This window comes from Rhodococcus qingshengii JCM 15477 (genome assembly GCF_023221595.1).
GTDB classification, from domain to species: Bacteria; Actinomycetota; Actinomycetes; order Mycobacteriales; family Mycobacteriaceae; genus Rhodococcus_F; species Rhodococcus_F qingshengii.
In genome coordinates this window covers 5019250-5076920 of record NZ_CP096563.1, presented here as the reverse complement: position 1 = coordinate 5076920, position 57671 = coordinate 5019250, and the positions used below count along the sequence as shown (strand labels likewise).

Annotated in this window: 49 protein-coding genes and 2 riboswitches (2 of these 51 only partly in view); of the genes, 19 read left to right on the top strand and 30 right to left on the bottom strand. The window is 62.0% G+C overall.

All coding sequences use genetic code 11. The annotated features are described in order from the left end of the window. Positions 1 to 395 carry the 3' end of a membrane protein insertase YidC gene (gene yidC / locus M0639_RS23160; RefSeq protein WP_003939695.1) on the top strand. The gene continues 559 nt to the left of window position 1, outside the view, so 395 of the gene's 954 nt are visible here — the last part of the coding sequence; its start codon lies off the left edge, out of view; the stop codon is at positions 393 to 395. A 50-nt stretch (positions 396 to 445) separates the two neighbouring features. Beyond that, on the top strand, positions 446 to 1321 hold the full coding sequence (locus M0639_RS23155) for an oxidoreductase (RefSeq protein ID WP_042922232.1): 876 nt from the start codon (positions 446 to 448) through the stop codon (positions 1319 to 1321). Between the two features lie 78 nt (positions 1322 to 1399). Here the strand turns inward: M0639_RS23155 and M0639_RS23150 are convergent, their stop codons facing one another. The 6 genes from M0639_RS23150 to M0639_RS23125 form a co-directional block, all read right to left on the bottom strand. Further along, positions 1400 to 2407: an NADP-dependent oxidoreductase gene (locus M0639_RS23150; RefSeq protein WP_019745038.1), complete on the bottom strand. Its 1008-nt coding sequence runs from the start codon at positions 2405 to 2407 to the stop codon at positions 1400 to 1402. After that, positions 2404 to 2832 carry an organic hydroperoxide resistance protein gene (locus M0639_RS23145; RefSeq protein WP_003939720.1) on the bottom strand — a complete coding sequence of 143 codons (429 nt, stop codon included), beginning with the start codon at positions 2830 to 2832 and terminating at the stop codon, positions 2404 to 2406. The genes M0639_RS23150 and M0639_RS23145 overlap by 4 nt, the downstream gene beginning before the upstream one ends. Further along, positions 2829 to 3290, bottom strand: coding sequence for a MarR family winged helix-turn-helix transcriptional regulator (locus M0639_RS23140; protein ID WP_042451335.1), 462 nt, complete (start codon positions 3288 to 3290; stop codon positions 2829 to 2831). The genes M0639_RS23145 and M0639_RS23140 overlap by 4 nt, the downstream gene beginning before the upstream one ends. 78 nt (positions 3291 to 3368) lie before the next feature. Next, positions 3369 to 4751, bottom strand: coding sequence for a condensation domain-containing protein (locus tag M0639_RS23135; RefSeq protein ID WP_003940563.1), 1383 nt, complete (start codon positions 4749 to 4751; stop codon positions 3369 to 3371). Beyond that, a complete protein-coding gene (locus M0639_RS23130; RefSeq protein WP_064073510.1) occupies positions 4751 to 6217 on the bottom strand; it encodes a condensation domain-containing protein in 1467 nt (488 codons plus the stop codon). Before M0639_RS23130 ends, M0639_RS23135 begins: the two co-directional genes overlap by 1 nt. Continuing rightward, positions 6150 to 7646: a condensation domain-containing protein gene (locus M0639_RS23125; protein ID WP_064073509.1), complete on the bottom strand. Its 1497-nt coding sequence runs from the start codon at positions 7644 to 7646 to the stop codon at positions 6150 to 6152. The genes M0639_RS23130 and M0639_RS23125 overlap by 68 nt, the downstream gene beginning before the upstream one ends. 470 nt (positions 7647 to 8116) lie before the next feature. Between M0639_RS23125 and sthA the strand changes: the two genes are divergently transcribed. Both sthA and M0639_RS23115 read left to right on the top strand, forming a co-directional pair. Beyond that, positions 8117 to 9529: a Si-specific NAD(P)(+) transhydrogenase gene (sthA, locus tag M0639_RS23120; RefSeq protein WP_054827928.1), complete on the top strand. Its 1413-nt coding sequence runs from the start codon at positions 8117 to 8119 to the stop codon at positions 9527 to 9529. Between the two features lie 151 nt (positions 9530 to 9680). Continuing rightward, positions 9681 to 10583 carry a hypothetical protein gene (locus M0639_RS23115; protein ID WP_003940348.1) on the top strand — a complete coding sequence of 301 codons (903 nt, stop codon included), beginning with the start codon at positions 9681 to 9683 and terminating at the stop codon, positions 10581 to 10583. A 325-nt stretch (positions 10584 to 10908) separates the two neighbouring features. Here M0639_RS23115 and M0639_RS23110 read toward each other — a convergent pair whose 3' ends face one another. Both M0639_RS23110 and M0639_RS23105 read right to left on the bottom strand, forming a co-directional pair. Continuing rightward, a complete protein-coding gene (locus M0639_RS23110) occupies positions 10909 to 11166 on the bottom strand; it encodes a hypothetical protein (protein WP_064073508.1) in 258 nt (85 codons plus the stop codon). A 7-nt stretch (positions 11167 to 11173) separates the two neighbouring features. Continuing rightward, positions 11174 to 12217, bottom strand: coding sequence for a helix-turn-helix domain-containing protein (locus M0639_RS23105; RefSeq protein ID WP_231915229.1), 1044 nt, complete (start codon positions 12215 to 12217; stop codon positions 11174 to 11176). 364 nt (positions 12218 to 12581) lie between these two features. Here M0639_RS23105 and M0639_RS23100 point away from each other — a divergent pair, with 364 nt between their 5' ends. After that, a complete protein-coding gene (locus M0639_RS23100; RefSeq protein WP_064073506.1) occupies positions 12582 to 15101 on the top strand; it encodes a helix-turn-helix transcriptional regulator in 2520 nt (839 codons plus the stop codon). 6 nt (positions 15102 to 15107) lie between these two features. Here M0639_RS23100 and M0639_RS23095 read toward each other — a convergent pair whose 3' ends face one another. Beyond that, positions 15108 to 15863 (bottom strand): MerR family transcriptional regulator, encoded by a 756-nt coding sequence (locus M0639_RS23095; protein ID WP_030535291.1) that lies wholly within the window; start codon positions 15861 to 15863, stop codon positions 15108 to 15110. A gap of 321 nt (positions 15864 to 16184) precedes the next feature. On the opposite strand from M0639_RS23095, the gene M0639_RS23090 reads away from it, so the two are divergent. Then, positions 16185 to 19640, top strand: a complete 3456-nt coding sequence (locus M0639_RS23090; protein WP_042921773.1) for an indolepyruvate ferredoxin oxidoreductase family protein — start codon at positions 16185 to 16187, stop codon at positions 19638 to 19640. Positions 19641 to 19734: 94 nt separating this feature from the next. Here M0639_RS23090 and M0639_RS23085 read toward each other — a convergent pair whose 3' ends face one another. From M0639_RS23085 to M0639_RS23075, 3 genes are all read right to left on the bottom strand, one after another. Then, positions 19735 to 20394 carry an LppP/LprE family lipoprotein gene (locus tag M0639_RS23085; RefSeq protein ID WP_003940243.1) on the bottom strand — a complete coding sequence of 220 codons (660 nt, stop codon included), beginning with the start codon at positions 20392 to 20394 and terminating at the stop codon, positions 19735 to 19737. Between the two features lie 93 nt (positions 20395 to 20487). Continuing rightward, positions 20488 to 22155, bottom strand: coding sequence for an amidohydrolase (locus M0639_RS23080; RefSeq protein ID WP_064073947.1), 1668 nt, complete (start codon positions 22153 to 22155; stop codon positions 20488 to 20490). Positions 22156 to 22171: 16 nt separating this feature from the next. Continuing rightward, on the bottom strand, positions 22172 to 23422 hold the full coding sequence (locus M0639_RS23075; protein ID WP_064073948.1) for an MFS transporter: 1251 nt from the start codon (positions 23420 to 23422) through the stop codon (positions 22172 to 22174). A gap of 216 nt (positions 23423 to 23638) precedes the next feature. On the opposite strand from M0639_RS23075, the gene M0639_RS23070 reads away from it, so the two are divergent. Then, complete coding sequence (locus M0639_RS23070; protein ID WP_030535295.1) at positions 23639 to 24268, top strand: TMEM175 family protein; 630 nt, start codon at positions 23639 to 23641, stop codon at positions 24266 to 24268. Here M0639_RS23070 and M0639_RS23065 read toward each other — a convergent pair. Then, complete coding sequence (locus M0639_RS23065; RefSeq protein WP_054825525.1) at positions 24265 to 24843, bottom strand: CGNR zinc finger domain-containing protein; 579 nt, start codon at positions 24841 to 24843, stop codon at positions 24265 to 24267. The genes M0639_RS23070 and M0639_RS23065 overlap by 4 nt on opposite strands. 108 nt (positions 24844 to 24951) lie before the next feature. On the opposite strand from M0639_RS23065, the gene M0639_RS23060 reads away from it, so the two are divergent. The 4 genes from M0639_RS23060 (at position 24952) to M0639_RS23045 (ending at position 30116) form a co-directional block, all read left to right on the top strand. Then, complete coding sequence (locus tag M0639_RS23060) at positions 24952 to 25854, top strand: NAD(P)-dependent oxidoreductase (protein WP_003939725.1); 903 nt, start codon at positions 24952 to 24954, stop codon at positions 25852 to 25854. Then, positions 25851 to 27050: an MFS transporter gene (locus M0639_RS23055; protein ID WP_082893140.1), complete on the top strand. Its 1200-nt coding sequence runs from the start codon at positions 25851 to 25853 to the stop codon at positions 27048 to 27050. The genes M0639_RS23060 and M0639_RS23055 overlap by 4 nt, the downstream gene beginning before the upstream one ends. A gap of 12 nt (positions 27051 to 27062) precedes the next feature. Next, positions 27063 to 27578 (top strand): Rv2253 family sensor-like surface protein, encoded by a 516-nt coding sequence (locus M0639_RS23050; protein ID WP_037128543.1) that lies wholly within the window; start codon positions 27063 to 27065, stop codon positions 27576 to 27578. A 114-nt stretch (positions 27579 to 27692) separates the two neighbouring features. Next, positions 27693 to 30116, top strand: a complete 2424-nt coding sequence (locus M0639_RS23045) for an ATP-dependent Clp protease ATP-binding subunit (protein ID WP_064073949.1) — start codon at positions 27693 to 27695, stop codon at positions 30114 to 30116. Between the two features lie 52 nt (positions 30117 to 30168). On the opposite strand, the gene M0639_RS23040 is transcribed toward M0639_RS23045, so the two are convergent. The 5 genes from M0639_RS23040 to M0639_RS23020 all read right to left on the bottom strand — a co-directional run bounded on the left by M0639_RS23040 (position 30169) and on the right by M0639_RS23020 (position 36151). Continuing rightward, the gene (locus M0639_RS23040; RefSeq protein ID WP_231914985.1) at positions 30169 to 32061 is read right to left on the bottom strand and encodes an FAD/NAD(P)-binding protein; all 1893 of its coding nucleotides are present in this window, start codon (positions 32059 to 32061) and stop codon (positions 30169 to 30171) included. Positions 32062 to 32065: 4 nt separating this feature from the next. Continuing rightward, a riboswitch (SAM riboswitch) is annotated at positions 32066 to 32159 on the bottom strand. A 78-nt stretch (positions 32160 to 32237) separates the two neighbouring features. Continuing rightward, a complete protein-coding gene (fahA, locus tag M0639_RS23035; RefSeq protein ID WP_054188907.1) occupies positions 32238 to 33428 on the bottom strand; it encodes a fumarylacetoacetase in 1191 nt (396 codons plus the stop codon). Then, positions 33425 to 34294, bottom strand: coding sequence for a hypothetical protein (locus M0639_RS23030; RefSeq protein WP_064073951.1), 870 nt, complete (start codon positions 34292 to 34294; stop codon positions 33425 to 33427). The genes fahA and M0639_RS23030 overlap by 4 nt, the downstream gene beginning before the upstream one ends. Continuing rightward, a complete protein-coding gene (locus M0639_RS23025; RefSeq protein WP_064073952.1) occupies positions 34291 to 35490 on the bottom strand; it encodes a homogentisate 1,2-dioxygenase in 1200 nt (399 codons plus the stop codon). Before M0639_RS23025 ends, M0639_RS23030 begins: the two co-directional genes overlap by 4 nt. Positions 35491 to 35599: 109 nt before the next feature. Further along, positions 35600 to 36151, bottom strand: coding sequence for a MarR family winged helix-turn-helix transcriptional regulator (locus M0639_RS23020; protein WP_064073953.1), 552 nt, complete (start codon positions 36149 to 36151; stop codon positions 35600 to 35602). Between the two features lie 104 nt (positions 36152 to 36255). Between M0639_RS23020 and M0639_RS23015 the strand changes: the two genes are divergently transcribed. Further along, positions 36256 to 36870 carry a TetR/AcrR family transcriptional regulator gene (locus M0639_RS23015; protein WP_064073954.1) on the top strand — a complete coding sequence of 205 codons (615 nt, stop codon included), beginning with the start codon at positions 36256 to 36258 and terminating at the stop codon, positions 36868 to 36870. A 174-nt stretch (positions 36871 to 37044) separates the two neighbouring features. Beyond that, on the top strand, positions 37045 to 38643 hold the full coding sequence (locus M0639_RS23010; RefSeq protein WP_064073955.1) for an ABC transporter substrate-binding protein: 1599 nt from the start codon (positions 37045 to 37047) through the stop codon (positions 38641 to 38643). Between the two features lie 58 nt (positions 38644 to 38701). On the opposite strand, the gene metE is transcribed toward M0639_RS23010, so the two are convergent. From metE to M0639_RS22975, 7 genes are all read right to left on the bottom strand, one after another. Further along, positions 38702 to 40966 carry a 5-methyltetrahydropteroyltriglutamate--homocysteine S-methyltransferase gene (metE, locus tag M0639_RS23005; protein ID WP_064074065.1) on the bottom strand — a complete coding sequence of 755 codons (2265 nt, stop codon included), beginning with the start codon at positions 40964 to 40966 and terminating at the stop codon, positions 38702 to 38704. Positions 40967 to 41125: 159 nt separating this feature from the next. After that, positions 41126 to 41350, bottom strand: a riboswitch (cobalamin riboswitch). 81 nt (positions 41351 to 41431) lie between these two features. Beyond that, positions 41432 to 41869, bottom strand: coding sequence for a helix-turn-helix domain-containing protein (locus M0639_RS23000; RefSeq protein ID WP_030535308.1), 438 nt, complete (start codon positions 41867 to 41869; stop codon positions 41432 to 41434). A gap of 219 nt (positions 41870 to 42088) precedes the next feature. After that, positions 42089 to 42718 (bottom strand): response regulator transcription factor, encoded by a 630-nt coding sequence (locus M0639_RS22995; protein WP_003940330.1) that lies wholly within the window; start codon positions 42716 to 42718, stop codon positions 42089 to 42091. Then, complete coding sequence (locus M0639_RS22990) at positions 42715 to 43839, bottom strand: sensor histidine kinase (RefSeq protein ID WP_064073956.1); 1125 nt, start codon at positions 43837 to 43839, stop codon at positions 42715 to 42717. Before M0639_RS22990 ends, M0639_RS22995 begins: the two co-directional genes overlap by 4 nt. After that, positions 43840 to 44634 carry an ABC transporter permease gene (locus tag M0639_RS22985; protein ID WP_064073957.1) on the bottom strand — a complete coding sequence of 265 codons (795 nt, stop codon included), beginning with the start codon at positions 44632 to 44634 and terminating at the stop codon, positions 43840 to 43842. Continuing rightward, the gene (locus M0639_RS22980) at positions 44634 to 45590 is read right to left on the bottom strand and encodes an ABC transporter ATP-binding protein (protein WP_042921758.1); all 957 of its coding nucleotides are present in this window, start codon (positions 45588 to 45590) and stop codon (positions 44634 to 44636) included. The genes M0639_RS22985 and M0639_RS22980 overlap by 1 nt, the downstream gene beginning before the upstream one ends. Before the next feature lie 45 nt (positions 45591 to 45635). Further along, positions 45636 to 46583 carry an EamA family transporter gene (locus M0639_RS22975; RefSeq protein ID WP_003940332.1) on the bottom strand — a complete coding sequence of 316 codons (948 nt, stop codon included), beginning with the start codon at positions 46581 to 46583 and terminating at the stop codon, positions 45636 to 45638. Between the two features lie 68 nt (positions 46584 to 46651). On the opposite strand from M0639_RS22975, the gene M0639_RS22970 reads away from it, so the two are divergent. After that, positions 46652 to 47197 carry a CGNR zinc finger domain-containing protein gene (locus tag M0639_RS22970; protein WP_003939872.1) on the top strand — a complete coding sequence of 182 codons (546 nt, stop codon included), beginning with the start codon at positions 46652 to 46654 and terminating at the stop codon, positions 47195 to 47197. Between the two features lie 113 nt (positions 47198 to 47310). Next, positions 47311 to 48609: an NtaA/DmoA family FMN-dependent monooxygenase gene (locus M0639_RS22965; protein ID WP_064073958.1), complete on the top strand. Its 1299-nt coding sequence runs from the start codon at positions 47311 to 47313 to the stop codon at positions 48607 to 48609. Here the strand turns inward: M0639_RS22965 and M0639_RS22960 are convergent. Next, positions 48606 to 49571: a proline dehydrogenase family protein gene (locus M0639_RS22960; protein ID WP_003940479.1), complete on the bottom strand. Its 966-nt coding sequence runs from the start codon at positions 49569 to 49571 to the stop codon at positions 48606 to 48608. The two genes, M0639_RS22965 and M0639_RS22960, sit on opposite strands and share 4 nt — an antisense overlap. Then, the gene (pruA, locus tag M0639_RS22955; protein ID WP_064073959.1) at positions 49571 to 51232 is read right to left on the bottom strand and encodes an L-glutamate gamma-semialdehyde dehydrogenase; all 1662 of its coding nucleotides are present in this window, start codon (positions 51230 to 51232) and stop codon (positions 49571 to 49573) included. The genes M0639_RS22960 and pruA overlap by 1 nt, the downstream gene beginning before the upstream one ends. 194 nt (positions 51233 to 51426) lie before the next feature. On the opposite strand from pruA, the gene M0639_RS22950 reads away from it, so the two are divergent. The 3 genes from M0639_RS22950 to M0639_RS22940 are packed head-to-tail and all read left to right on the top strand — an operon-like array spanning position 51427 to position 54511. Beyond that, the gene (locus M0639_RS22950) at positions 51427 to 53097 is read left to right on the top strand and encodes a PucR family transcriptional regulator (protein ID WP_007733588.1); all 1671 of its coding nucleotides are present in this window, start codon (positions 51427 to 51429) and stop codon (positions 53095 to 53097) included. After that, entirely contained in the window at positions 53094 to 53411 is a 318-nt protein-coding gene (locus tag M0639_RS22945; protein ID WP_007733586.1) for a nuclear transport factor 2 family protein, read from the top strand. The genes M0639_RS22950 and M0639_RS22945 overlap by 4 nt, the downstream gene beginning before the upstream one ends. Further along, positions 53411 to 54511 carry a DNA alkylation repair protein gene (locus M0639_RS22940; RefSeq protein ID WP_054781709.1) on the top strand — a complete coding sequence of 367 codons (1101 nt, stop codon included), beginning with the start codon at positions 53411 to 53413 and terminating at the stop codon, positions 54509 to 54511. The genes M0639_RS22945 and M0639_RS22940 overlap by 1 nt, the downstream gene beginning before the upstream one ends. Before the next feature lie 11 nt (positions 54512 to 54522). Here M0639_RS22940 and M0639_RS22935 read toward each other — a convergent pair whose 3' ends face one another. From M0639_RS22935 to M0639_RS22925, 3 genes are all read right to left on the bottom strand, one after another. Next, positions 54523 to 54969, bottom strand: a complete 447-nt coding sequence (locus M0639_RS22935; protein WP_054781706.1) for a DUF2752 domain-containing protein — start codon at positions 54967 to 54969, stop codon at positions 54523 to 54525. 50 nt (positions 54970 to 55019) lie between these two features. After that, positions 55020 to 55310 (bottom strand): CD225/dispanin family protein, encoded by a 291-nt coding sequence (locus tag M0639_RS22930; protein WP_003940575.1) that lies wholly within the window; start codon positions 55308 to 55310, stop codon positions 55020 to 55022. 166 nt (positions 55311 to 55476) lie between these two features. Next, positions 55477 to 56526 (bottom strand): ABC transporter substrate-binding protein, encoded by a 1050-nt coding sequence (locus M0639_RS22925; RefSeq protein ID WP_037125863.1) that lies wholly within the window; start codon positions 56524 to 56526, stop codon positions 55477 to 55479. Positions 56527 to 56899: 373 nt separating this feature from the next. Between M0639_RS22925 and M0639_RS22920 the strand changes: the two genes are divergently transcribed. Continuing rightward, positions 56900 to 57671, top strand: the 5' portion of a protein-coding gene (locus tag M0639_RS22920; protein ID WP_003940571.1) for a 3-deoxy-7-phosphoheptulonate synthase. 317 nt of this gene lie beyond the right edge of the window; only the first 772 of its 1089 coding nucleotides appear in the window; the start codon lies at positions 56900 to 56902; the stop codon falls past the right edge of the window.

Sequence of the window (57671 nt, the reverse complement as noted above, 5' to 3'; positions counted from 1 at the left end):
ACGTCAGCCGTATCTCCATCATTCTGGTAGCTGTACCGCTGATGATATTTGCCGCCGTCGCTACACATTTCACATCGCGGGCATCCATCGCGCGCCAAGTGGACACCGGAACCGTCAACCCTCAAACAGCGATCATGAACAAGCTCGCATTGTGGGTGTTTCCGGTGGGGGTGATCGCTTTCGGTGCGTTCGCGCCTGTGGCGATCCTGCTGTATTTCGTGAGTAACAACTGCTGGACGCTGGGACAACAGCATTTTGTGTACGGACGCATCGCTGCGGAGCAGAAGGAAGCCGAATCGTCGCCGACTCCCGGAATGACCGCGCCCCCGTCGCCCAGAGTGGCTGCACCGCCGCTGCCGGGCGCCAAGCCCATCCGCGCCAAGCGCAGGCGATGACGGAAAGCGACCCCTCCCTACCGGCGAGTAAGGCACGTAAGTGGGAAAGCATGACCAAATGGACCGCAGAAGACGTAGTCGATCAGACCGGCCGCACATTTGTCGTCACGGGGGCGAACAGCGGACTGGGTGAGGTAGTCGCACGAGCGCTGGGCAAAGCCGGGGCCGACGTCGTCCTCGCCTGTCGTGACACCACGAAGGCCGACGCCGTAGCCGCCGAGATCGGGCCCAACGCGGTTGTCCGCAAATTGGACCTCTCGGATCTGTCGTCGGTACGAGCCTTCGCCGACGCAACGGAGAAGGTCGACGTCCTGGTGAACAACGCCGGCGTGATGGCGGTTCCGTTCCGCCGGACGGTCGACGGATTCGAAATGCAGATCGGCACAAACCATCTCGGACACTTCGCATTGACCGGATTGCTGAAGGACAAGCTCACCGATCGTGTCGTGACGATGTCCAGTGCCCTGCATCAGCTCGGAACTGTCGATCTGGACGATCTCAATTTCGAGCGTCGGAAGTACAACCGATGGTTGGCCTACGGGCAGTCCAAGCTTGCCAATCTGTTGTTCACGTACGAACTTCAACGCAGGTTCGCGGCGTCGGGATCTTCGCTCAAAGCGCTCGCTTCGCATCCGGGATACGCGTCGACGAACCTGCAGGGGCACACCGAGTCGATCCAGGACAAGCTGATGGGAATCGGCAATTCGATCTTCGCGCAGTCCGCGGAGATGGGCGCCCTTCCCGAACTGTGGGCGGCAACCGCGCCGGATGCCTTCGGCGGCAGTTACATCGGACCGGACGGTCCGTTCGAGCAGCGAGGGTATCCGAAGGTCGTGGGGTCGAACAAGAAGTCACACGATACGAAGACAGCCTCGGGTTTGTGGACACTGTCGGAGACGTTGACCGGAGTCTCGTTCGGGATTTGATTCAGATATGAAGGTGGCCGCGAACTTCGAGAAGTTCGCGGCCACTTTCATATCCGTTCGAGCAAGATGTTGTTCGGGTTACAGCGTGACAACCATCTTGCCGGTGTTCGCGCCGCGCATCAGGTCGATGAACGCTTGCGGTGCATTCTCCAGGCCTTCGACGATGGTCTCGTCCCACTGAATCTTGTTGTCGGCGAGCCACCCTGCCATGTGGGTGCGGAACTCGCCACCGAGGTGACGGTAGCCGCCCACGAGGAATCCGCGCAGTGTGAGCTGCTTGCCGATCACCAGTGCCAGGTTGTGGGGAGCTGTGGGCTTCTCGGTGGTGTTGTACTGAGCGATGGCTCCGCACAGGGCAATCCGGCCACCCTGGTTCATGGCATCGATGGCGGCTTCGAGATGCTCGCCACCGACGTTGTCGAAGTACACGTCGATGCCGTCAGGGGCGGCAGCGGCGAGTAGTTCGGTGATCGGGCCGTCGTGATAGTCGAATGCCGCATCGAATCCGAGTTCGAGAAGTCGGGCAACCTTCGCCGGTGAACCGGCGCTACCGATTACTCGCTTCGCTCCGAGCAACTTGGCGATCTGACCGACGAGCGATCCGACGGCACCTGCTGCGCCGGAGACGAATACGGTATCGCCTTCCTTGAACTCCGCAACCGCGGTGAGGCCGGCATACGCGGTGAGGCCAGTCATGCCAAGGGCACCCAGGTAGGCCGTCGCCGGCGCGATGGACGTGTCGGCCGGAGTCACTGCGGATCCGTCGAGGATGGCGTATTCACGCCATCCGAGGCCGTGGACGACAACGTCGCCCACGGCGCGATCAGCCGACTTGGATTCGACGACCTCGCCGACGGCACCACCGTCGAGCGGCGCACCGACCTGGAACGGCGGAAGGTAGGACTTCACGTCGTTCATTCGGCCGCGCATGTACGGGTCGACGGAGATGGCGATGTTGCGGACCAGGATCTGGCCGTCTTCGAGTTCGGGGAGTTCTACTTCGGCGGTGGCGAAGTTCTCCGACGTGGGCCAACCGTTCGGGCGTGAAGCGAGACGGATTTCCCGGCTGACAGTGGTAGTGCTCATTCGTCGTCCTTACTTACTTCGAGGGTGACCTCGATGTTGCCGCGAGTTGCATTGGAGTACGGGCACACCTGGTGTGCCTTCTCCGTCAGCTCGACGGCCTGATCATGGGGTAGATGGGGGAGTGAAACCTCCAGCGTCACAGCGAGTCCGAAGCCTCCTGCACCGTTGGGGCCGATGCCGACCCGCGCGCCGACTGCGGAATCAGCCACGTTGGCCTTCTCGGCACGGGCGACCATCTGCAGAGCGGAGTGGAAGCATGCTGCGTATCCGGCGGCAAAGAGCTGCTCGGGGTTGGTGCCTTCGCCGCTGCCACCCATTTCCTTGGGAATGGCGAGGCCGAGATCGAGGCGTCCGTCCGAGGTGCGAGCGTGACCGTTGCGGCCTTCGCCGGTGGCAAGTGCTTCTGCGGTGTAGACGATGTTCATGACTTCTTCTTTCCGTCGGAGTGGGCATTGGATGCTTGGAGCGACTCGCCGAGACGAGTGAGAACGTCTCGAAGTTCGGTGAGTTCGTCGGTGCTCAGACCAGTGGCACCTGCGAGTTTGGCTGGGATGTCCTCGGCCTTGCTGCGCAGGGTGGAACCCGCCTCGGTCAGGTGAATCTCGACGCGACGCTCGTCGGTGGTGAGGCGTCGGCGCTCGATGAATCCCAGACCCTCGAGCCTCTTGAGCAGCGGCGAGAGAGTTCCGGTATCGAGATCGAGTGCCTCACAGATCTCACGCACCCCGCGGCCGTCTCGTTCCCAGAGTGTCAACAAGACGAGGTACTGGGGATACGTGATTCCCAGGTCGTCGAGCATCGCCCGGTACGCGGCCGTCGTGGCCCGCGACGCCGAATAGAGGGCGAAGCAGACCTGGCGTTCGAGGGCGAGTGGGTTGGTCACGAGAACAACTGTAGCGCACAGTTAAGTTGTGCACAACAAAGAAGTGTCAAATAGATCTACGGATAGGCGGCCGTTCGTCTACGGCGTCGACAGGATCTCGGAGACATGCGAGAGGAAGGTGTGCACTGTCCGGGCAGCGGGCGCAGGAAACCTGGTCCGCACTGCCAATCCGTCGTGAGTTCGTGAGAACCAGAACTGAACGTCGTCGGCGTTCGAGACGCGACTGAGTTGCTGCGGATTGATCGGCGCAGGCTGTGATTCGCTGGACTTTGATTTACGGGGGCGAGATCCACCGGGCATGGTTCGGTAGTCGGCGTAGGACACCGAGAAGATGTCTCTGCGAGTGGGCGAAACCTCGGGCCCCAAGCTCCGCAAAACCTGCCTCGACGACACGGACGACAGTGAAAGTGACTCGTGGAAAGCGAGATTGACTGCCCGGGCAGTGCTGTGAAGATTGTCCATGCTCGTCACGGTGATGGGCGCATTGGCTACCAGCCATCCGAAGGTGTGGTTGTGTCGCGGTTCCCGACGCGTGTGAACAGGGAACAGTAGGTGCGTGTCCCTCTTGCCGGTCAATTGTGTTGTGGCCAAACCGATCGACGCAAGAATTGCACCGAACGACGAGTGTCGATGATCGGCGCAGTTCTGGTCGAACAACTCTGCTTCGTCGGCGTCGAGGAGCATTCGGGTGTCTGTGCCCTGGGGCGACATCGCCCCGGCGGGCAGTCCCAGATCTACGGGAAAATGGGGAGTGTCACCCCCGCATGCTCGGAGGAAGGACCGCCAACCCGCAATCCGGTGGTCGCCGGGCTCTGGATCCGCGGTTGCCGATTCCCGGAAGCAGTAGTTGAGGAAACTCCCGGGCTCCGGAAGGAGATCAGACGCGATCGGATCACGGTCCGCTCGCGTGTATTCGCGATACAGAGTGCTGATCTCGGTAATTGCGATGCTCATGGACCAGCCGTCGCAGATGGCATGGTCGAACCCGCAGACCACTGTCGACTGGTCCTCGCGGGTGATGGCACCGAGAAAGTACGCGGGAAACGCGAAAGGATTGCACCATCGATCCAAGCGCTCGCCCAAGAGTTCTCGCACCTGCTCCGGTGTTCGCGCGTCAGCCACTGTTTCCTCACGCAGGCGCAGATCGCCGACGTCGGCGACGTCGACGAACAGTGCCGAGGATTCACCCGATTCTTCGGCCTGGGAGAACGAGCACGACAGGGCGTCGTGACGGGACGTCCATTCCTCGAAGCTGGCCTTGAGTGCGTCCGTGTCGATGGGGCCGGGAACGTCGAAAGTGGCAGCGAGCCAAGTCGTATCGCCGCGGCTGCCGGCAAGATGCAGCTGCTGATTGGAGGTCGGGGGAACCGGATACGTCGTTCCGGTGGAGATTTCGCTCGGCGTCCACTGCAGAATGCGGCCCGGCCGTGCCTCGAACCTGTCGAGAAACGTGATGTGCATCAGGCGGTCTCCACTTCCTGACGTGCATCCGCCTGACGCACGACACGGTAGTCGCCGGTATCAGCGACCGTTCTCAGGACGTTGCGAAGGTGTCGTAGGTACCGATTCACCGATGTGTGCGCCTGCTCGGTGTCCGGAAAACTGACCATCACGTACGTACGGTCTTCCTTCCGGTTGATCCACATCGACAGATCACCCGTCGTTCCTGGCCCACCCAGTGCCCGCGCCTCGAGTTCGTCATGGTGCTCGGCACCTGGAATCAGGCGCATGTCGATGTACGACACCATCGGCGGGACCGAGGTTCCACCGATGTCGGATCCGGTCAACTTCGACACCTGGGCGATCACCGAGTGAATGGACACGTCCGCGAGTCCCTTCACCGCAGCGCGAGCAGCGTGGGCAAGGGGGAGTGCATCGGTAAAGTTCGTGACACCGCTCAGCGTGAACGAGACCGGGACGAGATTGATGAACCAGCCTTGGGAATAGAGGTATCTCGGATCGGAGCGAGTGCCGACTGCGTTGAGCGCGAAGTAGTTCGCTCGATCCGCAACTTCGATCTCGGTGAGGGCGAGGGCTGCGAAGATCCCCGTGGAGAAGCCGACGCCATTGGACTTGCACAGCGCTGCGAACGCGGCTGACTCGTCGCTGTCGAGAACGTCGATGTGTGTGCGGGTCGACCGGGCCTGTTCGCCCCGCGCGACACCGAGGTCGAGGGGGAACGTCGGGAGTTGGCCGGCGTTGGCGGCGAGAATCGAAATCCACTGCTGCACAGGCGCTGCGGCCAGGTCGAGGTTCCCCGCGGATGTCCGTTCCTCGCCGCTGTACTCGACGTAGCTGCCGGGAGAGGGAAGTTGAGCCTCGATGCCGGCGCTTTCGGCGATGTACAGCGCACGAAGTTCTTCGACGCCCAGCATCAACGACAGGCCGTCGGTGTGCGAGTGATCGACGCCGTAGTAGACGGTGAAGCCGGCGCCGTGCTCGACGACGCCAATGATGAACGAGGGCCATTGCAATGGGCTGGTATCGCCGGCGAAACTTCGGCTCACATGCTCGCGAACCGCATCTGTCGTGTTCAGAGAACCGATGCTGTGCGGCGTGAGTTCGATCGTCGACGCATCCACCACGTGACGGTCGATGACCCCGCTACCGTCGGGATCTTCGGATGATCTCACCTCGAACCAACTGTGCAGTGTGTTGTGCCGCAGGACAAACGCCTGGACCGCCCGACGCAGTGCCTCCCGATCGAGATCACCGGGCAGAGTGAACGTGAATCCGATCCACGGTGACCAGTCGACGCCTTGTGCGCGCTTGTGATCGGCGGTACGAATGTGTCCTTCCTGTAGGAACGAGAGCGGTTGGTCGCTCCGCGGTGCCCCGGATGCCGCCGCCAGGGATTGTTCAGTAGGCCTGAACTCGGTGAGCGTCCCGGCTTTCGGTGCCCAGAGATCGATGGGTGTCATTTCCATGAGAGTTCTCCTCGATCGGTGCAGCGGTTTTGGTCGGAGGTGCGAAAGTGTCGGTCGAGAAGGCAAAGTCCTCCATTTCGCGGCGTAGGAGTCCCGCGAACTGATGGATGTGGCGGCTCGTGCGCGCGTTGCCCGGGTGGCGTATGGCCAGATTGAGCCCTTCGGGAGTCCGCGTGAGCCAGATGTAGACGTCGGTTCCCGAATGATCTCGACTACGAAGGCCCCTGGTCTGCCAGCTCGTCCATTGCTCGGCACCAGGAACGTGACGAACGTCCATGTACGAGAGCACGAACGGCAGGTGCTGCGGGGAGTCGATCAGCTCGCACACTTTCGAATACGGCAGTGCCGCGGCGGGGCGGACGCGCCGTATCTCCGTGCCGGCAACCTTGGCCAGATCGCTCACGGTTGCGGCGGGGGCAATCGGAATCCTCACCGGCACAACACCGATGAACCATCCCAGCGACGCGGCCCATCGAAGCTCCGAACGGGTGTGTTGCGGCACGACGACGCGGAATTCGTCTGCACCGGTGAGATCGCCGGTCACCTTGGCCGCGCACGCGAGTATCGCGGCCAGGAATCCTTGGTTGCTGCGCTTGCTCGCTTCTGCCAGGCGTTCGGCTCCCCGGGCGCTCAGAAGCCAGGCAGACAGGCTCTGCTGAGGGACTCGGCGTCCGGTGACCGGTTCGGGTAGCGCTGGAAAGTACGGAGCCTCGCCCTGCGCGTAGAACTCGCGCCACGTCTGCACTGCCGGGTGAGAGCGGTCCGCGTGTCCCACGAGATCTCGTTCCTTGGTGCCGAAGTCGATGTAGCTTCCGGTCTCCGGCGGCGAGGGAGGGCTTCCCTCGCTCAACGATCGGTAGATCGTCTGCAGTTCGTGCGCGGTCAACGCCACCGAATATCCGTCCAGCAGAGCATGATCAGCGGCAAAAACCACGGTGAAGTGGTTGGGGCCTTCGATCGTCGCGAACTGATACGCAGGCCAGACAAGTGGATCGGTCGATCGGTCGAGCAGTTGCTGCAGATGCGTGAAGACAGACATCGAGGACGCAAGGTGTCCGACCTCGGTGCCCAGAATCCGGACGTCTCCAGACGCCGCGGTGCGTCGGACTATCGTTTCGCCCTCCACGGCGACGTGTGTTCGGAGCACTTCGTGGCGATCGATCCAGTGATCGAGAGCGGCCGCCCAGATCCTTCGGTCGAGTCGGTCGTGGATGCGAAACGAGGTACCCAGCCACGACGGAGTGCACACGTCGGTCTGATGGTGCACCTGCCGTTTCGCCTGCTGGGCATGTTTCAAGTGTGCCTCGTGTATGTAGCTGGCGGGACGCTGGTCGACAGGCCACAGCTCGGGCGGATTCACCGCGGCGGGAGTCCACTCGGTGACGGTCCCTGGAGGTAGGGGATAGTCGGCAAGTTCCGTGAATTCCATTGGGAAACCTGATCTCTCGAGATGGCGAAAGGTGGGGATCGTGAACGGGGCGGATGTTTGTAACCGAGAGTGACAGATGATTAGTCAAGGCAAGTAGAACGCGGCCCGAGGCTCCGCGCAACTGCTTCGGTGGGGGATGTGACGAGGAACATTCCGCTCGTTTTTTCGGACAATTCGAATACTGGACATCCGGTTTACGGCCCTGGTCACCTGTCAGTTGATCGATCAATCACTCTGTGGTGAAACAAATTTCAACAGACCGTTGTGAATTCCGCCGGCGACGAAACATGTGCGCATGCGAACGTCGGAATATGTTTATGTGTAGCAAGTTTCGTATGGATTCGGCTGTATCTCTTTTAATTGCAACAGGGTTCGTGTACTGCCGTCGTGTCGTTTCGGCGCGCGGATTGTTCACCGAGTATTGACATGCTCGGCATCTGCCGGTCGTATGCAGACGGTATTTCTAAGCGATGACTGATCCGATGGAATACGACCTGGTTGTGATCGGCTCCGGCCCGGGTGGGCAGAAGGCTGCCATCGCGGCGGCCAAGCTGGGTAAACGGGTAGCGATGGTCGAGAAAGGCAACATGCTCGGGGGAGTGTGCGTCAACACCGGCACCATTCCGTCGAAGACGTTGCGTGAGGCGGTTCTCTACCTCACCGGGATGAACCAACGCGAACTGTACGGCGCGAGTTACCGCGTCAAGGAGAACATCACTCCGGCCGACCTGCTGGCGCGAACCCAGCATGTCATCACCAAAGAAATCGAAGTCGTTCGATCTCAGCTTCTGCGCAACCGCGTCGAATTGTTGGTAGGGGTCGGCTCGTTCGTCGACGAGCACACCATCCTCGTCGAGGACTCCTCGCGCGGAGACAAGATGACGATCACGGCGAGGTTCGTCGTGATCGCGACCGGAACGTTGCCTGCTCGCCCGGCGGGGGTGTCCTTCGACAGTCACCGGGTGCTCGACTCCGACGGGATCCTCGATCTGACCTCCATCCCGACCACCATGGTCGTCGTGGGCGCGGGAGTGATCGGTATCGAGTACGCATCGATGTTCGCGGCACTCGGCACCAAGGTCACCGTCGTCGAGAAGAGGACGTCGATGCTGGACTTCTGCGACCCCGAGGTCATCGAATCGCTTCGATTCCATCTACGCGATCTGGCGGTCACTTTCCGATTCGGTGAAGAAGTGACGGCCGTCGACGTCGGAGCGAACGGAACGCTTACGACGCTGCGCAGCGGCAAGCAGATTCCAGCCGAGACCGTGATGTACTCGGCTGGACGGCAAGGCCTCACGGCGCCACTCGCGCTGGAGAACGCCGGGCTCGAAGCCGACGAACGTGGCCGTATCTATGTCGACGACAATTTCCGCACCAAGGTCGAACACATCTACGCCGTCGGTGACGTCATCGGATTCCCGGCGTTGGCGGCGACGTCGATGGATCAAGGTCGACTCGCGGCCTATCATGCCTTCGACGAACCAGGCGCGAAGCTGATGGATCTGCAGCCGATCGGCATCTACTCGATTCCCGAGGTGTCGTATGTGGGCGCCACCGAGGTCGATTTGACCAAGGAATCGGTGCCGTACGAGGTTGGCGTTTCCCGATACCGCGAACTCGCGCGCGGGCAGATCGCAGGCGACACCTACGGGATGCTCAAGATCTTGGTGTCGACGGATGACCTGAAACTGCTCGGTGTTCATATCTTCGGCTCGGGTGCAACGGATCTCGTGCATATCGGCCAAGCGGTGATGGGGTGCGGCGGGACCGTCGAATACCTTGTCGACGCCGTCTTCAACTATCCGACACTGTCCGAGGCGTACAAGGTGGCGGCGCTCGACGTCATGAACAAGATCAGGGCTCTCAAGCAATTCCACTAGGGGTCGGGGTGTCCCCAGGTACCGGTCAGGGTCGGTCGGTGTACTTCTCGGGTAGCACTTGTTCGAATACCTGAGGGTGATGTCAGGCCTGGGGAAATAGGGCAGGGTCTATCTCTATGACCATTGCCCAGGAACTTCGTGTGGAATTTCGATGCTGATCGGACTGATTGCCGCGATCGTGGCATGCGTCGGGTACGGCGTTGCATCCGTGCTGCAAGCCTACGGCGCGCGCAAGTCGGCAGCTGCCGCCGAGCAGCGTGGCGAGGCCGGACACGTGACGGCGTCGGGTGGCCCGACCTTGCGTTCGACGTTCGCGGCCGCGCTGACGGCGTCGTTCATCCTGGGCACCGTGCTCGATGCGGTCGGATTCGCCGGTAGTGCCATCTCCGCGCGGCTCATTCCACTGTTCTTGTCGCAGACAGTGGTCAGTGCCAATCTCGTCATCACGGCAGTGCTGGGGACCGTGGTCCTCGGCATCCAGTTGCATCGTCGCGACTGGTTCGCGATCGCTGCGGTGATCGGATCGCTCCTGCTGCTCGGATTGTCGTCAGGTCACGCGGGCGGTGGGAGTTCCAACGACGTCGTCCATTGGGGTGTCCTCGTGGGCTCGGCGTTGATCTTGCTGATCGGCATCGGTTTGATCCGATGGTTGGGCTCACGCGCAGCAGTTGTCGCCGGGTTGATCTCGGGTGTGCTGTTCGGCTGTCTGGCCATTGCCGTACGCGTGGTCTACGGAATCGATCCGTTCGAAATCGGCACCATGCTCCGCGATCCGGCAGGCTGGGCGATCCTCGTCTCGGGCCTGGGCGGTTTCTATCTGCACACGGTGGCGCTGCAACTGGGATCCGTCAACGGAGCGACAGCGGCTCTGGTTGTCGGCGAGACGGTGGTTCCGGGAATCGTCGGCGTCGTGGTGCTCGGCGACGCGTCGAGACCGGGCCTGGAATGGCTTGCCGTCGTCGGCTTCGTCGGGGCAATCGCGGGTGCCGTCGCCGTGGCCGTCTTCGGCGCGGCGAGCCACGAGGAGAAACCGGTCGAAGAAGTGACCGTCTGATGCGGTAGCGAAAAGCTGTGCTGTTCGACCGGTCAATTGGTAACGGAAACCGCGTTCTCGCAGATAGTTCCAGTGCGCCCCAACGTCCCGCATACGTTGTGCAGTCACGGGCAGCGGGACGAAGAACGGAGGAAAGTGATGAGCAGCTTGGATATTCAACGCTGGTCGAACGACTTCACCGCGCTGACCAAGGTCATATCGGAAGGCATCGAGCAGTTTGTTCTCCGGTTCATTTCCAGCTGAAGTGATCTGAGCTCGCTGCCTGTCATGGAATTATTGATCTCCACCGCGGTTCGGAGGACGAATCGTGATGAAGCAGAGGTTCTTACGGGGTTTCGGAGGCCTGGGCGGGGGCGAGCAGGTAGGAGAACACGTACGTAACTGCGGCGATGACCGCCAGTACGATCAAGGACATCGGGAACCCTGCGGCATCTCGCACCGGGTCACCAGTAGCGACGACAGCCGACATGAACAGTCCTATCCAGGACCAGGCTCCATCTCCGACTATCGGGATCATCACGGCGACACCTGTGACCGCACCTGTGAGCGCAGCCAGACTCAGTTCCTTGTCGACCCAGCTCATGGATCAACTAGAACACAGGCACGCTCGCGAGGCTGTGGAGTATCTCGGATTCAGGGCTGAAGAACTCGAGTCGGCGGTGCAGGCGTGCGATCGACGGGTCCCCGATCGTGCGTCTGCCGTCGGTTCGGGCTTGGCTCGGGGTCATCCCGTAGAAGTCCTTGAACGCTCGCGCCAACTGGGATTTCGAGGTGAAGCCGCATCGCAGGGCCAACGCTTCGATCGTTTCGTTCGGCATCTCGGTTCTGGTCAATTCGCGGTAGACGAGTTCGAGACGCTTCCGCCGAATGACAAGAGCTATTCCGCCGTCGGATGCGAATGCGCGATAGAGCTGTGCCCGGGAGACGGACAATGCTGCGCACATGCTCGTCGGGCCGAGCCAGGTCTCCGAGAGATGCTCGGCGATGTAGGCGTACGCACGATCGCGGAGAGAGTGATCGGGCCGCGGCGACAGATCAGGTTCGGCGATACCCAAGCTGACACGAAGGAGGGAAGCGACGACGTCCTCGTAGCCGGCCGCAGCATCGGGATCGAGATGCGGTAGCGCGAGTACGACCGATTGCATGCACTGAGCGAGCACGACGGCAGGAACTCCGCGCAGTACCGTCCCGTGTAGAGAACGACCCTTCGACTCGGCCTCGACGAGGGAACGCGGTGCGAGGAGCGTGATGGTGCGCCCTGTCGATTCCGCCTCCGCGTCGGCGGTCCAGGTACGCCCGAGGTCGAAGAATGTGACATCGCCTGGACGTGCGACGAAATCGACTCCGTCGGCGTTGCCGCTCAACTGCCCGTCGAGGACGACCTGGACCATGTATTCATCGTCGAGTCCGCTCTCGGCGATCAGCCGATTGTTTCGGGTGTACTTCTGTGTGTTGAAGGTAGTTTGACCGATCAACGAGGTTCCGATGGAAAGCGCTGTGATCGAGCCTTCGAGAGATGTGTCAGGGTCAATTCGGTCGGTGACGAAGAACGGACGTGTGACACTGCGCCAGAAGTCGTCGGCGTCCGCAGGATCGACCGATCGGGTCGACACGCGGATGCGGGCGGATTTCATCGACACGCGGGCATGATATGTCAGATCCCGCAGGTCGCAGTCACTCTCCCGCAAATAGACGTCAATAGTGACCGAGCCCACATAATGAGACAAATCGGGCGTATTTGTGAGACGGCCAGTGCTCGCGTGTCGCGGCGAAGCTGTCTATGTTGTTCGTTATGGGTGGACAGGTTGGGAGTTCGATGCTCGAACGAAATCTCGAGTTCGGCGGGGATCGACTGCTCGTTCGTCGGCCATCATGAGGTCCACTTCGAATCGATCGCAGCTATCTCGAGCAAAGCGAAATCCTCGAGGAAGGGGCACGCTGCAAAGGCGGCTTGCCGGGCGTGGAGCCACGGCGATTCGTCCCCGCCTCCTCGGATTGATGGAACGCTCGGCGGGATTGACTGTCATCGATTCGCCGCTTGGGTTCGGCAAGACGGAACTCGCCGCGTTGTGGCTCACGACTCTCGGGCAGGTGCCGAGCAGACCGGTTGTCTGGGTGCCGGCGCCATCGCATCGGATGACCCCCCTCGAGTACTGGAACACCGCGCTCGCAGTAATTCAGGATTCGCTGGAATCACTCGAGGCCCCGCCACGAATGCGCGAGGATCCAGTGGGCGCGATCGAATCACTCCTCGACTCGTCGCCCGCACCATTCGTGTTGGTGTTCAACCGCATCGACCTGGTTGAGGGTGACGAGGTGGGACGCCGAATCGTGGATCTGATCGTGCGGCTTCCCGGATTGAAAGTAGTCGTCACGCTGCAGGATCGGTCTGCGACGGACTTGCTCGAAGACGTCCGCGTGGACGAGTACCTGTGCGCGAACGACCTCAGATACACACTCGACGAGTCCACCGTTCTGTTCGCGGAGGCAGGGATCCACCTTCCCTCGGGCATCGTCCATTCGATCTGTGAACGCGTTGCCGGCGTTCCCGTGCTGATGAAGGTTGCTCTGAGTGCGGTTGCGGGGCTGAGTGAACCGAGCCGTGGACGCGAACGCGTTCAGCAGCGAGTGGACCAGGCGATCCACGCGTACGTCAGTCGGACCGCTCCTCGGTCGGGCAAGTCGCTCGAGTTGTTCGACTTCGCGACTACGATCGCCGCTGCCCGCACGGTGACACCAGAGATCGCTCGTGTCTTGTCCGACGATCTTGACGTGGAGGGCAAACTGGACTTGCTCGAGTCTTTCGGTCTGATCTTCCGGAATGGTTTCGAGGGAGAACCGTCCTGGTACTTCGCGCCGTCAGTTCGACTGGCATTCATACAGATACGGGCCGAACAAGGGGATGGATTCGAAGATCCCTTCCAGGTACTCGTCGATCACGCTCTCGGGACTTCGGATATAGCCGGTGCCGTTCACTACGCCTTGGACGGACGCAAGTGGACCAGGGTGCTCGACATACTCGAGCGCCACTGGGCTGATCTTCTGGTCGATCACACCGGATTGGTCCGGACTGCGTTGCAATCCATACCCGATGACGTACTCAGTTCGAACCCTTCGATTCTGGTGGGTCGTGACCTGCTCGAATCACGTCTGCGGCCGCAGTTGATCAACGGCGATTCATTACCGACGGAACCGGCGGAATTGCGTGCGATAGGTGGTAGTCCGCATGCGCACAGCTTGTTGAACGTCGGAACTGTCCAATCGGTGGTGCTGAGAACATCCGGTAAGTACCAACGCTCTACCGAGATCACGCGCAAATTGGCGCACGTCGTGTACGGACTCGGCGACGAGTCGTTGGGCGCGTTGGGGTCTCAACTGCCCGCCCTGCGGCTGATCTGGGGGGTCTCGCATCAATTGACCGGTGACCTCGGTGATGCCGCGGTGGAATTGCGACTCGCCTATCAAGGTGCGGTGCAACATGGTCCGGAGTTCGTCCTGCGTCACGCCGCAGGCAATGCCGCGCTCAACTCCGCGCTGATCGGGGACGTCGCGCACGCGACGGACTGGCTGCACCTGGAAAGCACACACCCGGACGTTTCGGGATGGTTGGGACCGCCCTCGCACATGGGGGGAGCGATCGCGCGGGCACTGGTGGCGTGCGACAGCGTGGACCTGCACGCCGGAGCTGCCGCGATGGACGCACTCGCCGAGGTCACACCGCCGGGCGACCTGTGGGCGTTCGCGGCCTACACTTACACCAGATTTGCACTGCTGCAATCGGACCCGTTCTGGGGGCTGATTTCCCTCCAGCGCGCAGTGGCAACGCACGGGCACGTGAATCCGTGTGAACGATCGCTCGGTGACGCGCTTCTCACCGCGGCACGTATCGATCTTCTGTTGGCGTCCGGGGAGGGTACCAAGGCGCTGGAAGAATCAGTCGCTGCGCCACATACGTTTGCAGTTGTCACGGTCTCCGTGGCGCGGGCGCATCTCCTGACCGGGTCGCCGTCCCAGGCATTGGAATTGTGCCGCGAAATCGACTGGAGCGGGCAGTATCTCACGAGGTTTCGGCTCGAATCCCTGCTGATCGAATGCGCTGCTCTGTGTGAACTGGGCAGGATCCCCGCTGCCGCGAGTACATGGGAGGAAGCTCGCGGACTGCTCGAAACCTCCGGTGTCCTGTCGGCCCTGGCGACGATACCGCGTGATCTGATCAGGCAACTCGAAGATCGGGCCGAGGGCTCGAGCAGTGCCGTCGCGACCTTTCTCGAATCCGAAGCGGCGCAGATGTATCCGGCGGCCATCGTTCGGGTCCAATTGACGAAACGGGAGATAGACGTTCTCGTGGAACTGGGTCTCGGCATTCCGATCGGTGAGATCGCGCGGCGGTTGTTCGTATCCAACAACACGCTGAAGAGTCACCTCCGAGCCTTGTATCGCAAACTCGGTGCGCATTCCCGGGAAGAGGCTGTCGCGGCAGCGCACCGACACAACCTCCTCGGCAGTGGGCAGGACTGATCGGCGTCAGTGCAGATTGCGCTCGGCGTAGACCTTCATCGCGTCACGGACCAGCGAAGCGGTGCCTTCTCCGTACTTGTCGTAGTTTGCAGTGAAGCGGGGATCGTCGACGTACATCTGGCCGAGCCCGGTGAAGGCGTCGGCGCTGGGAGTCCTTCCCTGCCAACCGATCTTTATCCACTCGAACTGTCTTCGGGTAATCGTCTGGACGTCGTCGCTTTCCGCGGACAGCCCCGCTGTCAGTGCTTTTCCGAATGCCGCTGCGATGTCGGCTTGAGCTTGCAGATGAGCTTTACGGTCCTGCTCCGACATCGACCGCCACCAGTTGTCGCCGCTGGTGTAGGCGTCCTTGCCCCAACGCTCGATGACCTCGTCCTTGTATCGGGTGTGGTCGAACCCGTCGAAAACATCTTCCGGCATGAGTGATTCACCATTCTTCGTCTTGTTCAAGGTCCTGTTGACCGATTCGATCTGTCTCGAGATCCGCGTGCGCTCTTGCTCGAGGAGTTCGAGGTGCGTACGCAGTGCGGCAGCCGTATCGCGTTCGCCGGTGAGGACTTCGGCGATGGCCGGCAATCCGAGTCCGAGTTCCCGAAGTAGAAGGATGCGTTGCAGTCGCACCAGGGCGTCTTCGTCGTAGAAGCGGTAGCCGTTGGCGCCGATGCGACTCGGTTCCAGGAGTCCCAAATCGCCGTAGTGACGCAGCGTTCTGCTGGTGGTACCTGCGGATTTGGCGAGTTCTTGGATGGACCATTCGCTCACGTGGAGTTCCTACTCTCGGATCGGTTGTGCTCATTCAGCATGCAAGTTGACGTTGCGTCAATGTCAAGAAAGTTCTCGGTGTGCATTGTCGGGAACGTTTTATGTCCGTTTCGCCGTATCGCCACGAACGGGTCTCCAACTGATTGATTCGATGATCTAGGTCACGTGATTTGGCTCACAAATTGTCAATTTGAATAGTTGAACAAGCCTCTGTTGACGCTTTCACATACCTCGACCACGATCATCTGAACAGATCGAGTTACGCGGTTGTTGAAAATGCACGGTAGTTGAAATGCACTGCAGACGGAACGGTGGTCCACGATGACTGAACTGGTGTCGGGCGTAGCCCAGGCCAAGCCCTATGACCTCGATGATCGGTACCGGTCGGGATCGGGACCGGTGTTGCTGACCGGTGTTCAGGCAATTGCACGCGGCTTCGTCGAGCAGCACGTTCGCGACATTCGGGCAGGTAAGCGTATTGCCACCTTCGTCTCCGGTTACCAGGGCAGCCCCCTCGGCGGCGTCGACAAGATGCTTCACGGCATGCCCAAGGTTCTCGCCGAGCACGACATCACCTTCATCCCTGGCTTCAACGAGGAGCTCGCCGCCACGGCGGTATGGGGAAGCCAGACGGATCTCCCCGCCGGAACCGCGACCCACGACGGCGTGACCGGCGTCTGGTACGGCAAGGGCCCCGGCGTCGACCGCGCTACCGACACCATTCGCCACGCCAACATGTACGGCGTGAACCCCAAGGGCGGCGTCGTCCTCCTGGTGGGCGACGACCCCGCGTCGAAGTCCTCCACGGTTCCGGCCGTCAGCGAGCGCTCGCTTGCCGCGATGGGCGTGCCGGTTCTCTTCCCACGCAATGCCGAAGAGATCATCACGATGGGTATGCACGCCGTTGCACTCTCGCGTGTATCCGGTTGCGTCGTAGCGCTGAAGATCGTCGCCGACGTCGCAGACGGTGCCTGGACGATCGACGGCAGCATCGCGGACTTCGACATCGTGGTTCCGGAAGTGCAGTTCGAGGGCAAGCCCTTCGTCTACAAGCAGCGTCAGATGGCCGCGCCGCCGGACAGTGTCATCGCCGAGGCCGATCTGTACGGCCCGCGATGGGATCTTGTGCACGCATACGGAACTGCCAACAACCTCGATGTGATCGAGGTCAACCCCTCCGGTGCGAAGATCGGTATCGCCGCCACCGGTACAACTTTCGACTCCGTCCGACAAGCTCTGGCAGACCTCGGCGTCGATGATGCCGCGCTGCACCGCGCCGGGATCCGTCTCCTTCGCATCGGAATGTGCTACCCCGTCGTGGGCGAGAAGATCAAGGAGTTCGCCGAAGGCCTCGAGCAGATCGTCGTGGTCGAGGACAAGACCGCGTTCATCGAAGCTCAGATCCGGGAAGTCCTGTACGGCACCGACGATGCCCCTCGCATCATCGGCAAGCGTGACGGCCAGGGCCGTCTGCTCATGCCTGCCAGTGGTGAACTGACCGCAGGCCGGCTGCTCGCCCCGTTGCGCCGCGTACTGAAGCCGCACGTCGAACTCAAGCGCACCCTCCCGGCCCCGCTGTCGCTCAACGTGCTCTCCGCCAAGCGAACCGCGTACTTCTGCAGCGGGTGCCCCCACAACCGTTCCACCGCTATTCCCGAGGGTTCCATCGGCGGCGGCGGAATCGGTTGCCACACACTCGTCACCATGTCCGGCCGTGAGGACAGCGCTGTCACCGGCCTGACGCAAATGGGCGGCGAGGGCAGCCAGTGGATCGGGCAGGCACCGTTCACCGACGTGCCTCACCTGTTCCAGAACATCGGCGACGGCACCTTCTTCCACTCCGGTCAGTTGGCTGTCCAGGCATGCATCGCCGCAGGCGTGAACATCACCTACAAGTTGCTCTACAACGAAGTAGTGGCGATGACCGGTGCACAGGACGCGGAAGGTGCCCTCTCCGTTGCTCAGCTCAGCCACAAGCTGACCACCGAGGGCGTCAAGCAGATCATCATCTGCGCCGACGAGCCTTCGCGTCACAACAAGCGCGCTCTGGCCAAGGGCACCAAGCTCTGGCACCGCGATCGCCTCGACGAGGCCCAGAAGGAGCTTCGCGAGATCAAGGGCGTCACAGTGTTGATCTACGACCAGCACTGTGCGGCCGACGCTCGTCGCCAGCGCAAGCGTGGCACGCTGCCCACTCGCAACACTCGCGTCGTCATCAACGAGGCAGTGTGCGAAGGCTGCGGTGACTGCGGTGTGAAGTCGAACTGCCTCTCGGTCCAGCCCGTGGACACCGAGTACGGCCGCAAGACGAAGATCGACCAGACGTCCTGCAACACCGATTACACCTGCATGGACGGCGATTGCCCGTCGTTCGTGACCGTCGAATTGGTACCGGGCAAGAAGGCTCCCAAGGCCGCACGTCCCGTCCCGCCCGTCGTCGCAGACCCCGATTTCGGACCGCTCACCAGCACGCAGAACGTTTTCCTCGCGGGCATCGGCGGCACCGGCATCGTGACCGTCAACCAGGTGCTCGCAACGGCTGCACTGCGCGCCGGCCTCGAGGTGGAGAGCCTTGACCAGATCGGACTGAGCCAGAAGGCCGGACCGGTTGTCTCGCACCTGCGTTTCAGCTCCAGCGCGCTCGAGCCGTCCAACCGCCTCACTCCGGGCAGCGCGGATTGCATCGTCGCCTTCGACCTGCTGACCGCGACGGACAACAAGAACCTCGACTACGGCAACGCCGAGAAGACGGTCTCCATCGCCTCGACGTCGCAGACGCCGACCGGAGACATGGTCTACGACAAGGCTGTTCGCTACCCCGAGGAGACGTCACTCCTCGCCCGTCTCGACAAGGTGTCGCGCACCCTGCGTTCGTTCGACGCACTCGCCGCGGCACAGGAGTTGTTCGGTAACACCGCAGCGGCCAACTTCCTGCTGATCGGTGCTGCCTACCAGAGCGGTGGACTTCGTCTGCCGGCCGAGGCCATCGAAGAAGCGATCGGCATCAACGGCGTTGCCGTGGACGCGAACATCGCGGCATTCCGTTGGGGTCGTGCAGCAATTGCCGACACCGCAGCGTTCTCGGCTGTCACCACGCCGGCCAAGTCCGTCCGCGAACCCGTTGTCGCACCGGCTCACATGTTCGCCGGAACCACCTTCACCGGTGAAACCCTGCGACTGGTGGAACTGCGTGCAGCGCAGCTCATCGAGTTCCAGTCCGTCAAGATCGCCCAGCGTTACATCGATCAGGTTCAGGCAGTCTGGACCGCCGAACGTGCCGCAACCGAGCGGACCGATTTCAGCGAGGCTGTTGCCCGCGGCCTGTTCAAGTTCACCGCGTACAAGGACGAGTACGAAGTTGCTCGTATGCTGGTCGACCCCGCATTCATCGAGGACGTCAAGTCTCAGGTGCCGGCCGGGGAGAACCTGACCTACAAGCTCCACCCGCCGATCCTTCGAGTGATGGGCCGCAAGAAGAAGATCGGTCTCGGACCCAAGTCGCATGTTGCACTGAAGGTTCTGGCCAAGGGTAAGAAGCTTCGCGGTACCAAGCTCGACCCCTTCGGCTACATGCACGTCCGCAAGGTCGAGCGTGAACTGCTCGCCGAGTACGAGGCCATGATCGCTGACCTCTCTCGTACGCTCGCAACCGACGGATACGATCGCGCCGTCGAGATCGCGGCACTGCCGGACGTGGTTCGCGGTTACGAAGACATCAAGCTCGGCAACATCGAGCTGTACAAGACTCGCCTGCGCGAACTCGGTGTCGGTGAGTAGGAGCGCCGGCGAGTAGATCGAACAAGACTGTGCCCCAGCGACCGTCGTCGCTGGGGCACAGTTGCATTCAGGGCCTACTCGGACCCAGGCAGGTTCAGGAGGGCGGGAACTGGCCGTCGGCAACCACGGCGCTGCCGTTCCACGTGAAGTTCACTATGTTCGGTCCGCCTTGGGGACAGCAGAATGCATCGTCGTCCAGCAGCCAACGGTATTGGACGGATACCGAATCCTTGTTGCTGTCGATGACGTGTGTGTATGAGTACGGCTCACTGGTAGCCGTGCCCAGGTATGTTCCGTCGTGGAAGAACAGGACGTGTGACTGGTAAGTCGCATCGCCGACGCCGTCGCCGTCCACCGAAACCCAGAGCAGGTCAGGACAATTCCCGATCTGTTCTTCGCTCGCGGATCTCGGTATCCAATTGCCCCCGTTGATGTCGGTGCCCAGCGTGCCGATGGCGTCGGTGACGAGCGAGGAGCCGACGTCGAGACAGGGACCCGAAGCGGGGATTGCTGTCGTAGTCGCCGTCGTGGATGCATTTGTGCGGGTGTTCGATTGTGGCGGGGGAGAGCTCGCTACCGTCGTCTCGGTTTCGTTTGCCGTCGATGTCGCCGACGCCGTTGAACTGGCTGCCGTGGAACTCGCCGCCGCTTCAGGTGTTCCTTCGGTCGACCCACAACCGGCGACCGTCAGGGCAGTGGCCGTCACCAGTGCAGCGGCTGCGACGGCGGCCGAAATCGGAGCTTTCCTGCGCATGCGTCCTCCAGAGTGTATGGGTTCACGTGTTCAAGTCCCTCCTTCGTTCTGTCGCCGGGCCGCATGCGTGCGTTATCGAACAACCGGTAACGATCAGCTATCGGACTCGGTGTTCCGTGCTTCGGTGCTCTTGGCCCCGGCCGCGTCGTATCGCACGGATCCAGCAACGACGGTCATCGCAATCTCTGTGGTCAGGAGAGAATCGACCCCTTCGGTGAACGGATCTTGTTTCAGTACGACAAAATCGGCTGCTTTACCCCGAACCAGCTGGCCGGTCACATCTTCCCACCGGCACGAGTAGGCAGCGTCGCGAGTTGCGTGAGCCAGCGCGTCCGCGAGGGGGAGTGCGTACTTCGGCAGGTTGGGTGCCAGTGACGGATCGATTGCGGATCGACGGGTGGTGGCGATGAACATGTTCGGCAGCGGCGGGTGGGGAGCGGTCGGAGCGTCCGAACCCAACGCCAGAACCGCTCCGGCCTCGGTGAATTCGGGCCAGGGGTACGCGCGATTGACCCGGTAGTCGCCGAGCATCGCCTGCCAGTTCTCCTGGATTGCAGGGTCAGCGTGAACCGGTTGCATCGAGGCGATGATTCCCAGGCGGGCAAGCCTTTCGACGTTGTCCCGGGTGATGGACTCCAAGTGTTCCATTCGGTGCCTGCGGGGAATGTCTCCGTTGGCGGCGATCGCGTACTCGAGTGCCGTCAATCCGATCTCCGACGCCTCGTCGCCGATCGCATGCATCGCGATCTGCAGGCCTGCGGCGTCAGCGGCTGTCACGACGGGGATCAAGGACTCGAGATCCCAGATGGGCTCGGCGTTGGTGCCGTCCGAGTACGGCTCTTTCATTGCGGCAGTGCAGCTGTCGATCACACCGTCGATGATGACCTTGATTCCGGCGATACGGAGCCACGGACCTTGGACGCGCTCGTGGAGTTCGATCACGTCGTGAACTTGTCCGACGTTGTCGGCCTCGTTGTCCTCGCGGGTCATCAGCCAGTGAGCCGCGACACGCAGCGGCAGTGTTCCGTCTCCTGCGTCCAATGCTCTTTCCAGCGAGGCTAATTCGTCCGCGCCGAGTGCCATGTCGACCGCACCGGTCACGCCGTCCTCGAGATAGTGGCGGAAGGCGAGAGCGAGGGCGGCGTCCCGGTCTTCGTCGGATGCGAGCTCCGCCAGTTTCGGCCAGACGTAGAGCATCATGGCGGTCTCGTACAGCATTCCGGTGGCTTCTCCGGTGTCCGGATCCCGGCCGATACGACCGCCGATCGGATCGGGAGTGTCCGCGTCGATGCCGAGTTCTCGCAGTGCTGCAGTGTTCACCCAGACCGAATGTACGTCGTTGGCGTCGAGGTACACCGGACGATCGGGTACGACGGCGTCGATCATCTCTCGCGTCGGGTGCCCTCCATCCAGCGCGGAGAACAACCAACTGCGACCCAGCAGTCGTGGTGCGTCCGGGTTCGATTCCGCGAATTGCTTGATGCTGGACTGAATGTCGGCGAGATTGGTGGCATCACGCAGATCCAACTTCTGCAGCGCGAATCCCATCATGACCAAATGTGTATGTGCGTCGACGAAACCGGGTAGCACGACGGCGCCTTGGAGATCGATCACCTCGGCGTCGGGTGCCAGGATATCGGCATAGACGGTTTCGCCCACGAATCTGAGCTTGTGGTCCTCGACGACTATGGACTCGGCCCATCCGTCGTCGGCAGCCGTGAAGATCTTTCCGTTGCGGTAGTGAGTGATGCTGTCATTCATGACTTCTACGTGATCCTTACGCGATGACGGTAGTAGTGATGGCGGCGCTGTGGTGACGATACGCACCTTCGGTATGTGCAGAGAGTCGGGAAACCAAGGCGAACGGGACCAGTAGAACGAAGCTGATCCCCGAGATGATGACTCCGAAGGTCGGATACCCGAGGCCGGCCGTCACCGAAGTTCCGAACAGCGGCGCGAACGCGGAGCCGATGAGGTAGGTGCCCAGTAATGGCGCCGACCATCGGCCGGCCGCGTCGAGCGCGGCCGAGATGGCAACCAGGACGATGAACGTGGCCGCGTAGACCGTGTTCCAAGCGATGACCAGCACCAGGTAGATCGTGGGATCGGTGGTGAGGCCGGCAGACAGCTTCAGAATTGCCCCGAGTATCAGTAGCACGGAGATCGATACTGTCCGACTGACCCGAGAACCCAACGCGGTCAAGGTAACAGCCGCGAGCACACCACCCGCCGTTGATGCGCTCAGTGCGAGACTCATTTGTTGATCCGAGAGCCCGGCGTGCTCGGAACCCATGATGCCGAGTACTGCCCACAACGAGTCCTCGCTGATCGCCCAGACTGCAAGCATCGCGAGAAATGCGGTTCCGGCAAAAGTGAGTCGTTTCGCGCTTACTCCGGCGGGGAGAGCTGTGGTCGTATTGGCGGACTTCGCCGTCTCCGGCGACTCTTTCACCGGGGACGACGGCAACCAGGTGACCGTTGCTGCGGTAGCCAGTGCCAGGACTGCGACGACGCCGAATGCGTTGGTCATGTGTGTGCCGAGGATGGGTATGAGAGCGAGGACGACTGTGACGACGACACGGTTCACGAGGCCGCTGATGCTTGACGCCCGGTCCGGGTTCGTGAGCGCGGCCAGTGCCGCTCCACCAACGGATGCGGATCCACCAGCGCCGATACCGCCGACGATGATCGCGGCGCATGCGATCGTCGTGGACGGTGCGATGGCCGCAACGCCGAATGCGGCTGCCATCGCGATCAGGCTGACGCGGCCGAGGAGATGGCGATGCCGGCCCGAGGCGATTCGGGTGGTGGCGAGGCAGGTGACGGCGCAGACCAGCAGCGATGCGGTCAGAACGGCACCGGCAGCGGATTCGGTGACACCGAGGTCCTCGACCATTGCCACGATCATCAGGGGGATGAGGTTCGCGGTGATGAACCCCATGACGCCGATACTGAAGACGGCAATACCGCGGTTGGCGGTGAGTGGAACCCGGTCGGACTGCGTATTCGTCGAAGCGTTGATCGGCACTAGGGCAACCCCATGTCCTGAAGGGGGTGGCTGAACCGACCCCTGGTGTCGTGATGCGAGTCACTTAATGAATGTGATTCGTTAAGTATGGGGATGAGCTCCGCCACGGTCAAGAGATCTAACGAATTTGATTCGTTAATTGTATGTTTCCGGATACCTGCTTCCGGAAAGTGGCGTCGCCGGTCTGTTTCCTGTTGTGAGGCTTATGCTTCCGCAATGGCTGAGATTGCGGAACGCACCCGCTACTTCGAGCGCTACGTCACTTTCATCGACGCGATTGTCGCCATTGCGATCACGCTGCTCGTACTGCCGCTGGTCGAACTCACCAGTGACCACCACGGCACCACGTCAGAACTGCTGCGCGATCACGCTGCGCAGTTCTACTCGTTCGCCCTGAGCTTTCTGGTGATCTTCCGGCTCTGGTGGTCGCAGCATCGGCTGCTTCGTTTTGTGGTCGACGCGGACAAGGTGGTCGTTCGCGGACTGGGGTTGTGGGTGATGACCATCGTGTTCCTGCCCTTCCCGACAGCGCTCGTTGCAGCGCCGTCGCAGGATCTCGGGACCAGGGCTCTCTACATCGGGACAATGGCAGCCAGTGCTGCGTGCCTGGCGGTGGTCGCGTGGGGTCTGGTCCGCAACCCGTCGTTGAGCGAAGAGAATGCGAAGCCGCATTTCACCGCTGAAATCGTCACTTTCCTGATCATGGTGGTGGCGCTGCTCGTCAGTGTGCTCGTTCCGGTGACGTCGTACTTCCCGCTGTTTCTTCTCCTGCTGTCGACGCCGATCGAGAAGCTGTGGAACCGAGTGGCGGCGAAATGGAGTCGCGGTGAAGGTGAGATGAGCTAGTCGGCGCGAGCGGTCATCGCGGATTTCTTGGCTTTGTTTCCGCAGATGTTCATCGAGCACCAGCGTCGGTTGTTGCCGCGACTGGTGTCGACGTAGAGGCCGGTGCACCCGTCGCCCTGGCAGGCTTTGACGCGGTCCCGGTCGGCTCCGCCGAGCACCGCGATCGCGTCGGCAGCCACTATCGACAAAGCGTCACGGATCGGATTGTCTCCGGCTGATTTCCAGAGGGCCCGGCCACTCTCGAGGACGAGGTGGGCATCACCGAGCTCGGATGCGGTGTTGACGATCCCGACATCGGTGCGTGAGGCACGGCGGTTCTCGCATACGGCGGTTCCGATGCGATGAATGGCCTCACGTAAATCCTGCGCGCCGCGGAGGTCGTCTTCTGTCGCGGTTGCGGGGGCGTCCATCAGATCGTTGGCGCGTAACCATAATTCGAGTCGCTGCGGGCTCGTGAGTCGTTCGAACCTCGAGCCGTTCCGATTGGTGAGGGTGGCGGTGAAGCGGAAGGCGAGCGTGTCGTTGTCGAGTCGAAACACGTCCCGAGCGGATTGATCAGCTCCTGCTTCGTTCACTTTCGTCCTCCTTCGTGGCGAACCATCTCAACCGGTTCGACAGCAACTGTACCCGTGTGAGAGTCTTGAACCGTCTTAGATGGTTCAGCACTTTCGAGAGGGAAATCCATGACTTCTGTTTCCGTGGTCGGCTTGGGCGCGATGGGTCGTCCCATCGCTCGAAATCTACTGGGCGCAGGCTTCGACGTGACGGTGTGGAATCGCAGCCCTGAAGCGGTAGCCGAACTGGTCGAGGAAGGGGCGATCGGCGCGAAAACCGTTGCCGAGGCATTCCAGTCCGGTGTTGTGCTGTCGATGTTGGCAGATGATTCGGCCGTGTCTTCGGCCATTCTGGATCCCGCCGTCCTCGCATCCGTTCCGAGTGGAACCGTGCACGTCAACATGGCCACCGTCAGCGTCGACCTTGCCAAGCGCGCCGCCGCACTGCACGCCGAGTACGGCATCGGGTACATCGCGGCGCCGGTGTTCGGACGCGTTTCTGTTGCTCAGGCTGGCCAGTTGAACATCATCGCCGCCGGCGACAGTTCCCTCCTCGAGCGAGTGCAACCCTTCCTCGACGTCATCGGTGCTCGCACGTGGCCACAAGGTGAGCGTCCGGAGCAGGCCAACATCGTCAAGATCATCGGCAATTACCTCATCCTCGCCGCGATTCAATCCTTGGGCGAGGCAATCACATTGGGGGAGAGGTCAGGTGTGGACGGAAGCCAACTCGTAGAACTGCTGACCTCGACGATCTTCCCGGGGCCGGTCTACTCCAGCTACGGAAACCTCGTCGCGACGCGTCAGTACGAGCCTGCAGGATTCACCACAGCTCTGGGCCTCAAGGATTTGAGGCTTGCGCTCGACGCCGCCGACAGCGTCGATCTGGATTTGCCGTTCGGTGGCGTACTTCGAGGCGTGCTCGCTCAGGCTCTGGCGAACGGTCAGGGCGAGATGGACTGGGCGTCTATTGCAGAACTGGTCCGTTCCGGCCAGTCGGGTGAAGGCAGTCCCGAAACACCGACGAGGTGAGCTCGAACTCGGACGGGACGGCGACTTCGGCACTGGCGGAGACCGATTCCGTCCGGACACTACCGCTGGCCGGGTTGTCGGCACTCGCAATGGCAGGCTTCATAGCGATCACAACCGAAACCATGCCGGCCGGACTACTGGTGCAGATCGGGTCAGGGTTGTCCGTATCAGTCTCCGGCGCAGGGCAATTGGTCACCGCATACGCATTGGGTTCCGTCGTCGGGGCGGTACCACTGATCGCATTGACCCGAGGATTGCGACGGCGTGCTGTCCTGGTGTCGGCGATTCTGGGGTTCGGTGTCTTCAATCTGGTGACAGCGCTTTCGTCGAATCTTGTTCTCACCTTGGGTGTTCGGTTTCTGGCCGGTATGGCGGCAGGTGTGGTGTGGGGGTTGCTTGCCGGGTACGCACGCAGGATGTCGCCCCCTCACCTGCAGGGGCGGGCCGTTGCGGTTGCCTCCGTCGGACAGCCGATCGCGTTGGCAATCGGCGTTCCGATGGGGGCGTGGCTCGGGACCCTGGCCGATTGGCGCGTCGTCTTCGCCGTGATGTCGGTTGCTGCGCTACTTCTGGTCGCGTGGATACTCACGGTGATGCCGGACTTTCCCGGGCAACAAGCGGATCGGCAGCTGCCGGTGCGGAAAGTCTTGGTCCTGCCTGGCGTACGACCGATTCTGTTTGTCGCGTTCTTGTGGATCCTCGCGCACAACATCGTGTACACGTATCTGGCGGCGTTTCTGGATCGCATCGGTTTCGGCGATCAGTTGGGAATCGTCTTGTTCGTGTTCGGACTTTTCGCCTTCGTGGGCATCGGTGTGGTCGGGGTGTTTGTCGACCGGGCCCTTCGAAGTCTCACCGTGCTGAGCTTGGTGGTCTTTGCCGCAGCTTTGACGGCGTTGGGCGTCGGCGGTGACAGCTTCGCAGTGATCGCACTCAGCGTTGCGGTATGGGGCGTGGCATTCGGAGGCGCTCCCACTCTCCTTCAGACGGCGCTCGCGGATACGACGGGCGACGCTGTGGACACTGCGCAATCGGTTTTCGTGACGATCTTCAATTCGGCGATCGCAGCGGGCGGCGTCGTAGGCGGGCTGATCTTGGCGGACTGGGGTGCGGGAGCATTGCCGTTGGTTTCGCTGGTGCTGATCGTCGTCGGTGTTCTTGTGGTCAGTATCCGACAATTCGGACATGGCTTGTGATTCACTTCACGCATGCGGAAGTCATTGTTGGTGGTTGCTCTCGTTGCTACGTGGTTTGTCGCCGGAGCGATGCCCGCGGGGGCTGCGGATGCGAATTGGTCCGGTGATTACTCGCTCAAGCGTTTCGCCGCGACCAAGACGGGCACAAGTCTGGCCGCCAGCCAGTGGGAGCCGGATTTCTCCGATACATACACGTTCGAGACGGATTGCTCGAGCGGAGTCTGTATCGCCACAGTGGTCGGCGGTCCGGCTCCCGCCAATCCGACGTTGCCGCAGCCTGCTCGATACACCTGGGACGGAACCAGTTGGGTGCACCCCTATGACTGGGAGTGGGATTGCTACCAGGGGGAGGGCGTGCCCAAGGTGTGGGCACCGGCGCACTCCGAGGCGTATTACACACCTCAGCCCGATGGCAGTCTGAAAGGTTCGTGGCGTACCGACATCAAGAGTGGTCCCTGCGCGGGATCGGTGATCATGCGCGTCGAGGCGTACCCGGTCGGTCGGTCTACCGGATCTTTCGGTAGTTGAGAACGATCGGCGACTGGATGGTGTTGAAACAAATCTGAGGCCGCGGGAATTGATCGAGCCCCATGCACGTTAATTGAGTCAGTAACGCTCAACTTTCTGCAAGGAGGCTTCGGAATGCCAGCATTCTTCGGGCCCGAGGGTCCCGGTCGCATCGATATTTCCCGGCTCATGAGCAGGGCCACCCAGCAACTCATGGCTGACGCTGCACGTGTAGCGGCTGCTCGCGGTGATTCGGATCTCGATGCACTGCACGTTCTCCGCGTCATGGCGGAGCAGGATCCGGTCCGCACGCTCATGCAGCGCGCCGGAGCCGACCCGAAATCCGTGGTCGACGCCGTCGACCTGCGGCTGCCACAAGGCCGTGAGCAGGGGGCCTACTCTGCTCCTGCGCTCAGCAGTGCCGTGAAAACCGCTCTACTCGAGGCTCATCAACTGGCCCGAGCCCTGGGATCGACGTACATCGACCCCGAACATCTCTTCATCGCCCTGGCCGGTGACCCCGATCATGTTCCGGGTCGTCTGCTCGCTTCGGCCGGCATCACGCCGGAGAAGCTGCAGGCAGCGGTTCAGAATCCCGCAGCCGGTCCAGTCGAAGACGAGTCCACCACACCGACGCTCGACAAGTACGGCATCGATCTCACCGATCGCGCCCGCAACGGCGGCGTCGATCCGGTGATCGGCCGCGCCGACGAGATCGAACAGACCATCGAGATCCTCTCCCGCCGCACCAAGAACAACCCGGTCCTGGTGGGTGAGGCCGGCGTCGGCAAGACTGCCATCGTCGAAGGTCTCGCCCAGCGCATCGTCGACGGGGATGTCCCGGAATCGTTGGTGGGCAAGAAGATCGTCCAGCTCGAACTCTCGAGCATGGTCTCGGGTACCCGTTACCGCGGTGACTTCGAGGAACGGCTGACCAAGGTGATCGACGAGATCACCGCACACAAGGACGAGCTGATCGTCTTCATCGACGAGATGCACACCATCGCCGGTGCCGGAGGCGGCGCAGACGGTGCGATGGACGCCGGAGACATCCTCAAGCCCAAGCTCGCTCGCGGTGAACTGCACATCGTCGGCGCCACCACGCTCGACGAATACCGCAAGAACATCGAGAAGGATCCCGCGCTCGAGCGGCGCTTCCAGCCCGTACAGGTCGGAGAGCCGTCGATCGAGGACGCAATCGCGATCTTGAGCGGACTGCGCAGTCGGTACGAGGATCACCACAAGGTCCATTACACCGACGAGGCGATCACCGCTGCGGTAGAGCTGTCGGCACGTTACATCGGCGACAGGTTCTTGCCGGACAAGGCAATCGACCTGATCGACCAGTCCGGCGCCAGGCTTCGCTTGAAGACGGCCACGGTAGACACCGCTGCGCTGCAGCAGCGTCTCGAGCAGCTCGAGAGCGACAAGGAAAAAGCCGTCGCCGACGAGTTGTACGAGAAGGCGTCGACCCTGCGTGACGAGATCAACGGCGTCGCAAAGCGTCTCGAGAAGGCAGGATCCTCGGTTCCTTCCGAGGAAACGCCGGACGTGACCGCTGAACAAATCGCCGAAGTTGTCGCTCGCGCAACGGGTATTCCGGCAAGCCAGATGACTCAGGCAGAGAAAGATCGCCTGCGCCGTCTGGAAGAGGAACTGCACGGTCGTGTCATCGGGCAAGATGACGCCGTTCGCGCAATCGCGCGTGCCGTGCGTCGTAGCCGGACCGGTATGAGCGATCCGGATCGTCCCGTCGGTAGCTTCCTGTTCCTCGGACCCACTGGCGTCGGCAAGACGGAGCTCGCAAAAGCTCTGGCTGCCACACTCTTCGGAGACGAGAACAAGATGCTGCGCTTCGACATGAGTGAGTTCGGTGAGAGGCACACGGTCAGCCGATTGGTCGGTGCTCCTCCCGGATACGTCGGCTACGGCGAGGCCGGACAGCTCACGGAACAGGTGCGTCGTAACCCGTACTCGGTGATCCTGCTCGACGAGATCGAGAAGGCACACCCGGACGTGTTCAACACCTTGCTCCAGGTGCTCGACGACGGGCGTCTGACCGACGGTCAGGGTCGGACGGTGGACTTCAAGAACACCGTCGTGATCATGACCAGCAACCTCGGCTCGGACATCATCTCGAGCAAGTCCGGTGGACTCGGCTTCACCACGGGTGACGCAGAGTCGGCGGAGAAGCCACTGCGCGACCGCGTGATGGCCAGGTTGCGCGAATCGATGCGGCCGGAGTTCCTCAACCGTATCGACGAGATCGTGATCTTCCGCAAGCTCGACACCGAGCAACTGCACCGGATTACTGATCTGCTGCTCGACGACAGCCGGAAGCGGCTGCAGTCCAAGGGCATCGAGATCGAGTTCACTGCCGACGCAGTGGACTGGATTGCCGAGCACGGGCATCAACCCGAGTTCGGGGCTCGCCCGTTGCGTCGTTCGATTCAGCGTGTGGTCGACGACAAGATCGCCGACATGCTGCTCGACGATCTCCTCGAAGAGGGCGGCAGTATCACCGTCGCGGTTGACGAGGGTGAGTTGGTGTTCAGCTAGGAGGGGCACAGCCCCCGTGAGCGGTTAGGGAGTCTCTGGACTCCCTAACCGCTCACAGGCGCGCAGCGCCCAAAATCTCCGCCGCCAGGGCGTCGTTGTGCCGGAAGAACCCTGCATTGGTACGGGGACGAGGGAAAGCCGCCGACCAGTTGTGGCCTGCAACCCACGGCCCGGCCGCGAAGCGGCGAGGATGAGCAGTGTTGTTCCGGTCGAGAATTCGTGAAGTACCGTCGACGGCGAGCTTCGCCGAACTGTCCACGGTCGCACGAAGTTCGACTGCCTCGCCCCGACCGTGAAGCGTCCGCAGGAGCAAGTCACCGCTCGCGCTGATGGACGCAACCGGCAAGCGTGCTTCGACGAGGGTGTTCGCGGCCACGATGTCGGTGTGCGACGCACTGCGCGCGACAAAGATCCCAGCCCCCGTTGCCGGGTCGATCTCGGTGGAGAACACCGAATCCGGCCCGAGGAACTGGACGATGCCCGCCTCGTTGAGGGCGACCAACTGTTCCAAACGCTCGGGCGGCGGACCACTGGCGATGAAACTGAAGAACGAATGAAGCCAACCCTCGACGTCCTTGGCGACGGATTCGGCCGGGATTCTGCCGCGCCGCAACAATTCTCCGACGGTCATGTACGTCGACAGCAGCGCTGAGAAGACAGCCGCGTCGGCGCTGAAATACGGGTCCGACCTCCGCGCGACATCTGCCGAGATGTATTCGGTGATCCGGGACTGGACCTCGGCAAGCCCGTCGTAGCGCTCACCGCCGAGTGGGCGGTTCAGCCGCTCGAGATCGATACGGTCTTCCGGCTTCGGGACTGCGTTCTCGACCAGTTCCTGCAATCGAGGCGATCCCCAAGCCAGCGAGGCGAATTCGGCGTCGAACTCCTCCCAGGTGCCCACTGTCCGATCCGGATGAGATGCGAACAGCTCGTAATAGTGGGCGCCTGCCAGTTCTTTCGACGCCAAGGGCCAGATGTCGTTTCGGAAATCCAACGGTCCGTCGCCGGGAACGAGATCAGCGGTGAAGAACCGCGGTAGCGGTGGCCGCGCGTCAGCGATCGAGTACGAAATCTTGGAATGATACGGCACCCCGCGACGAGATCCGGCATACAACAGGGGTTCCCGACCCGAGGGAGCGTAAGTGAGGACGCCGTCTTCACCGCGTTCGAAGATGCCGCCACGGCTCTCGGCGAGGAGAACCATCCAGTCGATGAAAGCCAGCCCGAGTCCGGCGATCAGAACCGGTTCGCCTTCGGGAATGACATCGGCGTCGAGATCGGCAGTGTAGCCCGGACCCACATACGTCAACCCGTGATCGGACGCGAAGCTGGTCAGCGCGGTTTCGCGTGGGGCAGGCAACGCATCGGGGTGCCCCTGTGCGAGAAGGACGGTCGTCGCGTCGATGACAGCTCCGTCGTCCAGATGAACTGTCTGTGTCTCGCCGACGTTCACGATGTCGACCACGGATCGTCGATGAACTCGAACGTCGACGTGCGCTGGCGCGGAGTCGACTGCAGTCTCGAACACCCAGTTCAGGTATCGGCTCTGCAGTGACCTCGATGCAAACGACGACGGGGTGAGCGTCGGAACTTCTGCTGCGATTTCTGGGAATTCGGCAAGCTCAGCCGAGCGCTCGGCGACCCATTCCGCGAGGGTCGGACCCGGCAGCACCGGGCCGATCACGGCGGTGGTCTCGTCGGTGAACATCGTGACGTCCGCGGTTGTCGAATTCATCCACAGAAGCGGCGCCTGGCTGCCTCGCCAAATACGGCCGGCGCCTGCCGGATACGGGTCGACAACGTGAAGTTCGATCGGTGTGGGATCGGCGTTCACCGATTCGTGAGCGAGGATCCGCTCGAGTACGCCGGTCCCGCGGGGTCCACCACCCACGATCACGATGACAGCTGCTGTCCCCACTGAGGTACGGGGTCGATCGCCTGGCACGAGTCCTCCATCGGACCTGGCAGAAAGCACCCGCACCTCAGCAGAGGGGGTTGCTGCGACGTCACGGAGCCAGGACTCTCGATCGCTCTGGATGGTTAGTCCAGCTTATCTTCGGAGAATCGTGAGGCAAGGAATTCCGGACATCAGATCAGCGTGAATCAAACAGTTGTCAATCACTATCTTTCGGTTTGCGTTGCAGGCAGGATCCGAGCGTGAACATCCCCGAAGCCGATTCGTGATCCGCCGACGCCGGGAGCGGTGGCTGAGATGGCGATGGTGTCGCCGTCTTCGAGAAAGGTACGGGTCTCGGAGCCCACAGCTACGGGTTCCTTGCCGCCCCACGTCAACTCGATGAAGGCGCCGCGCTGATCTTTGTCCGGTCCGGAAATGGTTCCGGACGCGAAGAGATCGCCGGTGCTCGCTGCTGCGCCGTTGATGGTGGTGTGCGCGAGCATCTGCGCAGGCGACCAGTACATCTGGGCGTAGGGCGGCCGGGAGACGACGTGACCGTTCCACTCGACGGCCAGGTCGATGTCCAGCCCCCACTTCTCTTCACCACGCAGATAGGAAAGCGGTTCGGGATCCTGCACCGGAGTGTCGATTCGGGCTGCTTCGAGAGCGAGCAAGGGTACGACCCACGGTGAGATGGAGGTCGCGAAACTCTTCCCCAGGTTCGGACCGAGGGGCACGTACTCCCACGCCTGGATGTCTCGGGCAGACCAGTCGTTCACGACGACGGCGCCGAAGACGTGCTCGGCAAATTCGTCCGGGGTGATGGAATCGCCCATCTTCGAGGGAGTTCCGACGATGAATCCCATCTCGGCTTCGATGTCGAGGCGCCGGGACGGTCCGAAGTCCGGGCTTTCCTGATCGGGTGCCTTCCGCTGTCCGCAGGGACGAACGATGTCGGTGCCGGAGACGACGACGGTGCTCGAGCGCCCGTGGTATCCGACGGGAAGATGCTTCCAGTTCGGCATCAAGGGGGCTGCGTCCGGGCGGAACAACCGCCCGAGGTTGGTTGCGTGATTCTCCGAGGCGTAGAAGTCGACGTAATCGGCCACTGCGATCGGCAAATGCATTGTCACCGAATCAACGGAAAACACTGCATTCGAGTCTATTTCGCTAGTCACGAGCTCCGTGATCCGGTTTCGCACCGATACCCACTGATCTCGTCCCTGAGCCATGAACGCGTTCAGAGTCGGTTCGGAGAAGACGGAATCACCTAGTGTCGCTGCGAGATCGACCACCGATTCGGCGACGCGCACACCGACACGCGGTAACCCTCCCGCGGGGGAGAAGACCCCGTACGGCAGATTGTCGAGACCGAACAGTGAGTCGGCGGGAATGTCGATGGTCGTGACAGTCATACGAGAGTTCCTTCGGTTTTGTCGGAGCGGACGATCAACCCGAGGCCTTCCAGCTCGGTCAGAGGGTCCGAGATGCTGCAGGTACCGAACGAGAGGAATCGGCGACGCACCTCGCCGGCCTCGTCCTCGGTGAGGTCGGCCAGGGCTTGCGCGATCGATTTTCCATCGCGCTGAGACAGTGCAGCAACAATTTCCGAACGATCGGCGCCCCGCCTCGCCGCGTCGACGGCCACCATGATGTTGAGGAAGCCGTGTTGCTCGAAGCCTGTTTCCGGATCGGTGTTGCGCACACCGTGGTGCAGTCCCGCAGTCGCCTTGAACGGGATATTCGCTCGGACAACGGATATCACCGCATCGGCGAGCTCTTCCTCGTTCGGGTACGCCTCGGCGACAATCCCGCCGGTGCGAAACTTTGCGGAATGCCCGGCAGTTTCGAGAGCTGTGAGATAGCCCGCGCGCCGATCACCTCGAGGCACCTCGACAAAAATGTCGACGTCGGGATGAGCGGCATGGACACGAGAGAGTTCCTCGAAGGCCGCATCGGCGTCCAACCCGTCAGGAATTCCCACCTCGACGGCGGCGACGTGAACACCAGGGATGGCGAGCGCGTTCGAGAGTGCGGCCGCCGTATCGGATGGGCCGGCCGGCACGGTCAGACTCAGCGTCACCGGGCTGTCCGCTGAAACGTACGCAGCCAGTTCGCTCAGTCGAGGCGCGGGAAAAACGAAAGGCCCGACCAGTGCGTCGTAGTCCGCCTGCAGGTAGGCGGCGTGGGCCGGAATTGCTTCGGCGAGAGAAGCATTGCCGGGTGGGAAAAGTGCTGCGTCGTCGCACAGGCCGCGCAGGAGTGGGGAGATGATCGTCATTGCCTAGGCCCCCGCCCTGCCCAACTCCAGGCGTACGCTTCGTCCTCGCAGGCAAGGGCTCCCTCACCCAATTCGAGGGGCCGGAACGTATCGACCATCACGGCCAGCTCGTCGAAGAACTCGGCGCCGATGCTCCGCTCGTAGGCGCCGGGTTGTGGGCCGTGGGCGTGGCCGCCGGGATGAATCGATATCGAACCCTGTCCGATGCCGGAACCCTTGCGTGCCTCGTAGTCACCGCCGCAGTAGAACATGATCTCGTCCGAGTCGACGTTCGAGTGGTAGTACGGCACCGGGATCGACAGGGGGTGGTAGTCGACCTTGCGCGGAACGAAGTTGCAGATCACGAAGTTGTTCCCCTCGAACGCCTGGTGCGCCGGCGGCGGTTGGTGAACACGGCCCGTGATCGGCTCGTAGTCGGAGATGTTGAAGGTGTACGGGTACAGGCAGCCGTCCCAGCCGACGACATCGAAAGGGTGCGTGGGATAAACCATTCGGGTGCCGACGATGCCCGCCGACGTTCGGTGCTTGACCAGTACCTCGACGTCGGTTCCTTCGGCGATCATGGGCGCGATCGGTCCGTGCAGGTCTCGTTCACAGAACGGTGCGTTCTCGAGCAGCTGGCCGAAGCGGGAAAGATAGCGCTTGGGCGGGACGATGTGACTGTTCGCCTCGATGGCGTAGGCACGAAGTGGCTTGTCACCCTTGGGGATCCATCGATGCGTTGTGGACATCGGGATCAGGACGTAGTCACCTTCACTGGCCTCGAGTGCACCGAAGACGGTCTCGACGGTCGCCTCGCCAGATTCGATGTAGACCATCTCGTCGCCGATTGCGTTGCGATACAGGGGAGATGGCGCTGCCGCAACGACGTAGGACAATCGCACGTCGGCATTTCCGAGGATGAGACGACGGCCGGTTACCACGTCGGTCTCGTTCCAGGTGCTTTCGGGAAACAGCGTGTGGAGTTTCAGATGGCGCGGTTTGAGGGGATGGTTGGGGGTTGTGCTCTGATCGCGCAGTTCCCAGACCGTTGCGTCGACGATGGCCGACGGGATCTCGCGGTGGTACAGCAACGAAGAATCCGAGGAGAAACCTTCCTCTCCCATCAGTTCTTCGAAGTAGAGGTTGCCGGACTCGTCACGGTGTTGGGTGTGACGCTTCGGTGGGATGTTGCCGAGTTGTCGATAGAACGCCATGACGGGGCTCCTTCTGTGCTGTTCTGCCTGGCTCACCTCCACCAGATAGTAAACAGATTAACTAAAATGATGTGATGAGCGCAACCCTCCAAGGGGGTTGGGGTCTATGTCAGTTACGTCCGCGTACGTCGAACTGGCTGCGGTTGGTGATCAGTTTGTCCAGGAGCATGACAAGAATTCGCTGTTCGGCCTCGCTCAGGACGCTTACCCAGGCGTGTTCGCGTTCGTTCTGCTCGCGAAAGGCTTCGACCATGGCTTCTCGGCCCTTGTCGGTCAGGTACAGCTGGACGGAACGGCCGTCGTTCTCGGTGGGCCGACGATCGATCAATCCGTCTGCCAGCAGCGACTTGGACAGATTGGAGACCGCTGCCCTACTCATGCCGGTGAGCTCGGCGGCAGCCTTCGGCTCGATCGGACCGGCCAGCCAGGTGACGAACAACAGCCTGAAGGAGGACCATGACCAGCCGCGAGGGCGGTGGATCGACGACTCGAGATCGTAGGTGACCACGTTGGAAGCCCGATTGAGTGTCAGTAGTACCTCGGTGGCCAGCTGGTCGCGAAAGCCGTGTTCGGTGGCCAGTCGCTTGTTGGCCAGTTCGATGAACGACCAGAAGTTCAGCGCGCCGACGGTTGGCTGGTCATCGGTTGTCCGGTCAGTCATGGACTAACCCTAGCGCGATCTGCAGTTGATTAATTCGTGTATTAGATCTCGGGGTTACGATGAAACTTCGCAACCCGGCACTGCGGTCAGGATTCTGAACTATCGTGACGCGCGTGACTGCGCGCAGCGACGAGTTTCCCTTGGACGTCGACCTCATGTCGGTGGGGCAACTCGAGCGGAGAGGACGACTGACCACGGCGGTGGTCGAGATGCTGGCCGAGATGCCGTCGGATCGAATCCAGATGAAAGACGTCTCGGAGCGTTCAGGCGTCGCACTCGGAACGCTGTATCGCTACTTTCCGACCAAACAGCAACTTCTGGCTGCGGCGATGACGGCGTGGAGCGGTCTCGAATCGGTCCGTCGTCCTGAGAAGTTGCGGGCAGACGGTGGCGAGAACAACGCGTACGAGCGGGTTCTGGCACTTCATCGCCGCGAGATGAAGGCATTCGAGCGTAGGCCCCACTTCGCTCGGTTGGAGATCGAACTCCATTCGTCCTCGGATCAGTTCGTGATCGAGTCGTTGGATCTGCGCGCAGCGGCACATCGGAGAATGCTGTTCGAGTTGATGGACGGCGTCCCGGCCGAGACGGCGAGGGTTGCGGCCGTGGCAATAGGCGGCACGATGCTGACGGCCCTTGCGCTGTGGACCAGTGGCCGGATCGGATTCGCAGAGGCCCAGCGGAACGTCGAAGACGTCATCGGACTGGTAATTCGCTGAACGGTTGCAACCTAGAATTCAGTTCTTGTTTCTGCTGTCATGAACGCGAATTATCGCTTCGGCTTTGTGAAAACGAAGACGCAGGACGAGACCTTACCTAGAATTCACTTACAAATATGTCGGGGTGTCCGATCCAGGGATCGACGTATCCGTGAACTGTGAAAGTGAGTCGCAATGAAGCGCTCGTACCGAGTCGGCGCTCGAATCTGGATGGTTGTCCTGGCGTCGGCGACGCTGGTGGTGACGGGGTGCGCCGGTAGCAGCCAAGGTACGACCACGGATGCATCGGACGTGACGGTCGGAGTTGTCGGTGACCAGAACAACGGGGGAGAGCCGCGATCGGGTGGCACCGTGTCGTTTGCCACCTACAACGGGATCAGCAGTCTCGATCCGGCTGACCGTCAGGACGGCGGCGCTACCGGTGGTAGCGAAATGGCAGCCATCTACGACCTTCTCATGCGCTTCGATACGTCGGCGGGCGAGTATGTTCCCCACTTGGCTCAGTCGTTGTCGGCCAACGGCGACAACACGGTGTGGACACTGAAATTGCGCGACGGCGTCACCTTCAGCGACGGCACTCCGATGGACAGTGCGGCAGTCCTGTGGAGCATCGATCACTATCTGCAGAAGAAGGGAACTCACGCGCTGGTGTGGAAGACCGCTGTGCGCGAGACGAATTCACCGGATCCGAGTACGGTCGTCTTTACATTGGCGCAGCCGTGGGACGAGTTCCCGATCATGTTCACCACCGGTCCCGGCATGATCGTCGCGCCCTCGTCGATGGCTACCGGCACGTTCACCCCGATCGGGGCAGGCCCGTTCACCGTCGAGAAGTTCGCCTCCCAGGACGAATTGGTGCTCGCTGCCCGTCCGACGTACTGGGACGGGGCGCCGTACCTCGAGAAGTTGCGCTTTCCGGCAATCGTCAACGAGAAGAGCAAACTGGAAGGATTGCACACCGACGGAATCCAGGTTGCCTATCTGAAGTCTCCCGACTTCATTCACGAGGCTTTCGAAGCCGGTGATCCCGGATTTGTGTACTCGGCCAGCATGGCCGGAGTTCTGGCAATCAATCAGCGCGACGATCGGGCAGCGAAGGACGAGCGCGTGCGTAAGGCGATTGTCGCTGCGGTGGACCCGAATACGTTCAACGAGCGAGTTCAGGGCGGCTTCGGCGAACCCGGCACCGACATGTTCGCGTCGTGGTCGCAGTGGCACGGATCGGTGGCCGGGAACGGCTTCGACCCCGAGGCGGCCAAGAAGTATCTCGCCGAGGCGAAGGCGGACGGTTACGACGGAAAACTGACGTACGTCGGGATGAACGATCCGGCGACGCAGCGCAGCGCACTGACGTTTCAGTCGCTCTTGCAGGCAGTGGGTTTCACGGTCGACATCACCTACGCAACCAGCATCAACGATCTGATTTCCATGCTGTACGCAAAGCACGACTACGACGTGTCCTACTTCGCGTTCAACGTGCTGGAAGAGTCACCGTTCGTGCGTATGTACGGCAACCTGTTCAGCGAATCGCCGTCGAACATCCTCGGTTACAAGAACGCTCGGATGGACGAGTTGCTCGGCAAGCTGCAAACAGCGTCGGGCGAGGATGAGCGGCGAGCCGTCATCGACGATATTCAGACCGTGGTCAACGAGACGGCGCCGATGGCCGTGGTCAACTCCGGCAAGGTCTTCATCCCGTGGCGCGAGAACGTCCACGGAGTGACCCCGAGTGCGGACGGGATTCTGCTCTTCGGCAACACGTGGTTGAGCTGACCCCCGTGCGCCTTTTTGGTAGTGCCCACTACCAAAAAGGCGCACCGGGGCTTTGCCCCTATAGCTCCGCTCGTACCAACTTCGCGGCTTCGACGAGGTTACGCAGTGACGCCTCGACCTCGACGGAACCGCGGGTCTTCAAACCGCAGTCCGGGTTGACCCACAACCGCTCGACAGGAACAGCTTTGAGTGCCTCACGCAGGGATTCGGCAATCTCGTCGACGCTCGGCACCCGCGGCGAGTGGATGTCGTAGACACCCGGGCCGACGCCGAGGTCGAACCCGACCGAACTGAGATCGTCGAGGACCTCCATGTGTGAGCGCGCCGCCTCGATGGACGTGACGTCCGCGTCGAGGCCGGCGATGGCGCCGATCACCGCTCCGAACTCGGAGTAGCACAGGTGCGTGTGGATCGCGGTGGAATCCGCGACGCCCGAGGTAGCCAACCGGAAGGCGCCGACCGACCAGTCCAGGTAGGCGCGCTGATCCTCGGCACGCAGTGGGAGTAGTTCTCGTAGAGCCGGTTCGTCGACCTGGATGATTCCGATTCCGGCGGCCTGCAGGTCGACGGTCTCGTCTCGAATGGCCAGTGCGACTTGATTTGCCGAGTCGGCGAGGGGTTGGTCGTCGCGGACGAACGACCAGGCCAGAATGGTGACGGGTCCGGTGAGCATGCCCTTGACCGGCTTGTCGGTCAGGGACTGCGCGTACGTGATCCAGTCGACGGTCATCTGTTTCGGGCGGGAGACGTCGCCGTACAGAATCGGCGGACGCACGCAGCGGGTGCCGTACGACTGGACCCAACCGTTGGCGGTGGCGAAGAATCCGTCCAACTGCTCCGCGAAGTACTGGACCATGTCGTTGCGTTCCGGCTCACCGTGAACAAGAACGTCCAGGTCCAGCTTTTCCTGGAGCGCAACAACTTCGGCAACTTCGGCGCGCATACGGTTGACGTACTCGGCTTCGTCGATCTCGCCCGTGCGCAGTGCTGCGCGAGCGATGCGGATCTTCGAGGTTTGCGGGTACGAACCGATAGTCGTCGTGGGCAGCGGCGGCAGAGAAAGCAGTTCGTCCTGGGCAGCGCGACGTTCGGCGGCGGGCGCGCGACCGGTCGCCGAGTTCAGCACGGCGGCCAGGCGTCCCCGAACACTCGCATCATTGAGTCTGCGATCGTCCTTGCGGGTCGACGCGGCCGCTCGTGCCAGAGCGAACTCGTCCTCCACCGACTCTCGGCCCTGTGTGAGAGCGGTTGCGAGAGTTACTACTTCCTTGACCTTCTCGGTGCCGAACGCGAGCCACGAGCGCAGGGCCTTGTCGACATCGGCCTCTGCGTCGAGAGTGTACGGAACATGCAGCAGGGAGCACGATGTGGAGACGGCAAGAGTATCCACGCTGCCCAACAGAGCACCCAACGTGCTCAGTGCCGAATCCAGATCCGACCGCCAGATGTTTCGTCCGTCGACCACACCGGCGACGACCAGTTTGCGGGCGAGTTCGGGGACGGAGCCGATCGAATCCTGACCGGCCACCAGGTCGACGGCAAATCCTTCGACGTCGGTGGACGCAAGCGCGGGCAGCGCCTCACGCAGCGAACCGAAGTACGACGCCAACAGGATCGACGGCCGCTCGGACAGCGCTGAAAGCTGTTCGTACGCAGCGCGTGCCGCTTCGATTTCCTCGTCGGTGCGATCGCCCACGAGGGCCGGTTCGTCGAGCTGAACCCAGCTCGCACCGGCCTTCGCGAGCCGGCCGAGTAGATCCGCGTAGAGGGGGAGTAGTTCTTCGAGTCGCGAGAGCAGCGGCTCGTCAGTGCCGACAGCCTTCGAGAGCAGCAGGAAGGTGACCGGTCCGATGACGACCGGGCGGGCTGCAATGCCGTCGGAAAGTGCTTCTGCCAGTTCGGACAAGACCTTGGACGGGTCGAGTGCGAACGTGGTGGACGGCGAGATCTCCGGCACCAGGTAGTGGTAGTTGGTGTCGAACCACTTCGTCATTTCGAGCGGCGCGATGGTGTCCGTCCCACGGGCAGCGGCAAAGTAGCGGTCCAACGGATCGGCGACCGACGCGACGCGGTCGGGCAGCGCGCCGAGAAGAACTGCGGTGTCGAGCATCTGGTCGTAGAAGGAGAAGGTATTGACCGGGACGGAGTCGAGGCCCAGGTCACGGAGGTCGGCCAAGCCCTGCCGACGGAGGTCACGGGCGACAGCCTGCAGGGCGTCGGCGTCGATGCGCCCTGCCCAGTAGCTTTCGGTTGCCCGCTTGAGTTCTCGATGAGGACCGATGCGCGGTGAGCCCAGCACGGTCGAAGTGAATGTTGTTGTCACGGAGTTTCTCCAGATTGCCAATGCACTGATGGCCACTGCCGGCAGACGGGTATACCTCACGAGACCCCGAGTTTCAGCGGGCAGCACTGCCCGCACCGCACGCGAGGTCCGATGGAGATCTACACGCCCATTCCACGAGGCGGTGGACCGTCGGGCACGGCGTGCCCGACACAGTCGGCAGGTCTTCGGACTCGCGGGCACTCGATCGAGTTGGATCGAACCTACTGGCCGTCGCTTCCCAGGCGGATGCCCAGTGCACATGAACGGCGGTCGTTCCTGCTTACCGCTGCGGGACAGTCCCGGATTTTCACCGGGTTCCCTCTCACCCCGACAGCTTGCGCTGACGGAGCTTCGACGCCGGGACCGGTCTTCGGGGCTCCTCATGACCGTGCCGGGCGAACCAGCTGCATCGACCAGCATAAGGCCAACCCTCCCTGAGCAGTCAAGGAGAGTCGGCGAAGGGCGCTATGCGCGTGACATGTAGGAATTCGAGTCCGGTGGTACACGCGGAAGATTTTCGGAGGAACGTAGATTCTCCGCCATTTCGACAAGCAGATCCTGTGAAGACGGTGAGAGGTCGACGACACGGGAGGTGAGGTTCCGCAGGCGCACGTTGTGCAGCTGTTCGAGGAGGGAGAGGTCTGCCTCGCCACCTGAGATCGCGGGCGGAGTGTGATCGGACGGGGCGTAGAAGTAGTCCGGATGGACGTTGAAGAAGTGGGCGAGGGCGGCAACCACTTCGGGTGACGGATTGGTTCGGACGCCGGTGCGCAGTTGCGACAGGTACGGCGTGGAGATACGGCAGCCGAACTCGGTCATGCCGCGAACGACCATCGCGTTGGTGACGTGAAAGTCGGCAGTCTCGAACAGCGAGTTCAAGCGATCGTTGAACTGGTTCGACATGAGACGTCCCTTCCCCCGCTACGCACAGGCTCCGTCGATTCAATTAACTGCATCATAGCCAGGTATCGAACGATTAGCTGTTTCGGATTCTCGCGAAGCGGTCGTTTGCAGGGAAAATCCCTAGGGTAGAAGGTCCCTACTTTGAGTGATCTGGACAAATCGCCATCACGAATCGAACGGCGAACTATTTGCCGGGGAAGGCTATTCCAGACGCGCGGATCAGAGCCAGCCGTTCGACTCGGCGATTCTGACGGCTTCCGCGCGCGTCGACGCACCCGTCTTACCCATCGCGGATGACAGATGATTTCGAACTGTCCCGGCAGACAGGAAGAGCGCCCCTGCGATGGCTGCCACGGGTGCGCCGTCGTGAGCGGCGCGCAGTACTTGGGTCTCACGCTCCGTCAGGGGCGACTCGCCGCTGACGAGGCTGTCGGCCGCAAGGGTGGGATCGACGACGCGCAGTCCGGCGTGGACACGCCTGACCGCGTCGGCAAGCTGCCTGGCGGGGGTGTCCTTGACGACGAACCCGCCGGCCCCGGCGTGCAGGGCTTTACGAAGAAATCCGGGACGGCCGAACGTGGTGACGATCAGAACCCGGGTGTCGGGTGCTGCCTCGCGAAGGGCCGCCGTCGCGGCGATTCCGTCCATGCCGGGCATCTCGACGTCCAGAAGCGCGACGTCCGGGCGGTGTTCGAGAACGGCGGACACCACCTCGTCGCCGCGACCGACCTCGGCTACCACGGACAGGTCGGATTCCAGATCGAGCAGCGCGGCCAAAGCTCCTCGCACGAGCGCCTGATCGTCCGCCAAGAGCAGCCGTATGGTTGCTCGATCGCCCTGGCTGTTCACTCTGTCTCCTGTTCGACTACTTGAAGTGCAAACCCCTGCGGCTGGGGATGAGTGATGATCACTCGTGCGCCCGACGCTCCGGCGCGCTCGCGCAATCCGATCAGACCGTTTCCGGAAGACGTCGACTCGGCCCCTCGTCCGTCGTCGACGACCGACGCACTATTTTCGTCGACCGTGATCCGGCAGTGGGTCGCACCGCTGTGTCGAACGACGTTGGTGACGCCCTCACGGATCGTCCATGCAAAGAGTTCCCGAAGACGCGTGGGAACCATGTCGGTACTGCTCGGCACCTCGTCTTCGATACCAGCCGCACGCAATGCCTCTCGCGCTCGGGCTATCTCGACGGGAAGAGAAATCCCACGAAATCCTTCGACGGCCGAGCGCACGTCCGCCAGCGCGTCTCGAGAGAGCCTTTCGAGGTCGTCGAGTTCGCTGCGTGCACGTTCGATATCGACATCGAGTAGGCGATTGGCCAGTTCGGCTTTGATCGTGATGACGGTCAGCGAGTGCCCGAGGATGTCGTGCAGATCCCGCGCCATCCTCGTTCGCTCCTCCATGATTGCCCGCTGCTCCTGCTCTTCGCGTTCGTGGAGTATGGCGAAGTTGCGGCTGATCAGGGACATGATTCCCCAGGTCGCGAACGCGGCCGCGCAGACTCCGAGTGAGAGTCCGGAGTAGTTCCCCCATCGGGACGAGAGGCTGACTATCTCCACGGAGGCCGCGAACACCAAGGCGAGAATGCCGCCGGCGACGGTCGGCAACAGCGTCACCGCTGTCACCGCGAGGTACGGTGCTGCTGCCAAACCCGTCGGACCGACGCTCACGATCATCACAGCGGCCAACGCGGTCAAGGCGGACAGAGCCAGTGCAGCTTCGCGAATCGTCGGCCGAGTCATCGTCATTCGACGCCGCTGCTGCGTTGTGGCGAAGGTGTAGAGGTAGAGGGCACTGAAGGCGATCGTCGCGAGAATCCCTGTCCAGCCGCGCAGTTCGTCGCGTAGATTCCACCCCTCGATCAGCGGCCCGCCGAGAAATACCATCCAGACCGCCGCGAAGAGAACGCCGAAACGATTCCGCCGCGGGAGCGCGACGGAATCTTCTCGGTCAGTCGTTTGCGACAACTACACACGCTCCGTATCTCGTTGGAACCGCCAGATCGCTCCGCCGGCGAAGATGGCGAACCACACCAGGATATTGACGATCCAGGTCCAGTGAATGCTATTGCCCGTCAACGGTGCGTGGGCGAGGGCGTTGATGCCGAACATCGGGGTGAACTGTGCGATGGTCGCCCATACGGAACCGTCGGTGAGTGGTACGAAGAGTCCGCCGCCGAATGCGAGCAGAGCCAGTCCCGGTCCGAGCAACTGCATGACGTTCTCACTGGGGAGTAGGTACCCCATGAACAGGCCGAAGGCCGCGAAGATCGACGATCCCAGCCAGGCGATCAATGCCGTTGTGAACCAGAGTGATCCGTCCATCTGCGCCGAGGTGAACGCGCCGACGACGTAGACCACGAGAATCGAGACGAGACCGAGCAGCATCGCCATGATCAGTTTGACGGCGATGTAGGCGACCGGGGTCAGGGGAGTCAGCCGAAGTTGTCGGCTCCACCCGGACGCTCGTTCGATCGAGACCATCGCGCCGCCGCTGGTGGTGGCCAGCATCGCGCCGTACAGGGCCATGCTGATCATGATGTACGCGGCGACATTGCCGTGCCCGATCCCGTGGTCGTCGTCGCCTTGACCGAGACCGAAGACGAGGAAGAAGACAACCGGCATGACGAGCGTGAAGATCATCGTGCGCCGGTTGCGAGTCAGGCGACGAAATTCCAGTCGCAGTAGCGTCGTGTTGAATCCGCCGAGAGGTACGACGGTTCGCTCGGCTCCGTAGGTACTCGCTTCGGTTGCAGTGGTCATCACTTCTGTCCTTCGGAGTTGTTCGACGTGAGTGCGATGAATGCGTCTTCGAGGCCACGCGAGACGATTTCGAGATCGCGAGCCTGCGTATTGGTCAACAGGAACCGTGCAACGGCATCGGTGTCGCCCGAGTGCACGAGCAGCGACTCACCGCGCACCTCGACGGCGTCGGAGTTCGGTATGGCTCGCAGGAGTTCGTCGGTGATGCCTGGAACAGTCGCGCGCAGGGTGCGCCCGGACGCCATCGCCTTGACCTCGGCGGTGGTCCCGTCTGCGACCACGGTGCCTTGCCTGACCAGGATGATGCGGTCGGCGTAGACATCGGCCTCTTCGAGGTAGTGCGTCGCAAAAAGCACAGTGCGACCGTGATCTGCGTCGGCGCGGATGGCGGACCAAAAGTCCCGACGCCCTTCGACGTCCATGCCGGTGGTGGGCTCGTCGAGAATGAGCAATTGCGGGTTCGACAGCAACGCCATCGCAAATCGCAATCGCTGTTGTTGTCCGCCTGAGCATTTGCTGACCAGGCGATCGGAGATGTCGAGGATTCCGGCTCTCCCCAGCACTTCGTCGACCGGACGGGATTGGGAGTACAGGCTGGCGGTCAGCTGCACAGTCTCGGCAACCGTCAGCTCTTTCAGTAGTCCGCCGGTCTGCATGACTGCCGAGACGAGTCCGCGGGCAATCGCCGATCGAGGTGACATTCCGAAGACGCTCACCTCGCCTGACGTCGGCCGGGACAGGCCGAGGATCATGTCGATGGTTGTCGTCTTGCCTGCGCCGTTCGGGCCGAGGAACGCGACGATCTCGCCGGGGCGGATGCTCAGGTCGATACCTTTGACGGCGTCGACGGTTCCGAAACTCTTGCGAAGTCCGGTCAACCGGACGGCATCGTGTGCCGATCCTTCAGTGCGTGTATGCAGTGCCTGTGGTGAATGCCGTGCCTGTGTTGAGGTCATACATAGAATCTGCTCGCTTCGAGGTCGTGATCCCTCGTCTGTCCGTCATTCTTCTGCCATGACATTTGTCATCGGGTCGGCCGGTATCTGTTTCGGTGCAACCTGACCGAGGCGCGCGAGGACCAACCCCGCGATGATTGCTGCGCCACCTACAGCTTGGAGTGCGGTGACGGATTCCCCGACCAGGATCCACGCGGCGACGACCGCGCACAGCACTTCGGTCAGCGCTACCAGAGACCCGATTGTCGGCCCCAGCAGCGTGATCGCGGCGATGCCGGTGAGATAGGCAATGACAGTGCTGACCAGGACCAGGACCACCACCGGCAGCCACACGTTCACCGAATGGTCTGCCACGACGGCGTTCGAGGCCGAGAACTGGAGGGGGAGGACGCCTACGAGTCCGAGCGCGCCGATGACCACTGCACTGACCGTGAGCCCCGATGCCGCGAGAACAACTGGATGGAGATCACCGTCCGCACGTTCGGAAATGACGAAATAGACTGCAAGGCATGCCGCGGCGGCCAGTCCCCAGGCGACTCCGACGGCACTGATCTCTGCCGATCCGAAGACGTCGATCACCACGGCGGCGCCGATCAAGGCCACCGCCGCACCGAGAAGCGTCTGCACGCTCGGACGTGCGCCCTTGGTTATCCACACCCACCCGATGACGATGATCGGTGCAAGGTACTCGAGAAGCAATGCGACGCCGACCGAAAGATGTTGCACGGCATTGAAGAAGCACAGTTGAACGCCCGAGATCGCGAACACCCCGTACAGCAGTACCGTTCGCGTGTGGGTGCTCACCTGTCGTAGGCGAGGCCATTGGGTGGCTACGGCGATCACCATCATCACCAGTGCGCCGCCTGCAACGCGCGCGAACACTGCGCCGCCGGGGGACCACCCTGATTCGATGAGAGATTTCGCGAACGGGCCCGATACGCCGAACGTTGCCGCGGACAGCAGAGCGAAGATCAAGCCGTTGCGAGAGTTCACGTCGTCACCCGTCAGGAGTAAAAGCGATTACGATGCTGACATTAGGTTGATACGGCTCAGGAGTCAAAGTGCATTTTGCTGGTGACACGGAATCGGCGCTCGTCTTCGCCGCGTCGTTGGTCAACACGGCCCGCGGCGGGGCCGAACTGCTTCCGGATCAAGAGGAGCTGACACGGTTTCTCGACGCGGATCGCTGGACCGGCAGGCGGGACGGCACACCGGAGGAATTGACGGCGGTTCGTGCGCTGCGTCCACGACTGCGAAAGTTCTGGGAAGCCGCGGGAGTGGACGACGCCGTCGAGGTGGTGAACACACTGCTACTCGAATCGGGCGCGAGGCCGCGGCTCACCAGGCACGACGACCTCGGCTGGCACCTGCACGTCACCGCTGACGATTCGCCACTGGTGGACCGGATGGCCGCAGAAGCGGCGATGGGTGTGCTCGATCTGATCCGAACCGACGAATTCTCGAGGTTGCGATGGTGCGAGGCCCCGGACTGCGAAGCGGTCTTCGTGGATTTGTCGCGCAATCGTTCGAAGCGATACTGCGACACCGGGAACTGTGGGAACAGGGCGCACGTCGCCGCCTATCGTGCCCGTAAATCCGGGGCGTGACCAAGCGGCGTTCGGAGGGATAGAACCAGGCTGAGTGAATTCCTTGTCGGGAGCCAGGATCGGTCTAGCGTTGTGAATTCGGAACAGATTTCGCGAAGCCAGGAGGATGGTCGGTGGCCGATCGTAGGCGTCCACTCAAGACGGTGACCGGTGTCAGCGGGGCGGTGAGTATCTACGACGCAGCGATCGATCCGACGACGTCGACGGTCGCGTCCGCGATCGACGTCGCAAAGACGGCCGAGGCGAACAAGATCGACGGACTGTTTGCCGCCGACCTGCTGAGTTTCGGTGCGCAGGGCGCGATCGGTGCGCAGGAGCCGTTGATCTTCCTTGCCGCGCTGAGTGCGGTCACCACCCATGTGGGGCTCATCGCCACCGTCACGACGACGTTTCATCACCCATTCAACCTGGCACGGTTGTTCGGCACCCTGGACCACGTCAGCAATGGTCGAGCCGCATGGAATGCCGTCACTTCCTCACTCGGAGAAGAGAACTACAGCGACCTGGACCTGCCGAGTCCGGAGGAGCGGTACGCCCGAGCGGCCGAATCGCTCGAGGTGGTCAACGCGCTCTTCGACAGCTGGAAGCCCGGCGCCTTGATCCGGGGAGAGGGCTCTGCGGTGCTGGATCCGTCGAGGGTGGTCCCCATCGAGCACCGAGGCAAGTACTTCACCGTGCAGGGGCCGTTGAACATTCCATCCCTGCCGCAGCGTCGTCCGGTCCAATTCCAGGCAGGCCAATCTGCCGGGGGTATCGAACTGGGTGCTCGCTTCGCGGAGGTCGTATTCACCTCTCTCGCAACCTTCGAGGACGCGGTCACCTACACGAAGACGATCCGCGCCAGGGCGGCAGAGTTGGGGCGTGGGGACGAACTGCCACTGATTTTCAGCTCGTTCCACGCAACGTACGGCGCTACCGAAGCCGAAGTCGAACGATTGGTCAGAGAAGCCGAGGAATCGACGGACTTCGACGCCGGACGCACCAGGCTTGCCGACATGTTCGGCGGCGGCGTGGATTTCTCGGAATTGCCGCTGGATCGGCCGATCCCGGAGTCGTTGTTGCCGGACCCGTCGTCGGTGAATCGACGACGGGGCCGGGTCGAGATCTTCGGCAAGCTCGCATCACAAGGAAAGACTCTGCGTGAGTTGATCATCGCGTCCAAGGACACCGGCCACTGGGCAGCGGCGGGCACCCCGGAACAGCTCGCGGACGCGATCGAGGAACGATACGACGCGGGCGTACTCGACGTCATCACGCTCGGTGACCTTGCGGATCCGCGTACACGCGATTTCGTCACGAACGGGCTGCTGCCGGAGCTGCGCAAGCGCGGAATCGTGGGATCCGACTACGTCGGCGGTACCTTTCGCGAAAACCTCGAGTTGCCACCGCTGCCACCGGTTTCCGGTGTCTAGTTGTTGGAAGCGAGTGAGCGCATGAAGAACATGAGGTTGGCCGGTCTTTCCGCGAGGCGACGCATGAAGTAGCCGTACCACTGGCTGCCGTAGGGAACGTAGACCCGCAGGTGATTGCCTTCGGCTACCAATCTGCGTTGTTCGCCGTCGCGGATGCCGAAGAGCATCTGGAACTCGAAATCCGCGGCTGTCCGCTCGGTCAGTGTGGCGAGTCCGAGGGCGGCGTCGATCATGGTGGGATCGTGGGAGGCCACCATCGGGTATCCGTCACCTTCCATCAAGACCTTCAGGCAACGCACGTACGACGCGTCGACTTCGGCGGCCTTTTGGAACGCGACGCCGGCCGGTTCCTTGTATGCACCCTTGCACAGCCGAATTCGTGAACCTGATCCGGAGAAGTGCCGGCAGTCGGCCTCGGTGCGGTGTAGGTACGCCTGCAGGACCGTGCCGAGCGTCGGGAAGTCGCGGCGCAACTCTTCGACGATGGACAGTGTCGAGTCGGTGGTGGTGTGATCCTCCGCATCGACGGTGACCCACGCGCCCACTTCGTCTGCCGCTGTGACGATTCGGTGAGCGTTCGCCAGGGCGATCTTCTCGCCGTCACCGGGAAGTGACTGCCCCAACGCGGAGAGCTTGAGCGAAACCTCCAGGGAGTGTTGCGTCCCGGCAATCTCGGAAAGCGTTGCGTACGAGCGGAGAAGGGAGAGATAGGCATCGACGGTAGCTGTTGCCTGAGCCGGATCGGTGGTGTCCTCGCCGAGGTAGTCGACCGTCACGAACCGGCCACTGGTGAGGATGTCGCGCACCGCTGACATCGCTGCGGGTTCCGCGTCCCCGGCGACGAACCTGTCTACAAGCTTGCGGGTCAAGGTCATCCCGGAGACTGTCTTCTCCAGTCGCGACGAGCGTGCCGCCGCGAGGAGCACCGGGCGCAGTGGGTTGCTCAGCGAGACGGCACTCATCAACGGTTCTCGCTCTCGGCTGGATCGACGTCCTGGTGGGGGTAACGATGATCGGTGGGAGGAACGAAGGTTTCCTTGACGGTGCGTGTCGACGCCCAACGGAGCAGATTCTGCGGCGAACCGGCCTTGTCGTTGGTACCCGAAGCCCGCGCACCTCCGAAGGGTTGTTGTCCGACAACCGCTCCCGTCGGCTTGTCGTTGACGTAGAAGTTTCCGGCGGCGAACCGCAGACCATGATGAGCTTGATCGACGGCCGCACGGTCGGTGGCGATCACGGCACCGGTCAGGGCGTAAGCGGATCCGCTGTCGATACGAGCGAGGATGTCGGCGTAGGCATTCGGTGCGGAGTCGTCGTAGACGTGAAGCGAAAGGATGGGACCGAAGTACTCGGTGCTGAAGGCTTCGTCGCTCGGGTCGTCACCGAGTAGGACCGTCGGTGAGATGAAGAATCCTTCACGGTCGTCGTAGTCGCCGCCTGCTGCGATGGTGAGGCTGCTGGTCGACTTGGCGCGGACGATCGCGGCGGCGTTTCGGTCGAACGAACGTTGGTCGATGACGGCGCCGCCGAAGTTCGTCAGGTCGGTGACGTCTCCGTACTTCAGCGTCGACACAGTGTCGATGAACGTGTCGCCCATCTTGGCCCACACCGACTTCGGGATGAACGCCCGTGATGCGGCCGAACATTTCTGGCCCTGGTAGTCGAAGGCCCCGCGAATCAATGCCGTCGTGAGTACGTCCGGGTCAGCGGAACTGTGTGCGAGTACAAAATCCTTGCCGCCGGTTTCGCCGACGAGACGCGGATACGTCCGGTAGTTCGAGATGTTGGCTCCGACCTCACGCCACAAACGCTGGAACGTTGCGGTGGATCCGGTGAAGTGGATACCCGCCAGTCGGGGGTCGGCAAGCGCGACCTCGGACACCAAGGGGCCGTCGCCGAGAACAAGATTGATCACCCCGGGCGGGAGGCCGGCAGTTTCGAGCAGTTGCATTGTCAGGTACGCCGCGACGGCCTGCGTGGGTGACGGCTTCCAGATCACGGTGTTGCCCATCAGGGCCGGTGCTGTGGGGAGATTTCCGGCGATGGCGGTGAAATTGAAGGGAGTGATCGCGTAGACGAAACCTTCGAGTGGACGGTATTCGACGCGATTCCACACTCCCGGAGCGGAAACGGGTTGGTCGGCGAGTATCTGACGTGCGAACGCGACGTTGAAACGCCAGAAGTCGATCAGTTCGCAGGGCGCGTCGATCTCGGCCTGGTATGCGGTCTTCGACTGGCCGAGCATTGTTGCGGCGGCGATGGTTTCGCGCCACGGGCCGGAAAGTAGATCGGCGGCGCGGAGGAAGACCGCAGCGCGGTCGTCGAACGAGAGGTCGCGCCAGGCCGGGGCGGCGAGTGTGGCGGCGTCGATGGCATCACGAACGTCCGAGTGGGTTGCGCCCGCATACGATCCGAGCACCGAACTGTGACGGTGTGGTTGAACAACGCTCTCTCGCTTACCTTCCGCAGTTCGGTGGATGCCGCCGATGACCTGCCTGATGTCGGTCGGCGATTCGGCCAGTTCGGTCAGTTTCGTACGAAGGCGCGATCGTTCCGGGCTTCCCGGCGCGTAATTGTTCACCGGTTCGTTGGCTGGGTGGGGGACATTGGTAACGGCGTCCATGACGATCCTTCGGCAGACTCAGGAGTGGGCAGTGTCGTGTCGTGAACCAGTCAAGTCGAAAGACGTCGGCGAGTAATCCGCTGAGCGGCCAAACATCGGTGTCCGTGTTTGTCCGATCGGCTGAACCGTTTTCGCAGGAAAATGCACTATTCTCGAAGTTGAGGCGTTGCGACGGTCCGGAGAGTGGGTGGTACGTGTCTATCCGTGGGGTCAGGCTCGACGCGGTCCTTCGGGCGCTGGGCGGAGCTTTTGTCGAGCTCGTCCTCGCGCCGTCAGGTGATGACGTCTTCGTCGACTCCGTGGTGTTCGCAGAGGTCGGGGACCTCACGCGCCCCAGAACCGCGGCCGTCGAATCCTCTGAGGTCTGGCTCGCTGTCGGTATCGGCGCAGCCGAATTGGCGGCCTGGCTGAACCGCCTCGATCAGAAGGGATCAGCGCCTCGGGCCGTCATGTCGAAGGAGGCCTCGGACACGTCGGTGCGTGCGGCGGCACAGCGCGCCGGGATCGCCTTGATAGCGGTCCATCCGGATGCTCGTTGGGATCGATTGTTCACGACCATCCGGGGCGTGCTCGATCATTCGGTGTCCCGACAGGATTCGGACGACATCGTATTCGGTAGTGACACAGACTTGTTCGAGCTGGCGCAGAACGTCGCCGCAATCACGCGGGGGATGGTCAGCATCGAGGACGAGCATTCCCACGTCTTGGCCTATTCGGCATCGGGAGATGCTGCGGACGAGCTACGTCGGCAATCAATCCTCGGCCGCGAAGGACCTCGCGAATACCTCCGAAAGCTACAGGAGTGGGGCGTCTTCGAAAGCCTGCGGCGAAGCGACGACGTAGTGGAGGTGCCCGCTCACGACGACCTCGCGATCAGGCGACGGTTGGTGGTTCCGATTCGGAGAATATCCGACAATGTCAAGGGGGAGAGCGGTTTCAGCTCTGATCTTCTCGGCACGATCTGGGTGCAGGAAGGCCCGGTTCCCATTGCCGGCGATGCCGACAGCGTGCTCCGCGGTGCCGCGGCCGTTGCTGCTCGGCTGATTTCGCGCATCCGAGACGCGCCGAGTAACGAGGCGATACAGATTCAGCGGTTGCTCGGGGTTCGCGGCGGCGGTGTCGACGTTCCTTCGCTCGCGGCCTCGTTGACCATCCCGATGTCCGGACCGGCGATGGTGGTCGGAGTGGCGAGTATCGGAAACGGTGGGCTGCCGTCTTCGGGCGAACTCGTGTCGTCTTTGCGACTGCACGCCAGCGCCTTTCAGCGTGAATCGCTGGTGAGTGCCGTCGGCACCCGGATCTATGTGCTGTTTCCGCGAACCCAATCCGTGAAATCCACAGTCTCGTGGACCCGCGAAGTTGTCGCGCGTTTGGACAAGGTGTCGCCTTCGGGGCTACGGGCCGCGGTCTCGTCGCCGGTTTCGACGCTTGCGGAGGTGGCCCAGGCTCGGGCCGAAGTGGATCGGGTCTTGGACGGAACGTCGGGGGATGTTCGTGTGACCACCCTCGCGGACTCGCGCACACCGGTGCTGCTGGGCGAAATCATGGACACCATTGCGGCCGACGAGCAACTGCACGATCCGAGAGTCGACGCCCTGGACGTCTACGACAGACGCAACGGGTCGAACATGCGCGAAAGCATCTCCGTTTACCTCGCACATTCGGGCGATGTCCGACGTGCATCCGAGCAGCTTCGGATTCACCCGAACACCCTCAGGTATCGGATCAAGAGGGTCGAGGAGATCACGGATACCGACCTCTCCGAGCCGTCGGCCAGGCTGTTGATGGAGATTCAGTTGGCGGCGTCTGCTCGGGCAGTGAGTTCGCCGAACCTGTCGGACCCCAGCAGTACTCTTCGCGAATGATCGACTCAGCGAAGGTGCCAGGCGCAGCGCGCGCGTATTTCGACGGCGGCGACGTCCGCGGCGTTTTCACCGAAGACGCAGTGGTTCGTGACGACGGCCGGACGTATGTCGGGATCGAAGAAATCGTGGCGTGGAAGTCCGCCGTGTCGACGGCGTTCACCTTCACCCAGAAGATCGAGTCGGTCAACACCCCAGGCTCGGCCGTTGTCGTGTCGGTGAAGGTCGAGGGTGATTTTCCCGGAAGCCCCGTCCAGTTACATCACCATTTCACTCTCGACGGTGATCGGATTTCCGCTCTCACGGTGTGCCCCTGATGCCCACCGCTGACGAACTGCTCGGGAAATCCGTCGTCGCCGATCTGGCAGGCTGTCTAGAGCGAGCCTCCGGTCACACACGCCTCGCCCTCGTTCGGGGTAGTACATCCGAATTCGACGGTATGAGTCTCGGCGAACGTACGCGCGTTGTGCGGGACGCGATGACTGCCGAACTGCCTCAGGATCTTCCGGCCTTCGCCGAGATCATCCGCCGTGCGCTTTCAGAAGAGACCTTCACCGGTTGGATGATCTGGCCGGTGACCGAAGCCGTCGCCGTCACGGCGACACGAAGTGGCTCCGAGTCGGATTTCGACGAGGGAATGGCTCTGCTTGCCGAGTTGACGTCGCGTCTGACGGCCGAATTCGCAATTCGCTCATTTCTCGAAACGAACCTTGACCGTTCGCTGGCGATCGCACTCACCTGGACCGGCCATGAAGACGAACACGTCCGGCGCTTGGCGACCGAAGGCACTCGTACTCGTTTGCCCTGGGGAAGGCGAGTGAAAGAATTGACGGCGCGTCCCGAGTCGACAATCGTCATTCTCGACGAGCTGTATCGGGATGATTCGGAATATGTACGACGTTCGGTCGCAAACCATCTCAACGATCTCAGTCGTGCTGACGCTGCGCTCGCAGTATCGACTGCGAAGCGTTGGCTGCAGACACCGGATGCCAACACACTGAAAATCGTCAAACATGCATTGCGGACGTTGATCAAGGCCGGCGATCCAGATGCTCTGTCCCTCTTGGGGTTCTCGCCGCCCACCGACGTCGTGGTCGAGGGGTTCGTCATCGACCGCGAAACAGTTGATGCGGGTGGAGAACTCACCTTCGACTTCGCCGTCACGAACAATGGCAGCGAGTCCGTCACCGTCGTGATCGATTACATCGTCCACCACGTGAAGGCCAACGGGCAGACGACGCCCAAGGTCTTCAAACTGACAACACGAACGCTGGAACCCGGGGTGCCGGCCCGTATCGCGAAGAGGCATTCCTTCAAACCGATCAGCACCCGGAAGTACTACGCCGGCGAACATGCCGTCGAGGTGCAGATCAACGGCGTACGCCAGGTGCGAGGTGTATTCCGTTTGGACGCGTGAGGAGATCCGGCCTAGACGCGGAGACCGGCAAATATCGGGATCGGGGCTATGCGGACCGTCGTCCAGATCAACACGAGTGTCAAGATCACAGCCGGTGACCAGCGCAACTGATGCCAGAGCACGACGGGTCTTCCACGGGTGCGGGCGGTCGTCCACGAGACGTACGTGAACGCCAGTGCAAGCAGCATCACGAGGCCAAAGGCATTGAAACGCATCGCTGCACCGAAATCGCCGTGGATGAGGCTGTACACCATCCGAGTGCTACCGCAACCGGGACAATTGACGTTGAACAGCGCTTTGGTCGGACAAACGGGAATGACCCCACCAGGTGTGATGGGGTCACTCCAGGAGATGAAGGCGCACAGCGCAATTGCCGTGAACGCAACTGCCGCTGGCGCCTTCAGTGCGGCGAGTCGTGATATGTCATCGTTCTCGGTGTCACCACAATTCGGTGTCATTGCAGTTCGGTGTTTGGCCGTCGATCAGTGTCGCCGGTCGGCGTCGGCGGTCACAGGGAACTCGATCCGGCTAGGACGACGACAAAAAGGAAGTACAGAACAGCGACGGCAACACCTGCGCCGACTGACCACAAGGCGAACTTCTTGGCATCGTCAGCTGATTTTCGCGCAGCGTCGAACTGACCTTGCGCCCACAAAGTGTTGACCTGGCTTGATTTGACGATCGAGACGATGCCGAGCGGGAGGCAGCAGAACACTGTCACGAGAATCGCCCAGACCAGATTGTTGTCCGGCGGAGGGCCGACCGGTTGTTGCTGGCCGTAGTACGGGTTCTGCGTCATTGGTCACCTAGCGTTCGGAGAAACAGGGCGTTCGGAGAAACACCCTCTGACGTGCGAAGAGCACGGGCAGGTGACAACATAATCCGTTTCCGATTGAGTCAGTATCGACTGTTCGTATGACAGAGAATCCGGTTGATTTCTGATTCGGAAGGCGATCCCGAAGACGTCAGCGCATGACCTGTACCTGCTCGGCGATATCAGCGGCCAGGGCCATCGCAGTCAGAGCGAGGCCGTTGTTGAGGTCATATCGCAGATGCCCGACATGGCCGTCCTGGACAGCGCGGACTCGTTTCCACGTGGGCGACTCGGCCTCCACAGCGTCGGGGTTCTGTAGCAAGACGAAGTCGGCCTGGTCGAAGATCGCAAGCTCCTCGAGGCTGTAGAAAGTCGAATCCTTCCGATCAGGTGCGGCATGGGCAGCGTCGGTCAAGACGTTCAAGCCGAGGTCCTGCGCAACCGAGACGGCGAACGTGTTGTTCTGCAGCCAGATCTGACCGCTGTCTGCGCCGGCGATCGCAATCGACTTGCCTTCGAGGAGACCACCGATCTTGGCCCGCGCTTGCGCAAGTTCGGCGTTGTATCGGGCGATGACGCGTTCGGCGACTTCGCGGCGATCGAGAGCCGTGAGCTGCGCGGTCATGGCCTGCTTCCACGACGAGCCCGTCGTGCCCTCGTCGACGACGAGCACCGGTGCGATGTCAGTGCCGAGCAGGCCCTTGTCCTGGTAGTAATTCCACCAGCCTTTCCCGACGACCAAAAGATCGGGGTCGTGGCTCAGTATCGATTCGGCATTCGGTTCGTTGTTCGTCCCACCGAGGCGAGCCGCGCCGGCGGGTACCTGGCGCATGAGTTGAGACTTCGGATCCCAATTGGTCGCGACGATCGGGTACTCGGCAAGTAGTGCAAAATCGAGGGCGCCTCGAGCTTCGAGTACCACGACGCGCTTGGGGTCCCGCGGGAGGCGGTAGGCCTGGTCCGCGACGACGATGTCGACCCACTCGTCCGAGGCTTCGGTGCCGCTGGATTCGCTCGAACATGCAGAGAGCGCGCCTAGTGCACCGAGCGCCGCCGCACCGGCCAGGAATCCGCGTCGTGTCAAGGAATCGATCAGACGGGTGAACTCGCCGTCCACATCTCTTGTCGACTGCAAGGGGGTATCGGTCGCAAAAGGGGACACCGTCGGGTGGAAGGTTTCGGTCGATTCGATCACAGGCATGAGAAGGCGCAGCTCCATCTGATGTTCCGGGCATTGGCAGGTGCCTGACCAACGTATTCGAATTCCGCAGCCGCAGCCTTGCTCGAAAGCGCCAATCGCTCAGCGGATTTGGCCATTCGTCACGGGCTCGTGCCGCGGGACTCTCCCCTCGGATTCGGCTCGTTGTGGAGGGGCGCGCCCATCTGATCCGAACTCGAGGTATCGTGGCCGACATGCAGCGCGTCTATTTCTGGTTTAGCAGGCCGGCCCCGGGTGGGCCTGCCGGCGTAACCACGCGCTGACAACCTCCACCCAAGAGCCGGACTACAGACCGGCTCGCTGGAGTTTCTCTTCATCTCTGGGGTCGGCCTGAGAACAGGAAACCGAAAACCCCATGACTGTCACCATCGACACCACCGCAGCTTCGGACAGCCTCGACGATCAGCGCACTGTGAGTATCAGTCCGCTCGTGTCACCGGCGACTGTTCGTGCTCAGCACGCTCCGGACGAAGTCGCGGCCGCCACTGTGCGCACCGGTCGGGCCGACACCATCAACATCCTCAACGGTGACGACGATCGTTTGATCGTCGTAGTCGGTCCGTGCTCTGTGCACGATCCGGAAGCGGCGATGGACTACGCCCGCCGGTTGGCCGCCAAGGCCGAAGAACTGCGGGACGATCTGCACATCGTCATGCGCGTCTACTTCGAAAAGCCGCGCACCACACTCGGGTGGAAGGGCCTGCTCAACGACCCCCACCTCGACGGCACGTTCGACATCAACACCGGGCTCGGTATCGGCCGCAAGTTGCTTCTCGACGTGTCGAGCCTGGGCCTGCCTGTCGGCTGCGAGTTCCTTGATCCGATCATGCCTCAGTACATTGCCGACCTGGTCAGCTACGGTGCGATCGGCGCCCGGACCGCCGCCAGTCAGGTTCACCGTCAGCTGTGCAGCGCGCTGTCCATGCCCGTCGGTATCAAGAACTCCACCGAAGGTGATGTGCAGGTAGCCGTCGACGGCACCCGCGCCGCGGCAGCGAGCCACGTGTTCCCCGGAACGGACCTCGACGGCCAGGCTGCCTTGATCCGTACCGCGGGCAACCCCGACTGCCATGTCATTCTTCGTGGCGGTAGCGACGGACCGAACTACGATGCCGAGACGGTCGCGG

Coding starts and splice junctions, on each gene's coding strand:
- M0639_RS23155 (WP_042922232.1), top strand. CDS start 446: ATGACCAAATGGACCGCAGAAGACGTAGTCGATCAGACCGGCCGCACA.
- M0639_RS23150 (WP_019745038.1), bottom strand. CDS start 2,407: ATGAGCACTACCACTGTCAGCCGGGAAATCCGTCTCGCTTCACGCCCG.
- M0639_RS23145 (WP_003939720.1), bottom strand. CDS start 2,832: ATGAACATCGTCTACACCGCAGAAGCACTTGCCACCGGCGAAGGCCGC.
- M0639_RS23135 (WP_003940563.1), bottom strand. CDS start 4,751: ATGCACATCACGTTTCTCGACAGGTTCGAGGCACGGCCGGGCCGCATT.
- M0639_RS23130 (WP_064073510.1), bottom strand. CDS start 6,217: ATGGAAATGACACCCATCGATCTCTGGGCACCGAAAGCCGGGACGCTC.
- M0639_RS23125 (WP_064073509.1), bottom strand. CDS start 7,646: ATGGAATTCACGGAACTTGCCGACTATCCCCTACCTCCAGGGACCGTC.
- sthA (WP_054827928.1), top strand. CDS start 8,117: ATGACTGATCCGATGGAATACGACCTGGTTGTGATCGGCTCCGGCCCG.
- M0639_RS23115 (WP_003940348.1), top strand. CDS start 9,681: ATGCTGATCGGACTGATTGCCGCGATCGTGGCATGCGTCGGGTACGGC.
- M0639_RS23110 (WP_064073508.1), bottom strand. CDS start 11,166: ATGAGCTGGGTCGACAAGGAACTGAGTCTGGCTGCGCTCACAGGTGCG.
- M0639_RS23105 (WP_231915229.1), bottom strand. CDS start 12,217: ATGAAATCCGCCCGCATCCGCGTGTCGACCCGATCGGTCGATCCTGCG.
- M0639_RS23100 (WP_064073506.1), top strand. CDS start 12,582: ATGGAACGCTCGGCGGGATTGACTGTCATCGATTCGCCGCTTGGGTTC.
- M0639_RS23090 (WP_042921773.1), top strand. CDS start 16,185: ATGACTGAACTGGTGTCGGGCGTAGCCCAGGCCAAGCCCTATGACCTC.
- M0639_RS23085 (WP_003940243.1), bottom strand. CDS start 20,394: ATGCGCAGGAAAGCTCCGATTTCGGCCGCCGTCGCAGCCGCTGCACTG.
- M0639_RS23080 (WP_064073947.1), bottom strand. CDS start 22,155: ATGAATGACAGCATCACTCACTACCGCAACGGAAAGATCTTCACGGCT.
- M0639_RS23070 (WP_030535295.1), top strand. CDS start 23,639: ATGGCTGAGATTGCGGAACGCACCCGCTACTTCGAGCGCTACGTCACT.
- M0639_RS23060 (WP_003939725.1), top strand. CDS start 24,952: ATGACTTCTGTTTCCGTGGTCGGCTTGGGCGCGATGGGTCGTCCCATC.
- M0639_RS23050 (WP_037128543.1), top strand. CDS start 27,063: ATGCGGAAGTCATTGTTGGTGGTTGCTCTCGTTGCTACGTGGTTTGTC.
- M0639_RS23045 (WP_064073949.1), top strand. CDS start 27,693: ATGCCAGCATTCTTCGGGCCCGAGGGTCCCGGTCGCATCGATATTTCC.
- fahA (WP_054188907.1), bottom strand. CDS start 33,428: ATGACTGTCACGACCATCGACATTCCCGCCGACTCACTGTTCGGTCTC.
- M0639_RS23030 (WP_064073951.1), bottom strand. CDS start 34,294: ATGACGATCATCTCCCCACTCCTGCGCGGCCTGTGCGACGACGCAGCA.
- M0639_RS23025 (WP_064073952.1), bottom strand. CDS start 35,490: ATGGCGTTCTATCGACAACTCGGCAACATCCCACCGAAGCGTCACACC.
- M0639_RS23020 (WP_064073953.1), bottom strand. CDS start 36,151: ATGACTGACCGGACAACCGATGACCAGCCAACCGTCGGCGCGCTGAAC.
- M0639_RS23010 (WP_064073955.1), top strand. CDS start 37,045: ATGAAGCGCTCGTACCGAGTCGGCGCTCGAATCTGGATGGTTGTCCTG.
- M0639_RS23000 (WP_030535308.1), bottom strand. CDS start 41,869: ATGTCGAACCAGTTCAACGATCGCTTGAACTCGCTGTTCGAGACTGCC.
- M0639_RS22985 (WP_064073957.1), bottom strand. CDS start 44,634: ATGACCACTGCAACCGAAGCGAGTACCTACGGAGCCGAGCGAACCGTC.
- M0639_RS22980 (WP_042921758.1), bottom strand. CDS start 45,590: ATGACCTCAACACAGGCACGGCATTCACCACAGGCACTGCATACACGC.
- M0639_RS22960 (WP_003940479.1), bottom strand. CDS start 49,571: ATGAGTGCCGTCTCGCTGAGCAACCCACTGCGCCCGGTGCTCCTCGCG.
- pruA (WP_064073959.1), bottom strand. CDS start 51,232: ATGGACGCCGTTACCAATGTCCCCCACCCAGCCAACGAACCGGTGAAC.
- M0639_RS22945 (WP_007733586.1), top strand. CDS start 53,094: ATGATCGACTCAGCGAAGGTGCCAGGCGCAGCGCGCGCGTATTTCGAC.
- M0639_RS22940 (WP_054781709.1), top strand. CDS start 53,411: ATGCCCACCGCTGACGAACTGCTCGGGAAATCCGTCGTCGCCGATCTG.
- M0639_RS22935 (WP_054781706.1), bottom strand. CDS start 54,969: ATGACACCGAATTGTGGTGACACCGAGAACGATGACATATCACGACTC.
- M0639_RS22930 (WP_003940575.1), bottom strand. CDS start 55,310: ATGACGCAGAACCCGTACTACGGCCAGCAACAACCGGTCGGCCCTCCG.
- M0639_RS22925 (WP_037125863.1), bottom strand. CDS start 56,526: ATGCCTGTGATCGAATCGACCGAAACCTTCCACCCGACGGTGTCCCCT.